The organism is Tolypothrix campylonemoides VB511288_2 (assembly GCF_045999855.1).
Taxonomy (GTDB): Bacteria; Cyanobacteriota; Cyanobacteriia; order Cyanobacteriales; family Nostocaceae; genus Scytonema; species Scytonema bouteillei_A.
Genome location: NZ_JBFPMW010000016.1, coordinates 57,672 through 115,342, shown reverse-complemented (window position 1 = coordinate 115,342; position 57,671 = coordinate 57,672). Strand labels below are relative to the sequence as shown.

Below are 57,671 nucleotides of genomic sequence, written 5' to 3'. Positions count from 1 at the left end.
GAAAATTGTCATTGCAGATAACGGCGTTGGAATGTCTGAAACGGTTAGTCAAAAAATTTTCAACCCATTTTTTACAACAAAACCTGTAGGCAAAGGTACGGGGATGGGACTGTCAATTAGTTATCAAATCGTTGTTGAAAAACATAGGGGTCAGTTGAAATGCCTTTCCACACCAGGGAGCGGAACAGAATTCATCATTCAAATTCCCGTCGAGCAGCCAGTTCTTGAGTCCTTGTAACTTTTTGCTCCAATGATAATTCCACAAACTAAATGGGAATTATAAGCTATGGAAGCAGAAAAAAGTTATGTAAATGGAAGTCTTTGTGCTGAAACTAGCTGGTTATCAAATTTACGAGCCAATTTATTCCAGTATAAAAACTCTAGTTTTTCGAGGACTTAGGAGCGCAGACCAAAAACCAGTTGTTATCAAGCTCCTGCGAAGCGAGTATCCTAGCTTTAACGAACAGGTTCAATTTCGCAATCAGTATACCATCGCCAAAGACTTGAACCTTGAGGGTATTATTCAGACTTACAGCCTGGAAACCTACCGAAATAGTTATGCTCTCATCATGGAAGATTTTGGAGGAATTTCTCTATTTGACTGGAGATTAGAAAGAAATAGCGTTTTTTTAACTGAATTTTTTCATATTGCTCTTCAGCTTGTGACAGCTTTAGACGGATTGTATCGCCATCGAATTATTCACAAAGACATTAAACCTTCAAACATCCTAATTAATCCTACCACTCACCAAGTTAAACTGATAGATTTCAGTCTTGCTTCGCTGCTGCCTAGAGAAAATCCTACCTTGATTAGCCCCAACTTATTAGAAGGAACTTTACCCTATTTATCTCCAGAACAAACTGGGCGCATGAACCGGGGAATTGATTGGCGCAGTGACTTTTACTCCTTAGGTGTGACCTTCTTTGAACTCCTTACCGGACAACTACCTTTCTGCTCAAGCGATCCAATAGAATTGGTTTACAGCCATCTGGCAAAACAACCACCAAAAGCCCATAGCATTAACCCAGAAATTCCTTTAGTCCTCTCAAATATAATCAGCAAGCTGATAGCTAAAAATCCAGAAGACCGCTATCAAAACGTTTTGGGCTTAAAGCACGATCTAGAAAAATGTTTGCATCAGTGGCAAGAAAATCAGTCTATTGACATCTTTGAATTGGGACAACAAGATATCTCAGAACGCTTTGCGATTCCTGAAAAACTCTATGGAAGGGAAAAGGAAGTAGACATTATTATTGAATCCTTTAACAGAGTCTGTGCGGGAAAGACAGAATTCATGCTTGTCGCGGGGTTTTCAGGGATTGGTAAAACAGTCGTTGTCAATGCCGTTCAAAAACCCATTGTACGTCAACGAGGTTACTTTATCAGGGGGAAGTACGACCAATTCCAAAAAAATATTCCCTTCTCTGCATTTGTGCAAGCTTTTCGCGATCTAATCCAGCAACTACTGAGTGAAAGTGATGCACAACTTCAACAATGGAAAGCAAAACTTTTATTAGCTTTAGGAGAAAACGGACAAGTCATTATTGATGTCATCCCCGAATTAGAAAATATAATTGGCGAACAACCATCTGTCATAGAACTTTCAGGAAATGCAGCTACCAATCGATTCAATTTACTATTTAAAAAATTTATTCAAGTTTTTACTACACAAGACCATCCTTTGGTTATATTTCTCGATGATTTGCAATGGGCTGATTCAGCATCTCTAAAACTATTACAATTATTGCTGAGTGAATTTGACATTCGATATTTATTACTTATTGGTGCTTATCGAGATAATGAAGTCTTCGCAGCACATCCTCTTCTGGCGACCTTAGAAGAGATTGGTAAGCTCTCAGTCACTATCAACACAATAACTCTATCAACTCTGAAAAAATGCCATATTAAACATCTGATTGCTGATACTCTTATCTGCTCTTCCGAAATAGCAGAAACTCTTATGGAGTTGGTGTATCAAAAGACAAAAGGAACCCCTTTTTTTATTAACTATTTTCTCAAATCTCTCAATGAAAACGAGTTAATAAAATTTAACTTTAAAACTGGTTCTTGGGAATGTGACATTTCTCAAATTAGAGATTTGGTATTGGCAGATGATGTAGTTGAATTTCTCAAAATCCAATTACAGAATTTACCTAAAAAAACTCAAGAAGTTTTGAAGTTTGCTGCTTGTATTGGTAACTCTTTTAATTTAAAAAAATTATCGATTGTTTGTGAGCACTCTCTAATAGAAACAGCATTTTATTTATGGCAAGCCTTACAAGAAGGATTTATAGTTCCAAAAAATGAAGCTTATAAATTTTTTCAAAAAATATCTGAAACAGATATAACGGATAATCTATTTCTAGAAAAAATAAATATTTGGTCAGTTACCCAAAACATTGAAAATATTACTTATCAATTTTCGCACGATCGCGTGCAACAGGCTGCTTATCTCTTAATACCGGATCGTCAAAAACAATTCATACATTTAAAAATTGGTCAACTCTTGTTGAAGAATACGTCTGATGAAGAACAAGAAGAGATAATATTTGATATCGTCAATCATCTTAACATCGCTGCTCAGTTAATCAACGAGCAATGCCAAAAATATCAACTGATTAAACTCAATTTTAACGCTGGTTGTAAAGCTAAACTATCGACTGCTTATGAACCAGCAGTAAGATATTTCAATTATGCAATTTCCTTGCTAGATACCGATAGCTGGCAAAATCACTATGAGATAACGCTAGCAGTTTATCTAGAAGCAGCAGAAACAGAATATTTAAACACCAATTGCGAACGAGCAATGGAACTGACTGAACTTATCCAGAAACAAGCAATAACCGTGCTCGATCGAGTAAAGGCTTTTCAGTTAAAAATACAGCTTTATCAAACTCAAAGCCAGATGCTGAAAGCCATTGATACAGGAATGCAAGTTTTGGAAATGCTGGAAGTTCCATGGGTAAAACAAAGTCATAAAAGTTCTACTCCTACGTTACCTGCATTAACAGATTTAGAACATATTGCGGTCATGACAGACCCCTATAAATTAGCAGCTTTACAAATATTAACAGCTTTATATCCGCCTGTTTATATTGCTAAGCCGAAAATGGTACCGCAGTTAATCCAAACCATGGTAAATCTTTGTACTCAAAATGGTTATTCTGCATTAGCTGCTTATGCTTATGTTCTTTATGGAATGCTTTTATGCAACAAAGGAGATATTGAGTCCGGATATCATGCTGGCAAATTAGCTCTCGTGTTTTTAGAAAAATTCCATGCTAATGCACTCAAAGCTAAAGTTTATGTTATGTTTAATGCTCACATTAGAATTTGGAAAGAGTCTGCTATAAATACGTGTGATTTTTTCTTAAAAGCTTTACAAAGTGGTCTGGAATTTGGAGATGTAGAATGGGCTTGTTACAGTGCCATGCACTACTGTAAAAACTTATTTATAGTGGAAAAACACTTAGACGTTGTTGAAAAGCAGCAATTAAATTATATTGATTTTTTGCAAAAAAACAAACACTTGTTTGCGATCGCCTACGCTCAAATTTGGCAACAAATAACCTTCAAATTACAAGTTTTATCAAATACCGATAATAAGTCTCTATTTTCAACCGAAGATTCCGAACAGGAAATTTTGTTAAAAATTTGGCAGAAAGAGAAAAATTATATGTCACTCTTTGCTGCTTATTTAGTTAAACTCATTATCCTTTACTTATTTCACAATTATAGTCATGCTGTTAATATAGCAACTATAGGAAAAAAATATTCTGAAGCAGCTCTTGGATTATTTACTATCTGCTTGCATAACTTCTACTATTCATTAGCCCTCCTAGCCGATTATCCCCATGTCACTAAAAGCCAGCAGGTAAAATACCTAAGAATTGTAGGTATGAATCAGCAGAAAATGAAAAAATGGGCGGAGTATGCACCTAGTAACTTTCAACACAAATATGATTTAGTAAAGGCTGAAAAAGCTAAATTATTAGGACAATATTGGCAAGCTGCTGATTTTTACGATCGCGCGATCGCTGGAGCTAAAGAACAAGGCTATATTCAAGAAGAAGCCCTAGCTAACGAATTAGCAGCTAAATTTTATTTAGAATGTAAAAAAGAAAAAATAGCTTTAGTGTATTTAACTGAAGCTTATTATTGCTATATACGCTGGGGAGCAATGGCAAAAGTGAAAGATTTGGAAACCCGCTATGCAGAATTGCTGAATTCCATCTTAACTCCATCTCCATCGCACTTACCATCAGATCCCACTCTCTCGCTATCCACAAAAGTCTTTGCTAGCAGTACAACTGCTTTAAATTCTTTAGACATGATGACGGTAGTACAAGCTTCTCAAGCATTGTCTGGTGAAATTCATCTCGAGCAATTACTCTCCACTTTGATACAAGTGGTTATGAAGAATGCAGGTGCAGATAAATGTGTTTTGATGTTACTTAAGGATAATAATTGGGTGATAGAGGCGATTGCCAAGTCAGAAGGCTCGCAAGAGATTCAACCTAGAGTGCTGCAATCAATACCAATAGATGATAGCTTAGAAATTCCCTGTTCTATCATTCACTATGTGTCTCGGAGCTTAGAAACTATTGTTATTGATAGCGCTGTGGCTCAAATTTCCTTAGAGTCCGATCCATATATTCAATTGAATCAACCCAAAAGTTTCTTGTGTACTCCCATTATTAAACAAGGAAAATTGATTGGTATACTTTATTTGGAAAGTACTTTCGTAACAGGAGTCTTTACACACGAGCGCTTAGAAATTCTGAAGCTCCTTACAACTCAAGCCGCTATTGCTCTAGAAAACGCCCAACTCTACACTCACTTATCACAAACTAGCAACCAGCTAAAACAAGCCAACGAAAAGTTAGAAGATTATGCTCACACTTTAGAGCAAAAAGTTGAAGAACGTACTCAAGAATTAAGTCAGAAGGCAAATCAGCTAGAAACAACATTGCAAGAACTTTATTCAGCTCAATCTCAACTCATTCAAACTGAAAAAATGTCTAGTCTGGGACAGCTTGTAGCTGGTATTGCTCACGAAATCAACAATCCAATTAGCTTTATTTACAGCAATCTAACTCCTGCTAACGAATATGTTATATCCTTAATTGAACTGGTAAAACTCTATCAGAAGTTTTATCCAAATCCAAACCCTGAAATAGAAGAAAAAAAAGCAGATATTGAGCTTGATTTTTTATTGTCTGACTTGCAAAAAATACTAGCCTCCATGCACTTTGGAGCCAAACGCATTCAACAGATTGTTCTATCATTACGTAATTTTTCACGTTTAGATGAAGCCGAAAAGAAATCAGTAGATATTCACTCCGGTATTGATAGTACGTTGTTGCTATTAAAGCACCGATTGAAAGCAAGCGATCCATATCCCAAAATTGAAGTTATTAAAGAGTATGCTCAGATACCAGAAATAACTTGCTATGCTTCTGCTCTCAATCAGGTGTTTATAAATTTGCTGAACAATGCTATAGACGCTTTACAGCAGATGTGGTGTCATGAGTCCTCCCATAACAAAAAACCTACCATTACCATTCGTACTGGTATGAAAGAGACTCAAAAGGCTATTGTTAGTATTGCTGACAATGGCTGTGGGATTGAGGAAACAGTTCTACCAAGAATATTCGACCCTTTCTTTACAACTAAACCTATTGGAAAGGGAACAGGTTTGGGATTATCCATTAGTTATGCTATTGTCGTAGAAAAACATAGAGGTCAATTAACTTGCGTTTCAAAATCGGGATTGGGAGCGGAGTTTATTATTGAGATTCCTCTAAAGTAGGGCTTTGATTTAGCTTTGATTCATAGTCTGCGATCGCTCTTTGGGAAAAACTTTTTGGTTTACTGATTATGGAATTTAAGACCCGGTCAAACTACTGGGTGACAGCCAAATCCGTGTTGTAAGTAATTCATTGGATGCCAATCTGAATATTGTTTGCTTCAAAGGCTTGTCGAACACGTAGACGGAATTCTCGCCCAACGCGCCATTGTTCCATTGGGGCCGTTTTTATCCAAACGCGCACCAGCATTCCTGTATGGGAGAGGTCATCAATGCCCAGGACTTCTGGTAGCTCTGGCAGGATCTCTCGCCATTCAGGTTCGCTATACAGTTGCTTGGATATTTGCCGCAAGACATCAAGCACATGTATTGGGTCATTTTCATAGGCAACTACAATAGAAAAGTCTATTCGCGACCAGAGGCGGGTTAGATTGCTGACATTCGTGATGTTGCTATTAGGAATGGTAATTAATTGACCTTCGTTATTTCGCAACTGAGTCACTCGTAGGTTAAGATTTTCTACCAGTCCGTTCTTGTCCCCAATTTGAATCACATCGCCCACGGCAAACTGATCCTCCATCAAAATCAAGCATCCGTTGATGAGATCTTTCACTAAGCTTTGGGAACCAAACGAAATCGCAAAAGCAATGACTGCCCCTCCTGCAAAAATTGAGCTGGTTGGAACATTGAATAAACTGAGAGTCCAAATAATTCCTAATATCACCAAAACAAAACTAACGAATCCCTTTAAAGCAGACGCAATCGTTGTAGTTCTTAGAGCAATTCGTTGTACTTCTCCAAACGGGAGGAGGGGATTTGCCTTCACTGAATGCATTAAGATCTCGATTGCACTGGTGCTGATGCGGAGCGCTAAACTAATGCCAAACCAAATCGCAATCAATGCGAGTGGTGTTGCCCATACGTAAAGAGTCCATCGCATCAATAGGGGGACTGTGGATATGATGTTAGCAATGCCGATATACCACATCAAAATGAAAATCCATAACAGTGCCCATTTGAGAAATTTGTTAATATCTAATTGACGATTCAGACTAAATTGGTGTTGTAAAGTTGTCAAAAATTGCGCTCGCAAATCTGCAATTTCTCTTGCTTTCATTTCTCCTTCCGTAGTTTCTGATGAAGCGATTGCTTCGGATTTCCGTGCTTTTTCCGCTTCTGCAAGCACTGCTAGTTGCCGTTGATAACGAGCTTCTAGGATTTGTTGCTGACGGGTTAACATTCGTCTCAGAAACCAAATCGTAGTGCTAGCAATCAACAGGCCCAGCAAGATTTGAAATGCCTGTCTTATACGCTGAGCAAGGGCTTTCGGTGACGCTAACTGCTTGAAACGAATCATTTCATCTTGAAGAATCTTTTGCCATTCCTGGGCTAAATTGTCCGGGGTTTTGCCATTAAAGTCGGCATCTGCTTCTGTTACGGTTACCAAGCGAATCGGACGGGTGAATTGATCGTTATGAATTTCAAGGACAGGTCGATTATTCAAGATGGCGACAGTGACAGTTGGTGTCTGTTTAGCACTTAGGGTTCGAGTGAGAATCCTCCACAACCGCTCATTCACCTCTTGTGCCCGGACTTCAATCGGGAGTTTTCCTTCCGGGACTTTATCACGATTAAAAATCGTGGGAGAAGTGACATCAAACAATTTGTTTTTATCTAAAGGCGATTGGATCGGAGCTGTTTCGTACTCCCCATAGCGGCTAACTGTAGATGGAGGATTCAGGGAATCATTGGCAGTCGATGCTGATAGTGAGGGGAGTTGGCTCTGGGCGATCGCACAAGAGCCAAGCACCAGCAAGATCGTCGTTAAACCGATCGGCACAAACCGAATGATTAATCGGCAGAATTGATGGAATAAAAACATAAATATAAAAAACTTATCTGTCTTCAACACATCTCTCTGAGGAATTGATAATAGCGCCACCATCGCCAGAGTGACTTGAGAAATCCATTCCTTCATGTTCATTGATTTCATTTTGAGTGCCATTCCACCTCATGCAATGAATCAACAATGCGCTAACCTCGCAATCGCACAAGTTCGTTTCGCCAAGAGGCGACCAATGGATCGGTCTCCACAGATTGCCCAGATTGCTTCACCGCTCCGAAATACCTATGCAAATTATGCTGTTTGTCAGCTTTTACTCCTTCAAACACTTTTCCAGTGCTGAGAGTGGCTAATGCTTTAACACCTAAATCTACCCCTACATCGGGATGCATCCACGTTAGGGAGCATCCTGGCTCTAAATCCTTGACCTCTACTTTGTAGCTGATAAACCATCTGTCAGCTTCACGGGAAATCGTACAAGTCTTGATAGGAACGGAAGGTACTTTCTCGTAAGTTTTCAGAATTCCTATTACCGGAACTTGAATTCTTTTCACTCCTTTTACTTTGATTGTCCCTTCCAAGGTAAAAGAATCCTGTTTCCCTTTCTTCTTAAACTTGGGTACTCCCTTTCGTTTTTCCAAGCCATCTTTCCATGCTACTCGCAACGCTCTTAACGCCATTTGCGGTGTGGATTTACTGCATTCGTAATACCACTTATTCTCAGGTTTAACTAGTGCAACTAGCCATTTATGCAATTCAATTGCGCTTGGGAATGGAATTTTATCGTCTGGGTTAACTTTATTGTGCTCTAGGAGCTGCTTGGTTAATCCTAATCCCCAGTTCCAGGCATGACGTGCAACCCCACAATGTTTTAACATCATTGTTCGTTGCCGATTATTTAGCTTTAGTTCGGTTTTAAATCCTAATAACATGGCAACGCTTTCATCCATTCTCGAATTGCTTGTGACTTGTTCGATCCTTGCGCTTCGGCATACTTTTCCAGCTTAGTTAGCTCTAGTTCGGTGAGTAAAACTTTCACCCATTTATCTCGGTGTACCATATTGCCCCTTTTCCTATGTAGTCATATCATGTCTATATTATGACTATCTCACCAGTCGAGAACACCGTATCTATCCCGAATACAAAATCAAAAAGCTCTGCAATTTTGCCGAGCCCTGCATAGCTTTGTATAGAGATTAAGTTACAGTTACTAGCCCTCCATTTGCGAATTGCAAGTTCGTTTTGGGCTTTGACGATCGCTACTGAGATGCGCCGATTTGTATGTTGAATGCGACGAGTTTTGAAAATGCGATCGCTCCTTACAAGAGTAGGAATGCTGCTTTTTACGATTTCGCGATCGCGGTGGCGATTGCTAAAAGCAAATTTTGAAGCTTCATGTTAAAAATGTATCGTGATTATTGAGGCTAAAGTTTTCGGTCTACTGATTGTGCCCTAATCAAGGAATGAGGGTTTCAGCTTTCTCAGCTTAATACATCCTCTCAGTACCCTCTAAGGGACTTCCAATTAAAAAATATTCCATCGCTTAGAGGGCAGGGGGAAAGAAAGTCGTTTTAATGGGCCTGAAATGGGATAATTTATTTTCTATGAGTCTCTAAATTGGATTGTTTGTCCAGATATATAACAACTAATTCTGACAATCCTCTGGGCCGCCCGTGTAAACAATCGATTGGTAGCGTCCTTGGTCTGTTTGGATTGTTACACAGTAGTTGGTTTTGCCTTCTAGCCAGTAGCTGTAGCCCGAATCATCACTCTTGACCCATCGATAGCCCCGTTTTTTCACTGCGTTTTCTGCCTGTCCTGCCCTTTCCCCCACTAAATCACTCAACTGAGGGACGGTAGTACCCGCTTCAGGCTGACGTCTAGCAGCAGCCCTACCATTTCTGTTACCTGAGTTTTGTCGATTGGCAGATGTATCCCAATAGACAAAAATCGACTCATTGGCGAGACGATAAATCTGTCCTCGATCGCCAAGTCCAGCTTGTCGATAGGCAGCATCACCATTTCGATCGCGATAATTGCCAGGTCGATTACCCACAGGGAGCAAGTCATAGCTACGACCATTTTCCAGTTGAATGCTAACCGCACCCTGACGTTGGGAAAAGGTACACCGACCAGAGGATGTGGCGCGATCTTCTCCTTTTGGGAACACATCGCAACGGGCATTCACGGTATCGGCTTTGACGGATACGGGAAAACTTATTGAAGCGATCGCCAGTGCTACCGCTAAAAACGAATTTGAAGATTTCATTCCCATAAAACTCCTAAGTTATGACAAAGATTATGACATTTGATATTATTTCAGAAATGTGCGTTTGCTAGTTAACACTTACAAAATATTTTTAAACTATTTCGTTTTGTCCCTCTAGGGATTAGAGATTAGTGCAAAATCCATGCATCTAAAATGGGGTATAAGTAGTATCGGAACAGAAAACCGAGTTAAGACGTATTACATGAAAATTACAGAAGTGTTCAAGCGCTGAAACTTTTGAATTCTCGTTAAGATATGACGAATGCGATTTCATGCATTGAGCTACTACACCCCTCAATAAAACCCTTATGCAATAAGGGTTTTAAGCTAAACACGGTTTTCTGTTCTAATGATACTTATACCCCAACACGGATTTGGCAAAAGCACAACTTCAGTCAGTTCCTCCTAAAAGAGGTGCTACAGACGGGTTGAATTAACCAATAGACATCTCCAGAAATTAAGTATGCGTTACCCAAAAGTCTCTACCATATACTTGTTAGAACAATTCTTGAAACTGGGGGGATAAAAACCGCCATTTTCCCTGTCCTAATATCTCCACAATTAATTGATGATAAGGAATTAAAGTAGGACGATGACCGACACTAATATAAGTAATATTCGACTCTCTTAATTGATGATAAAGATGTTTTTCATTGGCTACATCTAAAGCACTGGTAGATTCATCTAACACTGCATACTGAGGATTATGTAAGAAAAGTCGAGCAAACCCCAATCGTTGCTGTTCCCCTAAGGACAAAACATCTGCCCAATTGAGTTCTACGTCAAGACCCTCCACACGGGCAACTAAATCAGTCAAATTTACCTGTTCTAGAACCTCCTGTAGCTTTGTATCACTCACTTCTCGCTTGGTATGGGGATAGAGAATTTGATTTCTCAGTGAACCCAAGACCATATAAGGACGTTGAGGAATAAATAAAATCTCGGCGGTGTTGGGACGGTAAATATAGCCTTCGCCCGTGTTCCATAAACCGGCAACTGCTCGCAATATCGAACTTTTTCCTGACCCAGAAGCCCCCATCACTAAAATTCCCTCACTAGGAGGAACTTCTACTGAGAAATCTTCCACTAGCACCCGTTTTTGATCGGGAGTTTTTACCGTGACGTGACTGAGGGCAAAACGAGGTTCGATTAAGGTATCGATAACACATTGCGAAGGCGCAGGTTTTTGATTTTGGTGCAAATAATCGGAAAAAGTTCCTAGCCGTTTGATGACGGCAGCGAAAAGAGTTAATCCTTCAAAAGATCTTGCGAACCAACTAAAAACACTCACGATTGTTAAAAAAGCGGTAACAGAACGAGTCACATCGCCAAAGGTAACCTGCCCTGCGAAATATTGTGGGGCAAGAATGAGATAGGCAATAATCCAAACAGTAAAATTTAAACTATTATTGATTGCATCTAAGAGACTACTAGGAAGGATTTTGGCATGGAGAACGGCAAGTAATCGGAAGAACTTCGATTGAACCATTTCTTCTTCCTCTTCCTCTCCTTTGTAAAAAGCGATTGATTCGCTATTATTACGCACGTGGACTAAACTATAACGAAAGTCTGCTTGATATTGCAGGTTTTTGAAGTTTAGCGGTGTGAGAATCCGACCAATGAAAAAACTGACCAAGGTTTGAACCAGTGCCGTTAGAATAGCGACAAAAACGAGGTTTTTGTTGATACTCCAGAGAATATTGATAAAGAGAAAACCATTCAGAGCATAACTGCCGAGGGAAAGAGAATATGTGAGGGAACTGCTTATAAAAGACTCGATATCTTCGGAAATACGCTGATCGGGGTTGTCGATCGCCTTATTGCCGTTAATTTGATAAAAGGCGCGATCGGCAAAATAGCGATCGAGGAAATCTTTGGTCAACCACTCTCGCCAGTAGAGTTGCAGTTTATTTTGAATAAAATTCTCAAAAAACGAGAAAATAATTAACGCCAGTAACGTTCCCCCGAACAGGAGCAGAGAATGCTGAAAACTCTCTAATTGCTTATTGCTTAGTGCAGTGGTAAACTCTCCCTGATAACGATTCAGTAAAGCACTAGCGTTGTTAGCGAGGATGATAAAAAGAACGGCTGCTGCTAACAATCCCCATGCTCGAAACCGCTCCTGAGATCCCCAGTAGCGTTTAGCTACTTCCCAAAACCACCGTACAAATTGTTGTAATTGCTGAATTTTATCCACGATCTGTATTTAATGGAAAATGATTGGGGGTTAAATATTGTTAAGCTCAATTATGAGTGGCGCAAACAAGAATTCAAACAAGAAGGTTAAGACGAGCTGAATACACATACTGGGTAGAGTTACACCACCGAAAACATTAACATCATGGAGTAATGAAAATGCCATAGCACTTGCCAACATTGCTCTTAGAAATCGTTTTGTCGTTAAGAAACAAGGCAGGAGTCAATAAAGCCGCGAACGAGTAGGCTCGTCCGTTCGCGAAGCGTGCCGAAGGCATAAATTTGACTATCGACCTTCTCTCACACGAATTCTTTGACTGGGACAACGCCAACGCTGAGCATTATTTCTCCCGACATCAACGCATCCCTGTTCTCGCATAGCATCATCAGAAATACCATTTGGCTTATTAAACCGCCAACGTCCTCGGTCATCGGGTCCTGACACTGCTTGTATAGAGCGTCTGTTTCTACTCCATCCTCGATCGTATGTATTATATCTGTCTCTATCATTCGTATATACTTTAATTCTTTGACTGGGACAACGCCAACGTTGGGCATTATTTCTCCCGACATCAACGCATCCCTGTTCTCGCATAGCATCATCAGAGATACCACTTGGTTTATTAAACCGCCAACGTCCTTGCTCGTCCGGTCCTGATACTGCTCGTATAGAGCGTCGTTCTCTTTGAGAGATTAGTAAAGGATTTGCAATAGATTGCACGTTCTGTGCTGAAACAAGCAATTCAGGTGTTCCTAAATATCCGAAAGATGCAAATATTGGTAGGATAGCAAGAATTCGTTTGTAATACATTTTCATCGAAAAACCTCTGGAAGCGTGGAAACCAAAGCCCCCTCTCTTAATAGCGGGATGCTGACAGTTAACAAAGTGACGGTTGACATTAAGTATTCTCTGCAATATTTATTTACAATGTGTCCCATTTTGCACATACCTCGGCGGATACCCTACTGTATCAGGCACTCTCGATCGCCTCGGCATTTCGGCTGGAATCTACTCTAATTGACCTAACTGTGCTGCACCGCGCACCCTCGCAATCTCCGCACGCGCGGCTTTGGCTGCCGGACTATCGAGATTGTCCTTAGATGCAATTGCTGCTGCAAGATCGATCGCCGCATCGAGTATGAACCCAGCGCGTTTTGCCGCGTCAGGCCCGGATGAGGACTCGATCTCTCTCAGGTAAGCTCGCCGATTTCTCGGTCGGTTAGAAATCGCAGCCAGTTCAGCTTCTGTCACGATTCCGTTTGCAACATCGTCAGCCAGCAGGACGCGGACAAACTTGCGTTGACGCTGCTCGGAGAACCGCCACGCAAGCAAAATCGCAACCGTTCCAATGACGATGCCGATGGGCCCGAAGCCGATAAACCCAATAATGGCATCCCAACAGCCATGAGCCAGACAAGCCAACAGAAAGAAACCTATCAAAACCGCGAGCCGATGTCCGAACGAGCGATTTTTCGCTTCGAGGAAGTAGCCAAACCCCGTACCCGCAACCGCCGTGTAGAGCGAGTGACTCCAGAAACCGGTTGCTGTACGTACTACCAATAACTTTAACGCATCAGCAACCTGCTGCGATCCAAAGCTTGCGTCGGGGGCACCCACAATGTAAAGCACGTTTTCAAAGACCTGAAAGCCGAGACCCACAAACGCACCAAGCAGAAACCCGTCGTAGGCGTTGCGGACATGGTTGCGTGCTAGTAAAGAGAGCATGATAAGCCCGACGAATTTGGAGCTTTCTTCCACGATGGGTGCCGTGATGGCCGCACTCCAATGGCTATAAAAGTCTAAGCTGGCCAACTTCGCTATTAGGGATAGGATTGCATTATTGCCAGGAAACGCCATGACCCACACCGCTACTAGTCCGCCCCAGAGAAAGCCGAGCAGCGCGAGCTTGGCTGGCTCACGTTCATATCGGTCTTTGTGGGTGAGAAACCAGATCCAAGGCAGGCAATACAGTGCCTGAGACGAGAGGGCGATGAACAGAGCGGAGGGATAGATGGCCCTGCTCAACAAAAATCCGCTGAAAACATAGGTGCCTTTCAGCACGAGCAACCAATACAGGTAGCACGCCGGGTTGTGCGGCTGAAAAAATCGGACGGGATAGCTCCAGCCTGAACGATCGATGGCAGCCTTGCGGATTGTGTCCTCACCCTTTGAAGTGCTAGTCATGAATCGCCTTCCTTCGGTTTAAAAGTGATGCTCTTAATCATGTCAGCGATCGGTTGCTCCAGTTGTGTGGAGGTAGCGGCCGGGCCCTTCACAATCACTTCGACTCCCTGACCCTTGCCATCGACGTATGCGAGCAGTAGACCAGTATAGTCGGGGCCATTAATTCTCTTAGCTACTCCGGCAACCTTTTGTAGTGTTGTAACAGGAACTAATTTACCCTCGACAACAAATTCATTCTGGTCTTTCACGATCTGGTTGAGGAGTTCCTCGGCAGTTCCCTTCCAGACGCCGCTTTTGACGCTAAACGTGACGCCATCTTTGAAGACCACTGCGTTTGATGAACTCCCGACAGGGAATGGGGCCTTAGTTATTACCCAGCCTTGGGTCGGCGTAAAACTTACAGGGCCGACATTATAAGCTGTCCCTGCTAAAACCTCCTTGTTATGAACAGCCTCGTTGATGGCTGGCATGACTCCCGACCATAAAAACACCACAAAATAAACGCTCACCGTCGGCCAAATGAGCCGACGATCGAGTCCAAACAGTCGATATTCAACCGGTACAGGGGCTTCGTGTCTTAGGGGGGACATACAATTTTCCTTTTTGCGGTGCTAAACAGGGGTGAAGCAGATTCCGGGACGACTTCTCGAAAAACTCCAACACCGCTGCATCTTCAAAAGATGGTAAGTTTGTTACAAACCCAATAGCCTACTAGGCTAGAATCGGGTTCTGCTGCCGCCCCAATCGCCTGAGTTGCACTCGCCCCGAAACTTTTCAATCCCATCTATGGCGATCCTGCCGCTGCGCCGGTCGATATTGACACGCGGTTTATTTAGCTCGTTCATCCGGTATTTTCCCGTAATGCGATCGGGCGAGACCTGAAGGTCGTAGAGCGGCCACCATCCATTGTCACCGCCCGAATGGATCGGCGGGATAAGCTTTCCGGTTAGATGGATTTTTCCCTGTGAACCACGGATTTCGACCTGAACCTCGGAATCGAAGTCGCCAGTGGTTAACTCTACGCGATTACTTGCTTCATAGCGATGGCGGCGATCGTTCCATTCATATCCATAGCGATTTGCGACAGTCGGTTTGCGACCTTCACCATAGCAGATCAACGTCAGATTTTGGCCCGACGAGCTGCCATTGTCACTGTCAGATGTGCCTTGTTCCCGCAGGTAGCTATCGATCGCGGCCTGGGCTTTACGGATTTCTGTTGAACTACAGGATCGTCCTTGTTGCAGGATCTCTCCTTGAGGGTTAAAAAGGACTGTGCAGCCACTTCCCGATCTCATACCAGTCACACTCAGATTACCGTTGTCTAAAGTGTCAATCACTGCTTGAGCGTTAACAGGATGAGTGACTGTAAGAGTTAATAAACCCACAATAGTAGGGGCTAATATTCGCAGGCTTTTTATTGGTTGCATTGAGATTCTGGCTAATTTCAAGGGGCGTACTTACCAACACCAAGACGCTTGTTTAGTAAATTGGGGTTTGGCTAACGGCGAATCATAGTTTAGACATCGTTACGAAGGAAAAAAAAGTAACTTTAGAATTTCATAGTTCTGATTGAGCAACGCCAATATTTTAGACAGCTTCAAATTTCCCATGTTTTCTTATTTACCTCAAGTGCAGATAAATCAGTTAACTTACTTCCAGGCAAATTACCTGAAAACACTCTTATATAGGCTGTAGTTTTGGTAATCTCAAGATTGTGCAATATAATACTTCATTTGCTAAAAATTTTTTGTATTTTTATATACAAATCTTGTTTTTACTTACATAGGCATCTAGGGGTAAAAGTAGCGAAGAGAGATTTTGCCGCCACGCACAGCTTGAAAACCTTGCTGTGAGAGAGTTACAGAAATAAAACCGCTCTCATTCACCGCGCTAGGCATCACTTATCACTTAATTTTTATAGTCTATCTATCTTACGTTTTTTTTGGTTGACCTACTTAAAAAATCAATTGATTTTTTCCCAGTTCAAAAACTTCACTTACATCAGTGAAGCTGTGGCAGATATCTGGTAATATTTAGATTACATCCATTAAAACATCATATACGTCACTTAAGGCTGGAAACCACTTTTAAGCAAAATTAATATAAAAACAAGTTAAAATTTTCATTTAGAAATGAAAGAAGACAAAAATAAATCACTGCGAAAAAGAGGAGTAGTTCTAACTGCTGTCGGGATGAAGAGATTGCAAACTGCAATTTTGGAAGAAGAGAGACAAAAAAGAGGAGGTAAACGTTTTACACAAGTAGAATTAGGCGATCGCATTGGAATTTCTACCTCTAGTTTAAGCCGTTTATGGTCTTTGAATTCGAGGATAGATCCGCGTACCCTGCGAATCTGCTTTAGTGCTTTTGATTTAGTGTTGCATGAAGATGACTACACCCTCTATGATGCCAATGATATGGATTTTCTGCGGGAATATTCGCCAGAAGATAGACAACTGATAGATCGAGATTTATCTGAAAATTTAGTTGATGCAGATTTATTACCAGAAAGTGAATTGTCGGGGGAACAACAAACAATCACACCAAATACTGCACCATCTCAAATTGTTTCCGTCTTTCTCGGTGAAGAAAAAATTAAGAGTGAAATGACACTTAACAAACAGAGCGATTACAACGATGGAGCAAAGATTAGTGAATATATAAAATATCCCTGCGCTCCTTTATCTTTAGATTCTAAATTCTATGTTCCTCGTCCTCCATTAGAAGAACTAGCACATCAAGAAATTACGCAACCTGGATGCGTCATTCGCATTCAAGGTTGTCGAGGCATGGGTAAAACTTCTCTAATGTTGCGGATTGTAGCTCATACCAGAATGTTAGGGTATGAAACTGCAAAAATCAATATCGCTCAAGTTGATATTGATGTTTTGCGAAAACCTCAATTATTCATGCAATGGTTAGCTGCTAGTATTGCTCGTCAATTAGGCAGAGAATTTAATGCCGATAAACATTGGGACGAAGAAATAGGTAGTAAACTCAGCTGCACTCTTTATCTAAAAGAATGTTTGCTTGCATCTTTAGAAAAACCTTTACTATTAGTATTAGACGAAGTTCAGCGTATTTTTGAATATCCCGATCTAGCCAATGAATTTTTACCTCTGTTACGTTCGTGGCAAGAAGAAGCGCAACAGGATGAAGTATGGACAAAGCTGCGTTTGGTGATTGTTTATTCAACAGATGTTTATCTTTCTATTGAAATTAATCAATCTCCTTTTAACATTGGGCTACCATTGAAATTATCAGAATTTACTTCTGAGCAAGTAATTGAGTTAGCCAACCGCTATGGAATTGATTGGCAACAAAACAAGCAAGTGCATCAATTAATGGAATTAATCGGGGGACATCCAGCATTACTAAATATTACTCTTTATCACCTGCTCTATCATAAATTAACCTTAGAAGAGATTTTGCAAACAGCAATCACAGAAGTAGGAATTTATCGTCAACATTTACAAATTTTATTAAATAAATTACAAAAAAACACCCAATTATTAGATACTATGAAAATCTTTTTAACAAAAGATAAAAATATCGATTTAGATATGTTAACTGCCTACCAATTAGAAAATATGGGGTTAATTCAATTGCAACAACAAAAATGGGTAATTAGTTGCCAATTATATCGAGACTTCTTTAGAAAATATCTGATGTCGTAATTAAACAAAGTTCAGCTAATTATGATTTGCTATTATGAACAAAAGCACTTATAAAGTTGGTGGTTGTCTAAATGCTAATGCTGCTAACTATGTTAATAGACAAGCAGATATTGAGCTTTATACAGCCCTAAAAGCGGGGGAATTTTGCTATGTATTCAACTGTCGTCAAATAGGCAAATCTTCACTACTGGTACATACCAAGCAACGATTACAAAATGAAGGCTTTAGTTGTGCTTACGTTGATATTACGCAAATATATAGCCAAGAACTCACCCAAACACAATTTTATAAAGGGATAATTGTCCGCTTGCTGCATAGTTTTGGATTAGCTAAGAAAATCGATTTTGCAGCTTGGTGGCAAGAACAAACTGAGTTTTCACTCATACAACGTTTGGGCAATTTTATTGAAGATATTTTGCTAGTCAATCTGAGTAACAATCGGATTTTTATTTTCATTGATGAAATTGATAGCTTGCTGCAATTAAGCTTTGGCATAGATGATTTCTATGCGTGGATTCGGGCTTGTTATCAACAAAGAGTCCATAATCCTGAATACGAACGACTGGGTTTTGCTTTATTTGGAGTTGCAACTCCCTCTGATTTAATTCAAAATAAACTCAAAACACCTTTTAATATTGGTGTTGCTATTAATTTAGAAGGGTTTACATTAGCAGAGGCTCAACCTCTGGTAGTGGGATTAGAGCAAGTTGTGAACAATCCCCAAAGGGTATTTAAAGAAATTATTGCTTGGACTAATGGACAGCCATTTCTAACGCAAAAATTATGTCAGTTAGTGGTAATAACCAAGCAACAGCATTACAGCCAAAGGATGAATCTAGAAAGTAACAACGGCAAAACTAGCCTACCTTTGGAAATTGCACCAGGTAAAGAAGCAGATTGGATAGAGTGTTTAGTGCGATCGCAAATCATTAACAATTGGGAATCTCAAGACGAACCAGAGCATTTACGCACAATTCGCAATCGCCTGCTTTACAATACTCAACGCATTAGTAGATTACTCGGAATCTATCAGCAACTTTTACAAGCTATTCCCGTAGCAGCCGACGACAGTCGAGAACAGATAGAACTGCTGCTTTCTGGTTTGGTAGTTAAATATCAAGGATATTTGCAAATCCGCAATCGCATATATCAAGACGTTTTTAATCGGGAATGGGTAGAAGCACAATTAAATCAACTATGTCCCTACTATGAAACAGTATCAGCTTGGATTGCTTCTCAAAAACAGGATACATCCCGGCTTTTACGGGGACAAGCTCTAATTGATGCCCAAAAGTGGGCGCAAAACAAAAGCCTCAGCGATTTAGATTACCAATTTCTAGCCGCTAGTCAGGATGCAGAACAGCAAGAAATCCGGCGGCAATTTGCGGTGCAGCAAGAAAGCGAAAGGTTCTTTCGGCAACTAGCAGAAGCGATGCCCCAGATGGTATGGATTGTAGAGCCAGATGGTAGACTATCTTATACTAACCAGCATTTAAGTACCTTTTTGGGGCGATCGCATTCAAAGGTGACGGACTGGAAAAGCCTGGATTTGGTTCATCCTGAAGATCGCCCCAATAGCCTTGTCGCTTGGAAACATTCCCTAGAAACCAACTCACCCTATGAAGTGCAACTGAGAATACAAGATGTCGCGGGAAACTATCGCTGGTTTCTCAATCGGGCGATTCCCATCAAGGATGGAAGCGGACAGGTAGTCAAGTGGTTTGGCACCAGCACCGACTTAGATGATTTGAAACGACAAGAAGAATTCCGGCGACTGCAAGAAGTTGAAAAGCGACTGCAACAAGAAAAACGTGCCAGTCGCTTGCAAAAGTGGTTACTGGGGACTGTTAGTATTGCTTTCGTCGTCGCCAGTTTCTTGGGAATGTATGCCTTCGCTCAAAGACATCAAGCTACTCTCCGAGAAATTGAAGCGATCGCTAACGTCTCGGAAGCTCAGTTTGCCTCTGGAAATCGATTAGATGCTTTAGTCAGTGCCATCAAAGCCCAGACTCGATTGAGCAAATTAGCGGATGTGCCTGCTGAGTTACTTACCAAGGTAGATCGAGAATTGCGCCGTGCCACCTTTCAAGTCATTGAACGCAACCGCCTAAACGGTAAACAGGGAAAAGTGCGGGGTATTGCCATCACTGCCGACGGACAGACAATCGCTGCTGCTCACCAACACGGTAAGATTACTTTGTGGAAAAGCGATGGCACATTGGTAAAAGTACTTAGTGGTCACAAAGGAGAAGTCTTTGATGTCACCTTTACTCCCAAAGGCGATAAACTAATTTCGGCTGGGCAAGATGGCACTGTGCGACTGTGGAAGCTGGACGGTACACTGGTTAAAACACTCAACGGACATCAAGATTGGGTGCGATCGCTCGCCGTCAGTGCCAACGGACAATGGATTGCCTCGGCTAGTAACGACAAGACAGTAAAACTTTGGCGCATCGACGGCAGCTTGATTCGTACTTTTAAGGGACACAGCAGTGCAGTTTCAAAGGTGGCGTTTAGTCCTGTTGATGCTAACATCCTAGCCTCGGTCAGTGATGATAATACTCTCATCCTCTGGAATCTAGAGGGTAAGAAAATTCGGACACTGAATAATCCCATCGCATCCAAAAAAGGCAAAAACCGTCTGATGAGCGTCACTTTCAGCCCTGACGGACAAACTCTGGTAGCTGGAGACTGGATTGGTAATGTTATCTGGTGGACTGTCACTGGCACTTTAATGGAAACTGCCACAGAACACGACAGCAGCGTGGTGACTCTCGCCTTTAGCCCCGATGGACAAACCCTTGCTTCAGCTGGTTGGGATAACACAATTAAGTTTTGGAACAGCGATCGAACTGTCAATCAAACCCTGTATGCCCATATTAACGGTACATGGGAAGTAGCTTTCAGTGCCGATGGTCGTCGTTTGATTTCCGGTGGTGAAGACAACTTGGTGCGGCTGTGGCAGCGGCAAAGCGATATTCTCACTGTATTGCGGGGTCATCGTGCCTCTGTTTGGCACACGCCGATTAGCCCTGATGGGCAAACAATCGTTTCCTCTAGTGCTGACGGCACCATTAAGCTGTGGAATCGAGCCGGACAACTGCTCAACACCTTAACCCCGCCACCGGGACAGGTTTGGTCAGTGGATATCAGCCCAGATGGGAAAGCGATCGCCGCCGGTAGCGATGATGGTTCCTTGACTTTATGGACGATGCAGGGAAAACCCTTAAAAACGATCTCAGCCCATAACGCAACAGTGCGGGATGTGGTGTTTAGTCCCGACGGGCTAGAAATAGCTTCCATCAGTTGGGACGGCACAGCCAAACTCTGGAAGCAGGATGGCACTTTCATCCAAACCCTGAGTGAGTCCCTACCTAAAAACCGCGATCGCCTCAATGCTGGAACATTTAGCCATGATAACCAATGGTTAGCGATCGGCGGTCGAGATACGTTTCTTCGCCTCTGGCACAGGAATGCAAACGGGAAGTTTCCATCTCAGCCGCAATTTACCCTGAAAAGTCATAACGAGACTATTTGGGATGTCGCCTTTAGTCCTGATGGAAAGTTTGTTGCTACAGCCAGCGAAGACACGACAATAAAACTGTGGTCGTTAGACGGTAAATTAATTCGCACCATTCCCGCCCACACAGATCGGGTAAATGGTATCACCTTCATTCCCCCCCATTCTGGACTCCCCGACAACTGGGGCACCGTCTTAGCCTCTGCTGGTTGGGATAATAAAGTAAAACTTTGGTCGCTAGATGGCATCTTGCACGCTACTCTAGAAGGACACGAACAACGAGCATTGAATGTTGCCTTTTACCCCGTTACCCAGAACCAAGGAGCAATCCTAGCATCTGCCGGGTTAGATGATGTTGTGATTCTTTGGCAACTCGATCGCGTTTTAGATAGTAACCAGATATTGCACTCTGGTTGTATGTGGATAAAAGATTATTTGCGATCGCATCCAGATTTGAGCGATCGTCAATCTCTTTGTCAGGTTGAAAAAACGATTCCTCCAGCCTACTCGAATACATCCGGTTAAGCCTGTTAGCCAAAGAATTTCATCAAGACCTTGAGCCGAGATACGGATACTGTTGGCGAATTCGGAAAAGCAGGATACTAGCTGGTTACTTCAGTAATGAAACGATTGAGAGCCTTCTGAGCAGTTTTATACCCAGATGCCTGCTTACCCAGCTTCAGCGCATGATATTGTTGTAGCCAAACTTGACGCAAAACTTCTACTGCTGGCAGCTTTTGCAGATAAAGGTGGAGATGTTTCCGCATAGATGGCATCAAGTAAAAGAAAGCCATCCGTCCCAATGAGGATAGCCAATGCTTCTCGCTCTTGAGCAGTTTTGGGCAGTCGATAATCTTCACGCACGTTTTGAATATCGGTCGTACCACTCAGGAGGAGCCATGAATTTTAGCCAAGTTGGGTTAACTTCTGCTACAGCATTCAAAGCAGACCGCAGAGTTTCCCCTAGATGTTCTAATCGACTTAACTCTCTAACCACTGCCAGAATATGGGTGGAGTCGGTGCGCTGTTTTCCATGTAATACATCGTCTAGGGTTCTCTTCAAATGTTAAGTAATATTTCGCCAACAGTATCCGCCACTTGCTGTAGCCTGTGAAACCCGTCCACCGCAGTGGCTCCTCTGCTATCGTACTTCTGCCTTCATGTACTAGTATATTTGAACTGTCTCGAGATAATGAACTTTGCGTGTGTGAGTCATGTGAAACCTTAGGGGAACACAATCAAAATTGTCTTTATTAATTTCTGTAAACGGATACAATAGCTTTGTTGACAAATCAATTTTTTTTGAAATGATAGAAGTATACTCAATTTCAAAAAATGAGCCATGAAAAGGTCAGTGAAGTTGGCTTTTGCTTTACAGATATAGCAGCCCTAAATGAATGACAAACACCTCTTCCTTGTCCCCCTTGTTCGGACTCAAATAGGATTGCTATCTTAGCAATGCCTTTCAACCCATTTTGACCCAGACCATGGACACTGATAAAACAATAAAAGGAAATTTTGATGGGTACACACAATCCACGAGTTCAGACAACTCAAGTCAAAGCAGGGAGCAATCTCAGTTTTTTTGAAAAATACCTGACTCTTTGGATCTTTTTATGCATTATTGCAGGAATCACACTGGGAAGATTATTTCCTGGAGTAGCAGTGGCTCTAGATAGCATGAGCATTTACCAAGTGTCCATCCCAATTGCTGTTTGCTTGTTCTTCATGATGTATCCCATCATGGTGAAGATTGACTTTTCACAAGCAGCGAATGCCATTCGTGCTCCCAAACCGGTTATTCTCACCTTGGTAGTGAACTGGTTAATCAAACCCTTCACAATGGTAGCCTTCGCACAGTTTTTTTTAGGGTGGTTGTTCCGTCCTTTAATCGTTGGAACTGAAGTCATTCGCGGTACAGACGTTGCACTTTTTAATTCCTATATTGCGGGTACAATTTTACTAGGGATAGCTCCTTGTACGGCAATGGTATTAATGTGGGGGTATCTTTCCTATGGCAACCAGGGGCATACTTTGGTCATGGTAGCAGTGAATTCCTTAGCAATGCTGTTTTTGTATGCACCTTTAGGTAGATGGTTGTTAGCAGCAAATGATTTGACAGTACCGTGGCAAACAATATTTTTATCAGTGCTTATTTATGTAGGATTACCGTTAGTTGCTGGAATGTACAGCCGTTACTGGATTTTGAAGCATAAAGGGAGAGAGTGGTTTGAACGACGATTTTTGAAGTACCTCACGCCTATTTCTATTACTGCCTTGCTAATTACGTTGGTACTGCTATTTGCTTTTAAAGGAGAACTCATCGTCAACAATCCTTCGCATATCTTGTTAATAGCCGTACCGCTCTTTATTCAAACTAATTTCATTTTCTTGATAAGTTATGTAGCAGCGTTAAAGCTCAATCTTTTTTATGAAGATGCTGCACCAGCAGCCTTGATAGGAGCTAGCAATCATTTTGAAGTTGCCATTGCAACAGCTGTGATGTTATTTGGTTTAAATTCTGGTGCAGCCTTGGCTACAGTCGTTGGTGTTTTGATTGAAGTACCAGTGATGTTAATGTTAGTTGAGCTTTGCAAACGTACAGCAGCATGGTTCCCAAGAGACCCAGAAAAAGCAACTTTACGCGACCCCCGCTGTTTCACATTGACCAGCGAGCAGTAACCAGTGACCGGAGTTCAACCTCAGTTAGAAGCTTATTGTTGATTATGAAACGTATTATGTTTGTTTGCAAGAAGAATTCCCGTCGTTCCCAAATGGCAGAGGGATTTGCTCGCACTTTAGGATTTGGAAAAATTGCTGTAAACAGTTCGGGACTTGCAGCAAGTGAGGTAGACCCGATTACGGCTCAAGTTATGTCTGAAATTGGTATTGACATTAGCAATCAGACTTCTAAATCTTTAAGCGATTTCAATCCTCTTGATTATAATGCGGTGATTTCCCTTTGTGGTTGTGGAGTTAATTTACCCGAACAATGGGTCTTAAGAGACGTGTTTGAAGATTGGCAACTTGACGATCCAGAAGGTCAAGATATAGAAACCTTCCGTCGAGTTCGTGATGAAGTCAAGGAAAGAGTTGTGAAGTTAATCGCGTCCTTAAGTTAAATAACTCAACCGTTGCAGCAACTTTCCCTAAGTCTCAACCGGAGTTCCTCCCCAAAAGGGACTCCGGTGATATTTCCAAGTCATAATATCCAAGTGCTCCCTCACAAGTTCCTCAAGTTTTTGCTTTATAAAGAGAGTTAAAAAGAGTTTTCCGCCTTTAACCCAATTTTAGAGCGGTCACGGATGTTAAAAATGGAGGTACGACATCATGCACACAACTCCATATTCCAATAGCATTATCTATATACTAGTCAAAATCTGTGTTCTCTTGCTAGTTCTGTTCCTGTGTCTCGCAATTGTTGGAACTCCAGTTGCGATCGCATCATAAATAGGGAGCGAGTGGGAGATTGAATGAGGATTAGGGTGGAGGAAGTGTATTCCCCCACCCTAAATAGTCTATTAATTTAACAATTAAGCCAATATATGTAATCAATTTTGCGGAACTTTTAAGGCTCGCAGTACTGTTTGTACGATCGTTTGTCCTTCCTTGACAACTGCCTTAAGATTTTTTTAAGATTTTCCTCACAAGTGTCCCAAATTTTGCCCGTACTTTAGAAATTAAAGACATTCTAGTCCTTAAATCTAAACAATCTTTGGACACACAAACAAGGAATTGTAAGTTACAGCATTTTGCAGCCCCGGATTAATTAAAAAACCAGGGGTTGAAAAATTATGTCTGCCAGTTTTTATCTGCTTTTTTTCTCCTCAACAAAACTCATTCATATTTATGACTTCTCAATGGCTCGGTCAAAAATCATTAAATTCTTTACTAAGAAGCTTGCTCAATCTGAGAAACCGTCATTTATTCATTTGCGATCTTGTTATTTTCTCCATCACTCCTTTACTAGCACTATTGCTGCGTTTTGATGGCAATCTTGTTATCAAACCATATCTATTGGATTTAATCAGGATCTCCATACTATTTTTAACAGTTAAACTGAGCCTCTTCTGGATGTTTGGTGTTTACAGACGCTACTGGCGCTATGCAAGCATTGAAGAACTCTCGTTTCTTTCCATGTTGATGGTATTGGTCATCATTGTTCAAACTATAGTCTTTTATAGCATTCACCATATATTTAGTTTTGATACCAACACTCTGCCACGTTCGTTACCATTTATAGATGGTTTGCTTTCATACATCTCGATCGGCTCGCTGCGTTTTAGTATCAGAGTTTTGAAAAGGGTTCAACTAGAACATACATTTAGCCCGCAACAGAGGGTGTTGATTGTTGGTGCAGGTAGTGCAGGGGTTTCTCTAGTACAAGAAATGCAAAGAAATCCCCAACTGGGTTTTTATCCCATAGCTTTTATCGACGATCACCCCCAGAAACTACACGCACGCATTCGCGGTATTCCTGTTGTAGGAAATCACTACCAAATTCCCAGTATTGTGAAATCTCTGAATATCCATAAAGCGATCGTTGCTATGCCAACTGCTACAGGACAAATGATTCGTGAAATTGTGGATATTTGCAAAGCTGCAGGAATCCAAGCCAGCACTTTGCCAGGGATACATGAAATTCTCAATGGTCGCGTGCGAGTAGATAGCATTCGGGATGTAAGAATTGAGGATTTGCTCAGACGCGAACCTATTGAGACAGATATTCTCCAAGTTTCTCAATTTTTGAAAGGTAAAAAAGTACTAATAACAGGTGCAGGCGGGTCAATTGGTAGCGAATTATGCCGTCAAATCTTTAGAACGATGCCTGCTCAGATGATACTTATAGGACATGGTGAAAATTCCGTCTTCAATATCCAACAAGAACTTGAACAATTTATCCAACTTCTAAAGAAAAATGGTGTAGAACAGGGAGAAATCCCTTGTCTTATCACTTATATCGTTGATATCCGCTGTTGGGAAAGGTTGAAACAGGCTTTTGAGCAATTGCAACCTAATGTGATTTTCCATGCAGCTGCTCACAAGCACGTTCCACTTATGGAATTAAATTCACCTGAAGCGATCACTAATAATGTACTGGGAACGAAAAATTTACTAGACCTAGCACTGGAATACAACGTTGAACATTTCGTCATGGTTTCAACAGATAAAGCAGTGAATCCCACCAATATTATGGGAGCCAGTAAGAGGGTTGCTGAAATGCTGGTGCTGCAAACTGCAAAAGAAAGTGGCAAATCTTATGTTACTGTACGTTTTGGTAATGTTTTGGGTAGCCGTGGTAGTGTTGTTCCTACATTTAAGAAACAAATTGCAGTAGGTGGTCCAATCACTGTTACCCATCCTGAAATCCGTCGTTACTTTATGACCATTCCAGAGGCTGTTCAACTTGTTTTGCAAGCTGGGGTACTTGGCCATAGTGGAGAAGTGTTAATGATGAATATGGGTGAACCTGTAAAAATTGTGGATTTAGCAAAGGAATTAATTCGCTTGTCAGGATATGAGGTCAACAAAGATATTGAAATTGTATTTACGGGATTGAGACCGGGAGAAAAATTACTTGAGGAACTGTTTATTCCTGGAGAAGAGTACGAACCAACTCAACATGAAAAATTATTTGTTGTCAAAAATGCCAGTTGCATTATTCCTGAGAACTTGACTGTTACTGTAGAAGCGTTGTGTAAAGCAGCAGAAGAAAATGATGCCTCTGCTATCAAGTTTTTCCTGAAACAATTAGTAGCAGGATACACACCAGAATTCTTGTCGAATTATGGAGCCACAAGTGATTTTAACTCCAGTCCTGTACCAACAGCGCAAAGTGTAAACGATTTAGTTCTCAAATTAACGGGAGCTTAGTTTTCATAAAGTAAATTCCTGTCACTCTTTTTTCTCGTTCAAAACATAACTTTTACAGCTTGGTTGAAATAAGTGATAAATTATTTTTTACAAAAGATGAATTCCTTTTTAAAAATATCTCAGCAGTTCATGCAAAAGCTGACTGACAAATTGTTGTGCCAATTACTGAAGCTGAGAAACTGCCATTTTTTGATTTTTGATGTGATAATTTTTTTAATAACACCATTGCTAGCGCTGTTCTTGCGTTTGGATGGTCATCTCGTCATAGCACAATATATACCGGAACTCGTAAAAGATACAATACTGTTTTTAATCATCAAAGTTTGTGTATTTTGGAGCTTTGGTTTTTACAGACATTACTGGCGGTATGCCAGTATTGAGGAACTGACATATATAGTTATGCTAGTGTCGGCTACAGTAGTGATTGAAACTTTGTTATTTAATCTTATTCAAGATATACCTTATGTTCCTGCAGACAAACTACCACAATCACTGCCATATATCGATGGTTTGCTTTCATGTATTTTCATAGGAGCACTGCGTTTCAGTCTGAGGGTTGTGGAAAGAACACACCAGAGATATGCATTATCTAACTCACAAGAGAGAGTATTGGTTGTTGGTGCTGGTAATGCAGGGCTTTCTCTAGTACAAGAAATGCAAAGAAATCCCCAACTGGGTTTTTATCCAGTGGCTTTTATTGACGACGATCCTCAAAAATTACATACCCGTATTCGTGGGATACCTGTAGTTGGCGATCGCAACCAAATTCCTGAGGTTGTGAAATCTCTACACATCCATAAAGTTATTATTGCAATGCCGACAGTTGCAGGACATGTGATTCGGGAAATAGTCAATATTTGCAAAGTGACTGGAATTCAAACAAACACTTTACCAGGCATACATGAAATTCTCAATGGTCGCGTCAGGTTAGATAGTATTCGAGATGTCAGAATTGAGGATTTACTCAGACGCGAACCCATACAAACGGAGATTGCAAGAGTTTCCAGCTTTTTAAAAGGAAAAAAAGTCCTGATTGCAGGCGCAGGTGGGTCAATTGGTAGCGAACTTTGCCGTCAAATTTTCCAGTGTTCCCCAGCAGAAATGATACTTTTGGGACACGGAGAAAATTCTGTGTTTAACATTCAACAAGAATTGCAACAACTCGTGCAAGTCATAAAAAATGATGGTAAAGTCCAAAAATATATACCTCGTGTCTTTGAGTTCATTAGTGATATCCGCTCTTATAAAAGACTCAAATATGCTTTTGAGAAATACCAACCAGACGTCATTTTTCATGCTGCGGCTCACAAACACGTTCCTTTAATGGAATTAAATCCATCAGAAGCAATTACTAACAATGTACTGGGAACGAAAAATTTACTGGACTTAGCACAGCAATATGATGTGAAAAATTTTGTGATGATTTCCACAGACAAGGCTGTGAATCCCACCAATATCATGGGAGCAAGTAAAAGAGTTGCAGAAATGTTGGTGCTAAAAGCTGCTAAAGAGAGTGGAAAGCCTTATGTCGCTGTCCGTTTTGGTAATGTTTTAGGCAGTCGAGGTAGTGTGGTTCCTACTTTTAAAAAACAAATTGCCGCAGGGGGTCCAGTCACTGTTACTCATCCCGAGATCCGTCGTTATTTTATGACCATCCCCGAAGCCGTTCAACTCGTGCTGCAAGCTACAGTCATTGCTCATAGCGGTGAAGTGTTAATGCTGAATATGGGTGAACCTGTGAAAATTGTTGACTTAGCAAAAGAACTGATTCGTCTTTCTGGATATGAAGTCAACAAAGACATTGATATTGTATTTACTGGGTTGCGACCGGGAGAAAAGCTATTTGAGGAGTTGTTGATTCCGGGAGAGGAATACAAATTAACCGAACATGAAAAACTGCTGTTGGTAAAAAATGCCAGTCGGATGATTCCAGATACTTTAGAACTCATGGTAGAAAGTTTGTTTAAAGCAGCAGACAAAAATGATGTGAATAATATTTTGTTTTTACTAGAGCAGGTAGTACCGGGATACAAAGACGAATATTTACAAAATAAAGGAGCAGAAAATATGGTAAAAAGTATTGCTTTTAAGTCACAGCTAGCTGTGAATAGGCTGGAAAAAGTGCAAACAAGAAGTGCGTAATGAGGAGAAATATAAGAACTTGTGAAGAGCCGTTCAAACTCACTCAAAGAGTTTGCTAAAGTTAGGAGGTGATACAGTCATGGAACAAATTAAGCCACTCTCATTACGTCACAACTTTTCTTGGACTTTCATTGGTAATGCGATCTATGCAGCTTGTCAGTGGGGGATGCTAGTGGTGCTTGCGAAACTTGGTAGCCCAGAAATGCTGGGACAGTTCACTTTGGGATTGGCAATTACCGCACCTGTCATCATGTTTACAAATCTCCAACTGCGAATCATACAGGCGACGGATGCTAAACGCCAGTATCTCTTTGGAGACTACCTGGCTTTGAGGCTCATCTTTACAGGATTAGCACTTTTCTTGATTGTGGGAGTCACTTTTACAGCAGGATATCGTTGGGAGACATCACTCATTATTTTGTTGATAGGTTTGGCAAAAGCTTTCGAGTCTATCAGTGACATATTTTACGGGCTAATTCAGCAACACGAACGTATGGATCGCATTGCGATATCAATGACGATCAAAGGACTGTTATCGCTGTGCTTCCTCAGCCTTGGGGTTTACATAACTGGTAATGCTTTATGGGGAACAATCGGTTTGGCTGTAGCCTGGGCGATAGTCCTAGTCAGCTACGATATCCAGAGTGGCGCATTGATGCTTAAGGGCTTACCAAAAACACTGCAAAGTGAGATATCTGGAATTCGTGATTTGTTTGTGGTAATCAAACCCCGGTGGCATTTGGAAACCCAACGGCAACTCATAGCTCTCTCCTTACCTCTCGGTATTGTGATGATGCTGATTTCGCTAAACAGCAATATTCCTCGCTATTTTATTGAGCGGTACTTGGGAGAGAGGGAACTTGGCTTTTTTGCCGCTGTGGCCTACCTTATGGTCGCAGGAGGCATAGTGGTCAATGCGCTGGGAGAGTCAGCTAATCCACTATTGGCTAAATATTATGTTGCTGAAGATAGCGCAGCTTTTCGGTCTCTTATGTTCAAGCTGCTCTTAATAAGTGTTTTGTTAGGTGGAGCGGGTGTCCTAGTCGCTTTGGTTGCAGGTAAGCAAGTTCTTTCCCTTCTCTATCAATCTGAATATGCCAAGTATGCAGATTTGTTTGTTTGGCTGATGTTAGTTACAGCCATCAACTATATGTCCTCGTTTCTCGGTTATGGAATGACAGCAGCTCGGTATCTTCGTATTCAAATACCTATATTTGTTGTAGTCACAGCTATCTCAGCTATAGTTTGTTTCTGGTTAATCCCAACGATGGGACTTTTAGGAGCAGCGATCGCGCTTTTGCTGTCAGGGGTTGTCAAAGTGATTATTAGTTCGGGGGTCATTATTTATGCATTACACAAACTCCAAAAACATTGATACATCAAAACCAAAGTCTAAGTTAGTCAAACCGATAGAAAAAAATATTCGTATTCTCCATGTCGTTGGTGCAATGAATCGAGGTGGTATTGAAAACTGGTTAATGCAGGTCTTGCGCCATATTGACCGCGAGCGATTTCAAATGGATTTTCTGATGCATAGCACCGAAGCTTCTGCTTACGATGAAGAAATTCTCTCTCTGGGTAGTCAAATTATTCCCTGCTCCGATCCCTCACAACCAAGGTTGTATGCTCTCAAGTTTCATCGGATTTTGCGTGAATATGGTCCTTATGATATTGTCCACAGTCATCTTTCTCACTTCAGTGGTTTTGTTTTGTACTTAGCACGGCAAGCAGGCACACCAATACGCATTGCTCACAGCCATTCTAATAGCTCGGCACTAAAAGCAAACAAACACTGGTCTCGCCATTGCTATTTAACTTTCATGAAATTTTTGATTGCCCGTTGTGCTACTATTGGTTTAGGATGCAGTCCACTTGCAAACGCAGATTTATTTGGTGCTAACTGGAAAACAGATCCCCGATGGCGACTTCTTTATTGTGGTATCGATCTGACTCCATTCCAGAAATCTATTGATGCCGTTCGGGTTCGTGCTGAATTCAACTTACCATCGGATGCTTTTGTCGTCGGTCATGTCGGACGTTTCGACCCACAAAAGAACCACCAGTTTCTCCTAAAAATTTTTGCAGAGACTGTCAGACGCGTACCGCAGGCATACCTCTTGCTCGTAGGTGAAGGTATTATCCTACCAAAAATCAAACAGCAAGCCTGCGATCTTGGTATTGCCAACCGTGTGATATTTACTGGAAGTCGGTCTGATGTTCCCAGACTGATGAGGGGTGCTATGAATATATTTCTCTTTCCCTCCTTGTGTGAAGGATTGGGTTTGGTATTAATCGAAGCCCAAGCAGCCGGACTACCCTGTATCTTTTCTAATGTGGTTCCAGAAGAAGCAGATGTGGTCAAGCCACTTTTGAAGCGGCTATCTCTGTCACAACCAGTTTCAGATTGGGTAAATGAGGTTTTAGCTTGCCACAATCAAATATCTAACGTTGCTCAAACTGAAACTTTAAAACTTGTAGCAGCTAGCCCTTTCAATATTGAAACTTCAGTGATGCAATTGGAGAAGATTTATCAAACTGAGGTTGCTAAAAATAAGTCATCCTATGCAAATACAAGAGTGTTTATTCCAGAACTTATGTAGATAGTGTTAATGATTTCTTTGAAAGTTCATTTTATATATCTTTATTAACACTTAATTTTAGTGTAAAGGGCTCGAAAAAACGTCAACTCTCTCAATCTTGAATACTTTGATATTGATTTAAGAGGAACTTATGACGGCTTCTGTCAGCACAATTATTCCATGTTACCGTTGTTCTAAAACAATTTATAGAGCAGTTGATTCTGTCGCTAAGCAAACTCTTCTTCCGGCTGAGGTTATCCTTGTTGATGATGGAAGCGGCGATGAGACTCTACAGGTTTTGTGGCAGTTACAACGGGATTATGGTAAAGACTGGATTAAGATTATTGCATTAAAAGAGAACTCTGGTGCTGCTGTTGCTCGCAATACAGGTTGGAATGCAGCATCCCATAAATACATTGCTTTCCTTGATGCTGATGATGCATGGCATCCAGATAAGATTGCTATTCAATTTTCTTGGATGCTTGACAATCCTGAAATTGTCTTATCTGGACATCGTGCTGTTGTGCATAACACAAAAGCTCAATTAAATTATGAACCCATACCATCTAGCATCAAAATCAATCGTATAGGGAGACAAAAAATTCTATTCTCCAATCGTTTTAGTACTTCTTGTGTAATGATAAAGCGGGCTATTCCGCAGCGTTTCAACCCTGCTTTTATTTACTCTCAAGATTATTTATTATGGTTGGATATCATACTAGCAGGCGGTCGGGCTTGCATTCTCAGTTTTCCTGTATCTTATTACTTTAAGGCTTTCTATGGTGCGGGAGGGCAGACAAAATACCTTTCCAATGGAAAAGCAGGCGAACAAAAAATTTATCAAACTTTATTGACCTCTAGAAGAATTACATATCTAGAGTGGCAGATTATTTCTTTATGGGCTTTAGCAAAGTATTACAGGCGCGTGTTGATTTGTTCGGCACAAAATTTGCATGACTCTTTGTCCAGGAGTTTGATAAATGAGGTTTGCGATAGTTAAGCGTTTAAATTGATGTTACATTATAGAAGAATAGTATTGACATGAACACACTCGAAAGTATCTGGATTGCAATTGCCATCGCATTGACAAATGCCACTCAGGTTAGGATGGCAAGTTTTCCCCTTGGGATTGGTGAAGTCATGATATTGATTTGGCTCCTCTTTTTATTAAAGAGAATAATAATTTGTCAATATCACTTTATGACGTCTCTTGTGAAAGTCAACTTTTGGTTTTGGCTGTTGACGTTTAGTTTTCTAAATTTAGGTTTGTTAATAGCTGATGCTATGGGATTAAAAGCCTCTAAGATCGACCATGACTGTTTGGCGTTTCTCTTTATAGCTATTACATCAATTGGTTTTTCACTATCAGAAACCTTTTATCACGAAACCAAAAAAATTATTTTTTATTTTCTTTCCTTCACATTAGTGTTTTTATTTATAATCTTTTGTTTTCCTTCTGTCACTCCATTCCTCGACTCTTGGTATGGTGGTGTGCGATTTACAGGTTGGGCTGAAAATCCAAATCAGTTAGCTTTATTATTAAGTGCGATTCCTTTCTTGATTTTACATATTTTAAGTATTTCTAAAAATACAATTTTAAAAGCATGGTACGTTTTGTTACTGATTGTTTGTTTAATCTTAGGTAAGGCGACAGACTCTGATGCCATGTTAGTCTCATGGGTAGCAGGATTCGGAACCTTGTTTTATTTAATTATTATAAATTTTTTGATTAATTTTTTTACTAAAAAAATAAAAGCCGACATCAAAAGAATATATCAAAAAATTCTAGGAATATTTTTCATAATGATATCAATGGGAGCCATAAGTATTATACATCAAACAATTTCTTCACTATCAACAAATGTCTATGATAAAGATAGTCAAGGAAGCGCACGCATGACACTATGGAAACATGGAATTACTGCCATCTCACACTCCCCTTTGTTTGGTCTTGGACCTGGTGCTCATTCAGGTGAAACTGGTCCATTTTTGGACTTTGAGGCTCATAATACTTTTATAGATTGGGGAGCAAGTACCGGAATCATGGGACTCATAGCTTATGTAAGCCTTCTAGCATGGATAGCTTGGAATGCATGGCAGCAAAAATACATTTTCTTGTTCGTTGCTGTGATTTCGTTAGCTGGATTTAGTACATTTCACTATGTATTGCGACATCCTATTTTCTGGTTTTATTTACAAGTCATAATGACTTTAAGTCAAAAGCCATCAAAGTCTTTCCAACCCATCTTAGTAAAGGGTTTTAATCCCCACTTTTAAGAAGAACGAGAAAGTTTTGCGTCATAAAAAAATTACATAAAAATTGAGAAGAGTGTTATATGTGTGGAATTGTAGGTATTTTTAATACTGCTAGGCAAATGTCTGAAGAAGAGATAGAAGCTATAGTGAAAAATATGTCCCATGCTCTCTATCACCGAGGACCAGATAGCCACGGTACATGGGTAGATCCTAAAAATGGTTTTGCTCTGGGACATCGGCGGCTTGCTATTATTGACATATCTTCAGAAGGACATCAGCCCATGGTGTCTGCAGATGGTCGCTACGTCATTGTATTTAATGGTGAAATTTATAACTTTTTAGAATTAAGGCATACTCTGGAAAAGTTAGGTCACTGTTTTCGGGGTCATTCTGATACCGAAATCATGTTAGCAAGCTTCAGCCAATGGGGAATAGATGGGGCGATCGCTCGCTTTCATGGAATGTTTGCATTCGCCTTATGGGATCGTCAAGAGCAACTGTTGCATTTGGGTCGCGATCGCCTGGGTGAAAAACCACTATACTATGGTTGGATTAACAATACTTTTCTCTTTGCTTCCGAACTCAAAGCCCTGAAAGCATATCCTGATTTTCATCCCGAAATCAACCGTGATGCTTTGGCGTTGTTTCTGCGGTACAGCTACGTTCCTACACCCTATTCCATTTACCAAAACATCTATAAATTATCCCCTGGATGCATCCTGACATGGAATGGTCGAGATACTAATCCCAAACCAGTACCGTATTGGTCTGTTAAAGAAGTTGCACAAGTGGGTGTTGCTGAACCCTTCACAGGCTCAGAGCAAGAAGCGATCGCACAAATGGAAACGCTTTTGTTGGAAGCCGTTCGATCCCAGATGATTGCTGATGTTCCTTTAGGTGCTTTCCTTTCAGGCGGAATTGATTCCTCTACAGTCGTAGCCTTAATGCAGGCTCAAAGTACTCAACCAGTCAAAACATTCACTATTGGTTTTTATGAAAAGACATACAATGAAGCGGAGTATGCCAAAGCAGTAGCAAAGCACTTAGGCACAAACCACACAGAACTTTACCTGACTCCACAAGATGCTCTTGATGTTATTCCTCGAATACCAACTCTGTATGATGAACCCTTTTCCGACTCCTCCCAAATTCCTACTTTTTTAGTTGCCCAATTAAGCAGACAGCATGTCACTGTCAGTCTTTCCGGTGATGGTGGCGATGAAATTTTTGGGGGATACAACCGCTATTTTTGGGGTCGTAGCATTTGGCAAACAATAGGCTGGATGCCCAAAACCCTGCGTCGGATGGCTGCAAATGGTTTAACAAGCTTCTCACCCAAAAATTGGAATGATGTTTTTACAAATTTTAGTTTCCTTTTACCAAACAAGCTCAAATACTCCAATGCAGGTGAGTACATACACAAACTAGCCAGAATTTTGGCAGTTCCCGATCCAGACGCGATGTATGCCGATTTGGTTTCGCAATGGCAAGATCCTTTGGCGCTAGTTATCAATAGTTACGAACCCGTGACAACTTTGAGCAATCGCCAGTCTTGGGCAGAGTTATCGGACTACACTCAACGCATGATGTTCTTAGATACAATCACTTACTTACCAGATGATATCCTGGTGAAAGTCGATCGTGCGAGCATGGGTGTAAGTCTGGAAAGTCGTATACCACTGTTAGATCGCCGTGTTGTCGAATTTGCATGGCGCTTACCGCTATCAATGAAAATCCGTAACGGTCAGGGAAAATGGTTATTGCGTCAAATTTTGTATAAGTACGTGCCTCAAGAATTGATTGAGCGACCCAAAATGGGCTTTTCTATGCCCATTGATATATGGTTGCGCGGTCCCTTACGCGACTGGGCAGAAGAATTACTTGATGAAAATCGTTTGCGCGAACAAGGATTCTTTCATCCCTCCCTGATTCGCCACAAGTGGATGGAGCATTTGACAGGTAACCGTAACTGGCAACACCATCTGTGGACAGTATTGATGTTTCAAGCTTGGTTAAATCAGTCGGTATGAAAAAACGTAATTAGAAAAGTTGCAAAAATTTTTAGTTAACCCATTAGGAAGGATTGAGACAATATAATGAATATTACAGTTATCGGGTTGGGTTATGTTGGGTTACCTGTGGCATTAGCAATTGCCAAAAAATTTCCCAACACAGTTGGTTTTGACATTGACAGCAAAAAAGTTGCAGCCTTAAAGCAAGGAATTGATACCACGGGCGAGGTATCTGTTGAAGAATTAAACAATACTACCTTGAAAATAACTTCTGAAACTGTTGATTTGTTAGACAGCAACTTTTTTATCATTGCTGTACCGACTCCAATAGATAGCAACTGTTTTCCAGATTTAACTCCAATCGTGAAAGCGTCTGAGACTGTGGGTAAAGTTTTAAAACCTGGAGATATAGTAGTGTACGAATCAACAGTCTATCCAGGCGTTACAGAGGAGATATGTGGACCAGTACTAGCACGGGTATCCGATCTGCGACAGGGAGTGGATTTTAAGTTAGGTTATTCACCAGAACGGATTAATCCTGGTGATAAAACACATACTTTAGAAAAAATCGTTAAAGTTGTTGCAGGAGAAGATTCGGAAACCTTAGAAAAAGTTGCTCGTGTTTACGCAACAATTGTTGATGCTGGTGTCTATCGAGCTCCTTCTATTAAAGTTGCTGAAGCAGCTAAAGTTCTTGAAAATACTCAGCGCGACCTTAATGTTGCATTAATGAACGAGCTCGCACTTATTTGCGATCGCTTAAGTATCCGCACCTGTGATGTTTTAGCAGCGGCTCGAACCAAGTGGAATTTTTTAGGCTTCACACCCGGTCTTGTGGGTGGTCACTGCATTGGAGTCGATCCATACTATTTAACTGCAAAAGCACAACAGGTAGGATATTACCCCCAAGTCATTCTAGCTGGGCGACGGATCAACGATAGCATGGGTAAATATTTAGGAGAACGCCTGGTCAAACTCTTAGTACAAGCCAATGTCAATATTAAAACCGCAAGGGTAGGAATTTTGGGACTGACATTTAAAGAAAATGTACGAGACCTTCGTAACAGCCGGGTACCAGACATCATTACAGAGTTGCAACAATTTGGGATAGAACCTCTGGTACACGATCCCTTAGCCGATAAAGCACAAGCCCAGCATGAATACAATCTTGAAATCACTGATTGGAATGCAATTAGCAATTTAGATGCAATGGTACTTGCTGTCAACCACAAAGCCTACCTGGATATACCTCTTGAAGAGTTGTTTTCTCGTCTTCGCCCTGGGGGAGTTTTGATGGATGTAAAATCTGTTTTCGATCCCGCGATTGTACCGTCTTACATAAATTACTGGAGTTTATAAGAGCCAAATCTATGACAAAAATATTAGTTACGGGTGCTGCTGGTTTTATAGGTTTTCACTTGAGCCAACGCTTATTAGATAGAGGAGATGAAGTCATTGGGCTAGACAATCTCAATGATTACTACGATGTCAACCTTAAAAAAGATAGATTAGTCCAACTGCAAGATAAATCCACCTTTAAGTTTTATCAAATGGATATAGCAGACCGTGAAGGAATAGCCAAGCTGTTTGCTAAATACAACTTTGATAAAGTCGTCAATTTAGCCGCACAAGCTGGGGTGCGCTATTCCTTAACAAACCCCCATATTTATGCAGATAGCAACCTCATTGGGTTTATCAATATTTTAGAAGGTTGTCATCAGACTAACGTTCAACATTTAGTTTTTGCTTCTTCAAGCTCCGTTTATGGTGCAAATACGAAAATTCCATTTTCTGTTCGTGACAACGTAGACCACCCAATAAGTTTATATGCTGCTACTAAGAAAGCTAACGAACTCATGGCACATACTTACAGCAGTTTGTATGGTTTGCCAACAACTGGGTTGCGTTTCTTTACAGTTTATGGTCCTTGGGGACGCCCAGACATGGCGCTATTTCTATTTACAAAAGCAATTTTAGAAGGGCAGGCAATTGAGGTTTTTAACTATGGCAAAATGAAGCGAGATTTCACATATATTGATGATATTGTAGAGGGAGTTATTCGAGTTCTAGATAAAATTCCCGAACCAAATCCCTCATGGATAGGGAATGCACCAGATCCCAGTACGAGTTATGCTCCTTACAAAATTTATAACATTGGTAACAATCATCCCGTTAAGTTAATGGCTTTTATTGAAGCCTTGGAAAATTGTTTGGGTAGAAAAGCAGAAAAAAAACTGCTGCCATTACAACTAGGTGATGTTCCAACTACCTATGCAGATGTCGATGATTTAGTTCAAGATATAGGTTTTAAACCCAATACCTCCATTGAGGTAGGAATAGAACGTTTTGTTAAATGGTATGTCTCTTATTACCAATCTTAAAACACTTATGCAGTTTACTAGAAATCAAACAGCAATGCCAGAAACAACTAAGCTATTTCACATCACGACTGTCCCAGAAACATTTAACTTTTTTAAAGGACAGATAGACTACATGAAGGCACAAGGATATGAAGTTCATGCCTTATCTTCGCCTGGAAAATTGTTAATCCAATTTGGCTATCGCCAACAAATTCCCGTTTACGGAGTACCCATGCAGCGACGCATTACTCCGCTACAAGACATTTATGCCATATTTCAAATCTGGCAGTATTTGCAGTCTGTCCGCCCCGAAATTGTTCATGCTCACACACCTAAAGGAGGACTTCTGGGCATGATTAGTGCAAGACTTGCAGGAATTCCTGTTCGTATTTATCATATCCGTGGGTTACCTATGATGACTGCAACAGGTTACAAACGCCTGCTGTTAACGTGGAGTGAAAAGCTTTCCTGCTTATTTGCTCACCAAGTTCTTTGTGTTAGCCACTCAGTTCGTGAAGTAGCTATCAAAGAAGGTCTTTGCCCTCCAGAGAAAATTAAAGTCCTTTTGGGAGGTAGCAGTAATGGTGTTGATGCATCTCATAGATTTAACCCTGCTAATTTAGATCTATATACCCGTCAGCAGACGCGGACAAAGTACGGTATCCCAGACGATGCTGTTGTTGTTGGATTTGTAGGTCGTATTGTCCGGGATAAAGGTATAGAAGAGTTAACAAAGGCATGGCAGATCTTACAGCAAGAGTTTTCCAACCTGCATTTACTTGTTGTCGGGTGTTTTGAACCTCAAGATTCAGTAGCTACAGATATACAAGAATCACTCACAAGCGATCGCCGTGTCCACATGACAGGAATGGTTGACGATACACCACCACTTTATGCAGCAATGGACATATTAACCTTGCCAACTTACCGTGAGGGATTTCCGAATGTTGCTTTGGAAGCAGCAGCAATGGAACTACCAGTAGTAGCTACGTGTGTCCCTGGTTGTACAGATGCAGTACAAGATGGAGTCACAGGGATATTAGTACCACCCCGTGATGTCAGAGCGTTAGCAACAGCAATTCGCAGGTATTTGCTCAACTTAGAATTACGCTGTCAGCATGGGGTTTCAGGGCGCAAGCGTGTTTTACAGGATTTCCGTCAAGAAGCTATCTGGAACGCCCTACATCAGGAGTATTTGCAAATTTTACAAGCTAAAGGACTATCCACTCCTGAGTCTGTATTACATCTTCAAGAGGCAATTCTGAGAACATAGGGCTTCGTTGTACAAAATATCGATGAATAGATGATTGAGTTCTTCCAACAGGAAGAGAGTGAAAAGTATGATGTCAAAAAAATTAGATAAAGACAATCCTCCAAAAATAAAATTTTTGATTGCATTCTGCTTTCTGAGTATAGGATTAATTCAATGCAATTCCTTAAATGAAGTGGGAGTTTCATCACCACAAAATTTACAATTTAAGATTCAGCCATCTAGCATCAAAATCGAGCGCAAAAATACTTTTTCTGTCAAAAAATTTGGTGCTAGAGGTAATGGAATTACTGATGATACAAAGGCGATACAAACCGCAGTAGATACTGTCTATGCCCGAGGAGGAGGAACCCTTGTCTTTCCTCCTGGTGTCTATCTTGTGACTTCTGTTAAGCTCAAGGACAATATCACCTATAAGGGATATGGAGCAACTATTAAACGACCTAAAAATCAGGGAAAATGGACAAGAACTTTTAGAGCTGAATATGCAGGTCGGCAAGATTCTAAACTATTAATTATCAAAGGCTTTACTTTTGATGGAAATAGCCAGAATCAAGGATCTTACAAAAATTATGAGTTAGAACAAGCACATTTAATATTTTTGACAGCGAACCCCAAATTTCCTGGAAAATTAAAAGCTTTGATTGAAGACTGTGTTTTCAAGAATGGTGTTGCTGATGCTATTTCTGTCTACACTAATGTAACTGTCAAAGTTAACAAATGTGAAGCTGTTGATGTGTTCCGTGGGGGTTTTGTATTAACAGGCGGAAATTCCTTTGTTGAAGTTGAGAATTTCACAACAAGAGGAGAGGTCGATCCTGCTGGAATTGATGTAGAAGTTGATGGACGGGGTTATGGAAATACTTTGAAAGTAGATGTTAAATTTCAGAATCTGAATTTGATGGATGGAAAGTTTGATATTGGAGTTGCAGATGCATCGACAGTGATAGGTGACAATATTGTTTCTAATGATGCCCCATTTGTGCTTTACAGTTTAAATTCAACAATGAAATTTACAAATTCTAAATTTAAAGTAGGAGCAGCAGATGGTTATACAAACAGGATTTTGTTTCCTCATAATGTGACCTTTGAAAACTGTGAATTTTATGTAACCAGAAAAGAAACTGACAAACCGTACAGTTTTTTTAGTGCTGCTGATATTTGGTGGCAACATTCCAGCCAAGGAATTCAACGCAACCAACTAATAGTTTTCAAAAACTGTTTGTTTAAGGTAGATAAAAACATGAAATCCACCGATACAACTTATGCGATTCATGTCCGAAAAGATTTTCCCTTTACAAACAATAACTTGAGGGTAACTGGAGGGCATATCGCTAAAGATTTCAAAACTCCGATTGTTAGAGAATAATTCAGTAAAATCTCAGGAGGTCTTTGTGTTTACTCAATATTTACAGGGTGTTCATTTCAAGAAATACAACAGATTTATCAAATCTCTATTAGATAGAGTTGTAGCGGCAATTGTCTTAATCATTTTCTTTCCCGTGATGCTAATAATTGCGATCGCCATCTATAAAGATATGGGGCGTCCTATTTTCTTTTGCCAACCCCGCCCAGGTAAAGATGGTTGTATTTTTACTTTCTATAAATTTCGCACCATGACGAATGAGAAAGATCGCAATGGCAACTTATTACCTGACGAACAGCGATTGACGCTTCTAGGTAAATTTCTCAGACACACTAGCTTAGATGAACTTCCTCAACTTGTGAATGTCCTCAAAGGCGATATGAGCTTTGTGGGTCCCCGTCCTCTCCTTGTAGAGTACTTAAATTATTACACACCACAACAAGCTCGCCGCCATGCCGTTAAACCAGGAATTACGGGTTGGGCTCAGGTAAACGGTCGTAACAAGCTCTCGTGGCTGGATAAATGTAATTTAGACGTCTGGTATGTCGATCATCATTCGCTTTGGTTAGATTTGAAAATCTTAGTAATGACGTTCTTAAAAGTTCTCAAGCAAGAAAACGTAGGATCGTCAGAATGTTCTGAAGTATCAAAGCAACAAATTGCAGCTATTAAGGAAACAAAGCAATTATTCTCAGTCGATCCTATGGGTCTGGATTGATTGACAGAGCGAGATGAGTTAAGTGATTTGCAACAGCAGTGCGAACTGATTCATGAAATTGTGTATTTCTATGTAAGGAGTTATCTTAAGATGAAGCCAGTGACCGTGGTTGTAACAGGAGTAGGAGCACCTGTTGGAGTTGGCATTATTAAATCTTTGCGGGCTTCTAATTTACCGTTAAGGATTATTGGAGTTGACTCTGAGCCACTTGCTCAGGGACTGTTTCGCGTGGAGCGAGCACACTTAATACCCTCTGCTCGCCAGAACCCAGATGCATACTTTAATGCCTTAGTAAAAATTAGCCAGAGAGAAGGAGCAGATATCTTGTTTTCTGGATGGGAAGGGGAATTACCCATGCTGGCTGAACGCAAAGCTGAATTTGAGGAACGTACAGGGACAATTTTACCCCTCGCCCCGGATGCGACTCTCAAGGCTCTAGATAAATGGTTAACAGCTAAGGTGCTTGCAGTCTTTGGTGTACCCGTACCCGATACGGTGCTTCCTACAGAGCGGGCGCAGTTAAAAGATTTTTGCCACAACCATGCATTCCCCTACATTATGAAACCACAACGAAGTTCAGGAGGAAGGGGCTTAGTGCTCGTCCATACAGACGCAGAGCTTGAGTTTTTTAGCCACTACATCTGTGACCCTGTTGTACAAGAGCAGTTGTTACCGGATGACAAAGAATACACCATTGGAGTTTTTATCCAAACTGATGGGAAACCGGGTGGAGCACTAGCACTCAAGCGCAGTCTTTCAGGGGGGCTCAGCTATCGCATGGAAAGCGATAAGAACACTGATGCGTGCGATCTTGCAATTAAGGCTGCTAAAGCTATGGGTTTAATTGGTGCAGTTAATGTTCAAATGCGCCTAACTTCGACTGGTTTTAAGGTTTTTGAAATCAATCCAAGATTTAGTAGTGCAACTTGCGTGCGAGCTTATTTTGGATTGAACGAACCCGAACTCACAATTCGTCACTTTATTTTAGGAGAAGAAATATCTCCCCCTGAGGTCAAAGAAGGGATCTGCTTGCGGTTTTGGGAGGAAATGTATTTTCCGATGGAAGTTAAGCATGCTGCTCGGGAAGGAGAATACCAGTATCGAGGTGAAATTTTGAGCCAGTTTTAATAAGTGGGAAAAAAGAAAATTCAGCCCAACCATGAACCACTAATTATGAACAACACTATGAATATACAAATTATTGATGTATCCAATCCTTTATGGTCAGATACGCTGCAAAATCTACGCCACGATTTTTATCATTTACCCGAATATGTGGCTTTAGAAGCTAAAAGAATGAAGGCTGTTGCAGAGGCAATTTTCATTCAAGATGATGACAAAATTTTCTTTTTGCCTTATTTGTTACGTCGATGTGATGATGTCTTTTCTGAAGATTTAAAGGCATCGGATATTTTTGATGTTTTGTCACCTTATGGCTATCCCGGCATTTTATTGAATGACGCAGGATTAGAGAACCCAGAGTTTATCTCTTTAGTCATGGCTCAGCTTGCACAAACATTCAAGCATCGGAGAATTTGTTCGGCTTTCTTACGCCTGCATCCAATATTAAACGACCATTTCGAGCGAATTTATCCATCACCAACTTGTAAAATTCATTCGGAAACTATTGCAATTGATTTAAATTTGACGGAAGCTGAAATTTGGCATCAAACCAGACCAGAGCACCGTACTAAAATTAACAAATGCAAACGAAATGGTTTTGTAGCGAGAATTGCTCCTTTGGATCGGTATCTTCATGATTTTCTAGATATTTACACAGAAACGATGACTCGTGTTGGAGCATCACAATCTTACTATTTTAGTCGTGAATACTTTTGGCATTTTGTAGAAGCTTTAAAACAGAGTCTTCATCTGTGTATTGTTGAACGCGATCGCCAAGTTGTTTGTGCAGGTTTGTTTACTGAACGCTGCGGTATTGTTCAGTATCACCTTGGGGGAACAAGAAGTGAGTTTTTGAAATTTTCTCCCAGTACTCTAATGTTTAACTATGTTCGATACTGGGCAAAAGAACGAGGTAATAAAGTTTTTCATCTTGGTGGTGGAGTTGGAGGAGCACAAGACAGTCTTCATCATTTTAAGGTAGGGTTTTCTCGACAAAGGTACAATTTTCCTCTCATTCGCTTAATTACAGATGAAGAAACATATATGTATCTCGTCGATTTGCAAGCAAAACTGTTGAATACACAGGTAAACCAACTCCTGACAACAAACTTTTTTCCTGTCTATCGTTCACTCTCAGTCTAAAAATATGGGTTATGAATAATACTAAAGTGTTAGTATTCGACTTGGATGATACTCTTTTTCCCGAACATGAATTTGTATTGAGTGGATTTCAGGCGGTTAGTGAGTGGGTACAATCTAAATATGGAATTTTTGATTTCTTTGATGTTGCTTGGAAATTGTTTCAGGAGGGGATACGAGGCAAGATTTTCGATATAACTTTCGAGGTTTTAGAGATTAAGTATGAACCTTCGCTGATTCAAGAGCTTGTCCGAGTTTATCGGGAACACAAACCGACAATTTGTCTGCATGAAGATGCACAGTGGGCAATGGATTACTTCAAATCTGAGAAACAGCTTGGTCTCATTACCAATGGTTTTCTAAAAACTCAGCAGAACAAAGTGAAAGCATTGGGAATTGAATCTAATTTCGATGAAATTGTCTACTGTGATGTCTACGGACATAAAAATTGGAAGCCCAGCCCAGTCCCTTACAAAAAAATGATGGAGTTTACAGGATGTGAAGGAGTTGAGTATATGTATGTTGGAGATCATCCTTATAAAGATTTTGTAGCTGCAAAAACCCTCGGCTGGCTCACATTACGTATTTGCCGTAAAGACGGTGAGTATAGAAATGTAATGGCAGAAGAAAATCATGATGCTCACTTCAAAATTAGGTCTTTGTATGAATTGAAAGACCTTTGTTAAAACCCCGGTGAATCAATCGATTACTTGCTGACAGTAAAAGCACTCATCTTGCGTTAGCTCAGAGAAGGCAAACAAAACCATGAATAAACCAATTCTCCTCTCAACACCCCACATGAGCGATCGCGAACTGGAATTTGTTAAAGAAGCCTTTGACACTAACTGGATCGCCCCTATTGGTCCCCATGTAGATGCTTTTGAGCAAGAATTTTGTCAAGTGACTGGCGCTCATCATGCAGCAGCGCTCATTTCCGGTACAGCAGCTATTCATTTAGCTTTGCAATTAGTTGGCGTTAAGTATGGGGATGAAGTTTTTTGTTCTACGCTCACATTTACTGCAACTGCTAACCCAATTGTTTATTTAGGAGCAAAACCTGTATTTGTTGACAGCGATCGCACTTCATGGAACATGAATCCCGAGTTGCTTTGTGAATCCCTGGCTCGTCGCGCCAGAGAAGGCAAATTGCCCAAAGCTGTTGTACTGGTGCATTTGTACGGTCAAAGTGCTGATATCGATCCCATTTTGAAAATTTGCAATGAATATGAGATTCCTTTAATTGAAGATGCGGCTGAAACGTTAGGCGCTACTTATAAAGGGCGAACGCCTGGTACCTTCGGGCGTATTGGTATTTACTCCTTTAACGGGAATAAAATCATTACGACGTCTGGAGGCGGGATGTTAGTTTCTCATGACGAAAAACTGACGAACAAAGCCCGTTTTTTAGCAGCACAAGCACGCGATCCGGCTCCTCATTACCAACACTCAGAAATTGGTTACAACTATCGCCTTAGCAATGTTTTGGCTGGTATCGGTCGCGCTCAGTTACGTGTTTTGAGCGAGCGAGTTGCAGCTAGACGACGCAATTTTGAGGTGTACCACCGGGCTTTAAGAAATTTACCAGGACTAGAGTTTATGCCAGAAGCTAGTTTTGGATTTGCGACTCGGTGGCTGACTTGTTTAACAATCAATCCCAAGCTGTTTGGTGCAGATCGAGAGCAAATCCGTGTAGCGCTAGCCGAACAGCAAATTGAAACTCGTCCTGTATGGAAGCCGTTACACCTACAGCCAGTATTTGCAGGCTGTGAATGTATTGGAGGTGCAGTCGCTGAAGACTTATTCACACGGGGTCTTTGCTTACCTTCTGGCTCTAATCTCACAAACCAAGACTTAGAACGAGCGATCGATGCCATTTCTATAACCCACCATAACAAAAGCAGCGATCGCACTTCTTCAATCGTGGGTCATAAGTCATTGCTCATTGGTAAAAAACTATGAACAAATGACAATATAAATTGTATCGCTCTATCAATAATGAAACAATAAACATAGATTTAAAATTTGTTATGGAAACACAAGTAACTGTTGTAAATCTTGATAAATACTGGCAAGTACTCAAGCACCGTGGATTCCCTGCTTTAGGAATCTTAGTGTCGGTTTTCTTGATATCAGTGTTCGCATTATCTCTGAAAAAATCTTCTTATGAAGCGGAAGGAAAACTGTCATTACAAAATAACACGATTTCTTCTCTAACGGGAGTAGGAACTGACATAGGTAAGTTAGAACCATTAACAGGCGATCGAAGTAATCTTCTCCATACAGAAGCAGAAATTATCAGTTCTGTCCCTGTTGTGCAAAAAACTATTAACCTCCTTAACCTCAAAGACAGCGAAGACAACCCCCTCAAATCGAAGGATTTTATTAACCGATTGGCGATTAAAGAAATTAAAGGAAGCGATGTTCTACAAATAACATATAAGGACACCAATCCTAAAACATCTGCAGATGTTGTTAATACTTTAATGCAAGTCTATTTAGACCAAAACATCTTTTTCCATAGAATGGAAGTCGCATCTGCTCGCAAATTCATCGAGAGACATTTACCAAAAGCCGAATTAGTTGTGCAGCGTGCAGAAGCTGAATTACGCAAGTTCAAAGAAAACAACCAGATTGTTGCTTTATCAGAGGAAGCGACTAGTGCAGTAGCAAGGATGGCTGATTTACAAAAGCAAATTGGGGACTCTCAATCTAGAATTGCCGATCTCACTGCTCAGTCTCAAGCTATCCGCAACCAATTGAAGGTGAACTCCCAACAAGCAGTCATTGAGACTTCTGTCAGTCAGTCTCCTGGCGTGCAAGATGTACTTAAAGAAATCCAGCGGCTAGAAACTGAACTTGCTGCTAAAAGAAGTACTTTGCAAGATATTCACCCCACAATCATTCATTTAAAAAGTAATTTAGCAGCTTTTAGAGAAATATTAAACAGCCGGGTTCAAAATGTTGCAGGGACTCCGCAACCACAATTGAATCACAACCTGCAACTTGGAGAATTGCAACAAACCCTTACGGCTAGACTCATAGAATTAGATTCCACTCGTTTGGGTTTAACCAATCAAGTCTTGGCTTTAACCAATTTACAGTCTAACTATAGAAAGAGGTTAGAGGTATTGCCGAGATTAGAGCAACAACAACGGGAGTTAGAACGTCAACTACAAGCCGCCCAATCTACCTATTCCCTCTTATTACAAAAGCTCCAAGAAATTCGCATTGCCGAGAATCAGAACATAGGCAACGCCCGCATTATATCTGCTGCTCAAGTCCCAGAAGATCCGACTTCTTCTCCTATGCTTTTATACTTAAGTGCAGGTTTAATTGCTAATTTAGCAGCTTTGGCAAGTCTATACATTTTAGAAGCACAAGATAAATCCATTAAGACTGTAGGTGAAGTCCAAGAATTATTGGGAGAGACTTTATTAGGAATTATCCCCTCCTTTGATAAGCTCAAAACATTAAATTACAGCGATCGCCACTCTGAATCTTCCCTCTATCAACTTGTTGTTAAAAATACCCCACGTTCTGCAGTGAGTGAAGCTTACCGAATGCTAAGGGCTAACTTGAGATTTATTAGCGCTGACAAGGAAGTAAGAGTGATAGTTGTTACAAGCGCTGTGCCTAGAGAAGGGAAATCAACAGTAGCTGCGAATTTAGCAACTGCAATGGCTCAAATGGAGAGCAAAGTTTTGCTGATAGATGCAGATCTGCACCGTCCAGTTCAGCATCAAATTTGGGAACTATGTAATACTGAGGGTTTAAGCAATACGATTGTCGGACAAGTTGACAGCGGGACAGCTATCAAAAGAGTTTGGGATAATTTAGATGTCCTCACGGCTGGTGTTGTACCTCCTTCTCCAGCATCTCTCCTTGACTCCAAACGAATGGCTCGGTTAATTGAAAGTTTTGCTGCTACTTACGACTTTGTGATCGTTGATGCTCCAGCATTAAATGTTGCTGCTGATGCGGCTATTTTAGGTCACATGGCTGATGGTGTATTGTTTGTTGTTCGACCGGGGGTTGTTGATTCTGCAAGTACTATTTTTGCTAAAGAGCTTTTGGAAAAATCCGGTCAGAAAGTTCTGGGTTATGCAGTCAATGGAGTCAGTTCTAACAATAAACGCTATAACTACTACTACACTGAAGGCTACACTTCTGACACTCCAGTGACTTCAAATCGGGGGATTCTTGGTTCAATGAATTTACGTATTTAGAAACTTGCAAAAAATTAGCCGATACAATATAAAGTGTAGTATGCTGGTACCGAAAGCATACTACACATTGCTGCAAGTTATTTCCGTAATATTTTAAGCAAACTGTGTATTATTTGCAACTAAAAGGGTACTATAAGTGTGCGTCTAAACTGAATATGAGCCCTAAACGGTCAACCGTACCCTTCAGAAAGTTAGGGCTTGGGACTTAATATAATGTAATTTTATCTTTATAGAACTATTACATTTTTTTCTTCTTCTATCTAAAGAAGATTTTCGATAATATGATACTTGCTTTTCAGTAATTTAACTATATATGTGAATTCTAAGGTAAGTCTGAGAACGTTGATTGATAATAGTTAAGTCGCTTGTTCTTACTTAAAGAATTTTAATTCTAGTAAAGTATAAATTCTTTACATCAAATAATAGTTATATCTACGGTTATTCATACTTTCTAGAATTTTTGAATTCATCAAATCTTTATACCTCTATATTAGATGTCAAGTTGCAGCTGAAGACTTTCTATACTAAACTGCAATCTATGCGTGAGAGTTGTGTGTATAAAGAACGCAGCCAAAGGATGTCAGAACTTAGGCTGGAGTTTGCTGAATTCAACAAGGTTTTTTGGCATTTTATGAAGACTGAAGCTCAGCTTCAATGATGATTGTGGTTGTCGGTGTCTAATTCAAAAAATTGTTACAAACTCTTAACGTATATAACACCAAAAATTTAAAGGAATGAGTCATCATGAGGATTCTTATTGTAGAGGATAATGAATCTATCATTAGGTCACTCACTGCACTCCTTCATTATCAAAGTTATGCAGTGGAAGTGACCACAAATGGTCAAGCAGCTTGGGACTTAGTACAAGCCTTCAACTACGATTTGATACTGCTCGATATCATGTTACCTGAACTCGATGGTATTAGCCTGTGCCGCCAGTTGCGATCGCGTGGTTTTACAGTCCCGATTCTTTTGTTAACAGGTCGAGATAGCGGTCATGATAAAGCCATGGGGCTAGACGCAGGAGCAGATGATTATGTGGTAAAACCTTTTGACTCCAAAGAACTTATTGCTCGTATCCGCGCTTTACTGCGTCGGAGTAGCTCTACTCCATCACCTATATTAGAGTGGGGAAACCTGCGCCTTGACCCCAGCAATCTTGAAGTCCGTTATGAAACGCAACCGATACAGCTCACGCCTAAAGAGTACGCTCTTTTAGAGTTGTTGATGCGACATCCTAAAAGGGTGTTTAGTTGTGATGCAATTCTCGAACATATTTGGTCATTTGCAAACACACCGACAGAGGAAGCCGTGAGAACTCAAATCAAAGGATTGCGGCAGAAGTTAAAGGCTGTGGGAGCACCTACCGATATAATTGAAACTGTTTATGGTATCGGGTATCGTCTCAAAGCGTTACCAACAAAACCGATAAATAACATCTCTCTGAAGAGAGGTAATAAACAGCAACAGCAGACATCACCCGCATTAACAGAAGCTTTGAATCGGTTTAAAGAAAGAATGAACCAGCATATAACTGTGCTCGAACAAGCTGCTACAGCTTACTTGCAACAGACACAGAGCCAGGAACTCCAGACTTTAGCCGAACAAGAAGCTCAAACATTAGTAGCTTCATTGTGTCATTGTGGTTTGAACAAAAGCGCTCAGTTAGCTCGTACAATCAAACATTACCTGCAGCTCAGCCAACCTTCAACTAAAGAAACTAAGTACTTGTACAAGTTGGTAATGGCTTTACGCAAAGAAATAGAGTCTTCATCCCCAGGATTACTGTCAAAGTTGGCAAATTCCAAAGATGGACGCCCCAAGTTATTAATAATTGATAGCGATCGCCAACTAGCACGTGAATTAGTGATTAGGGCTGAAGCTCAAGGAATCATTGCAGAAGTAGCGACAACCTTGTCTGAAGTTAGGGATAAAATTGACTGTTTTGCTCCTAATGCCATTTTACTTGACCCCCTTGTCGGAAATACAACTGAAGAGAGTTTTGCCCTGCTAGCAGAACTTTTATTACAAACACCACCAGTACCTGTTGTGGTCTTTACAACCCATAGCAATTTGGATACTCGCTTGGAAGTGGCGCGATTGGGAGGACGTACTTTTTTACAAAAGCCAATGGCTGCTAATGAGGTGATACAAGTTATTACGCATATCTTGCAACCAACTAACATTGACTCGGAAGCAGTGGTGATGGTTATAGACAACAATTCCCAAACTCCAAACACGTTAAAAGCTCTATTAGAGCCTTGGGGACTGAAAGCGATCGTAGAGAAAGATCCGCAACAGTTTTGGGAAACTCTAGAAGCATCTACACCAGATTTACTGATTGTCAACCTTGATATGCCCAACTTAAACGGCAATGAACTGTGCCAAATAGTACGAAACGATGTACGTTGGGGTGGATTGCCAATTCTATTTCTTGCCAATAATATAGATGCCACCACTATTCATCAAATTTTTGCTGCTGGTGCCGATGATTTTGTCAGAAACCCAATTGTAGGTCCAGAACTAGTCAGCCGTATCCTCCATCGGTTAGAACGGACTAAACTGCAACGGAGTTTAGCAGAAATTGACCCGCTCACTAGAGTGTACAATCGCCATCGAGCCACTCAAGACTTGAACAAGCTACTGCGCTTGAGTTTGAGGCACAATCAACCCATGTGTTTGGCTATTCTAGAATTAGATAAGTTCAAGCAAATTAACAGCGATTTTGGTCACGCAGCTGGTGATGCAGTCCTGCGACAACTCGGACAACTTCTACAGCGATCGTTTCGTGGAGAAGATGTTGTCTCTCGTTGGAGTGGAGAGGAATTTGTCGTTGGGATGTATGGTATGACTCGAAGCCAGGGACTCCAACGAGTTGTTCAAATTCTAGAAACACTGCACGAGCAAAAGTTTACTGCTAGCAATAACAGCGAGTTTCAAATAACTGCCAGTGCGGGTATAGCCCAATACCCAGAAGATGGCGACGATTTGCAGTCTTTATACAAATCTGCCAATATTGCCCTCGGTCGTGCTCAAGCAACCGGTTGTAACTGCGCGTTACCAGCACTTACCCAAAATTGATTTGAAAATTCTTGAGAATTGTTACGTTGCAGCATCCCATTCAAGAGATCTTCCAGCCACCGTACAAGTAGACACTGTTATATTTCTTAACGAACTGCGATTAGTTCAGATGGAAGAAACTCTTTAAGCTTTTATAAAAGATTCCTTCTCTCCAGGCACTATTCAACCTTGCTCTCAAACAATCTGACTAAATAAAGCGAAGATATACGTAAGTCTCATTCATAAGAAGAGTATTTTTAGCAGAATTAACACGTAAATTTATTGATGATTTTGCTACTTCATCTTCACAAGATTCTCACATTGTGACTTTAGAATGAAATTATTCCGTAAAAACAGCACGTCCTGAATACTGCAAACACATAAAGTTTAAGGGCTGATACGTAATTGCAGTTAATCTCCATACAATTTTAGACCAGCTTGCATTGCTACATCGTGTTCTCTCCCGTGTCTCACTTGTTTCACCAACAAGTCATGTCTTTGAATGCAACTCCGTATTAATATCAACTGCTTTATTAAACATTTATTACTCGACCCTTGAGTGGAGGTAAAAAGATTATGAATTCTTGCCCTTGCTGCACCGACCAGTTATTACGCCACGTTCGCTCTCAAGGGATCTATTGGTTTTGCCCGACCTGTCGGCAAGAGATGCCAAGTTTTACCAGAGAAGCCAAAAAAATTAACTTGCTTGAAATGAATCTCAAAAATGCCTGCAAAGTTACCGAGTACTATATCAACAGCGCTATAAAAGCCGAACAAGTTTTTGCATGAGCACAAGGTTTGGACGTGTTTGAGAGGCTGCAAAATTCCGAACTTCTTCAAGGATCGGTTGGTGAATGGGTAATGTTGCTCCTCATACCAATTCTATGTGAAGTTGCACACTATTGCCCTCACTCTAGAAGAGTGGACGGCAGGCGCTACAACGGGGGGAACCCTCCGAAGTTTGCTATTGGGGAGTCAGTGCGGTCTTGGGGAGACAGTGCGTTGCGGAGGTTTCCTCCGTTGGAGCACCTGTCGTCTTTGCCCAAGTGAAGCATCTGACGTGGAAACCCCCAAGCCGCAACTTCTCTCCGCAACGCGCTGCCTCGGCTATACAAACAAAGCCTGCCTAAGCGCAAAGCGCACGCTACGCGATGCCGCAGGCTATGCCCGTAAGGGCTATACGCAGGCTAATTATATGCATCTTCATAGAAAATTGGTATCACCATTACCTTGTTCTTATAGGGGATTTCCCACGCCCAGGAGACTGGCGTATAGTCCTGCGGGCGTACTCCCTTTCCGCCATAAGACTACCGATCTTCTTCTCCTCTTTCCTCTGTGTCCTCTGCGCCTCTGCGGTTCATTTAATTAAGAAATCTTCGAGCGGGAAGGGAGTAGCTTCGCATCGCGTATAGCCCTTACGGGCATAGCCTGCGGCATCGCGAAGCGTGTGCCTTGCACATAGCGTCTCCGTAAGGAGATACCCGGAGGGACTTGGTTTGTATAGCTGCGATTTCAATCGCTTAATGTTTTTTCCAAATTGGGATGCTCCCGTTGTTATAGGTATCACCAATAAGTTCTGTCTGGGAACGAGAAAGATTGGGTCAACGTTTAAACGCAAAGATATCGTGAATAACTTGTACCCACCCATCAGAAACAGATTCAAGAATGCGATCGCCTTTATCTTGAGTTGCAACTGTAGGATCGCCTATAACCCCGCTTTGACTCAAATCCCGTGTTGTCCAAGCAAAAGATAGCTTACCTTCGATGCTGAGCAAACTCCCTTCTGGCTGTTCGGGAGGATATTCTACAACTGCAGCATCCATTTTGACTTGTTCGGGTAAAATTGCCAGCATAATACTAGTTTCAGCATCCCCGGCATGAATTCCTAATTTTTTTTCTTTAGGAGTCAGTAATTCTCCAGTAATATGGGGAACTCGCCAGGTGAAAAGTGGAAACACAAAAAAATCGCTGTATTTAACGTGTAGATCTCGTGCGACAATATCCATAACTTGGGGTTGTCCTCCATGAGAGTTCATCAACACGAATTTTCTAAACCCAGCACGGTAAACACTTTCTCCAACTTCTATCAAAGTTTTCAGTAAGGTTTTAGCACTGAGGGTAATCGTACCGGGAAAATGCCAATGTTCGTTGGATTTACCGTAGTAAAGATTTGGCAGGGCATAGGCTGGAATGTTGGGGTCTAGTTTTTCCAAAGCTTTTCCCAAAACCGCTGCACCAATAGCCGCATCAACAATCAGTGGTAAATGGGGACCGTGTTGTTCTACTGCTCCTACTGGTTGGATTATGACAACATTTTCTTTGTTCGGCATTGCTTGAACATCAGTCCACGTCAAGTATGGAAAAAAGCGTGATGGAGGAATGAAGCCGTGCATATTGGTTATTATATCTCTGATAAAATTAATACATAAAAGGTAGCGACTGAGGATTGATTTCCCAGTCCTCACTCCCCAGTCCATATGTACTCAAAAAAAGCAATGGTCGTAAATGATGGAGCTATCCGTACCTTATCTGTTGATATTGGTGGTAGCGGTGTTAAGGTAATGGTTCTAGATACCAAAGGCAATCCCTTAACGGAAAGGGCGCGAACAGAAACGCCCCAACCTGCTATACCAGAAGCTGTGATTCATGCGATCGCTTCTTTAGCAGCAACTCAAGGAGAATATCATCGCGTTTCAGTAGGTTTTCCTGGTGTTGTGCGTAGTGGTGTCATCGGAACAGCAGTGAATTTAACTCCTGAGTGGGTTGGGTTTGATTTGGCAACAGCATTGTCAGCACGTTTAAATCAACCCGTGCGTGTCATAAATGATGCCGATATGCAAGGTTTGGGCGCAATTTCTGGAAAAGGCGTGGAATTGGTGGTTACACTGGGTACGGGTTTTGGTTCTGCTTTGTTTGTTGATGGCAAACTGGTGCCAAATTTGGAAATGGGACACCATCCGTTTCGCAAAGGGGAAACTTACGAAGAACAATTGAGACGTTCGACTTTAGACAAGATTGGTAAGGAAAAATGGAACAGGCGTTTGCAAAGAGCGATCGCATCTTTGGAACATCTCTTCAACTACGATTACCTCTACATCGGCGGAGGGGAAGCCAATAAAGTCAATATTGAGTTGCCAAAAAATGTAAAGATTATTCCAAATGTGACTGGATTATTAGGCGGTATTGCTTTGTGGAAGGATTAAGTGTTGTCATTTGTCATTGGTTATTGGTCAAAAGTCCCATAGGTTGGGTTGAGGAACGAAACCCAACATTCACAGACATTTGTTGAGTTTCCACACGGGTTTACCCAACCTATAGTTGTAACTGTTGTGAAAGTAAAATCATTGTATTTAGCTCGTAGTAGCGCTTTAGCGCATACATCGTAACTACAAACTGGTAATGATTATTTGCAGCTACTTATATCAGATCCGGTAGCATTTGAATAATTAAAAAACCGCCGAGAACGCAGAGGACGCAGAGGGAGAGGACAGAGGAATAATATCGATAGCAACGGAACAGTAATTGATAGGAATGTCATCATAAGATGTTGCTTGTAGTGTCAGATTTAAATGAACTATACAAGGGCACAAAGAGTGCGAAGAAAGAAGAAAGTACAGCGGTAATTTTATAGTGGGAAGAAAATCATATGACAACTTCTCTTAATTTTTTTAGGATAGCAATCAGTGCAGGAGTTGGAAACACCTCTCCCTTGTCTTCCTTGTCTCCCTTGTTCGGATATCAAATAGGATTGCTATAGAATATATGTTCTGTATAGCAATTGAAATATGACCGCCAAAAGCAAAAGAGTCGATAATGATTCACCGTGGAAAGAAATTTTAGAAGCATACTTTCCCCAAGCCATGCAATTTTTCTTTCCGGAAGTAGCGGCATTAATTAACTGGGAACGTCACCACGAATTTCTGGATAAAGAATTTCAGCAAATCGCACGCGATGCAAAACAAGGTAGGCGATATGTCGATAAGTTAGTCAAAGTTTGGCAACTTCAAGGAGAAGAAATGTGGTTGCTAATACACGTAGAAGTCCAGGCAAAATCAGAAGACGACTTTGCACAAAGAATGTTTTCTTACAATTTACGGATTTTTGACCGATTTGCTAAACCTGCCATAAGTTTGGCGATTTTGTGCGATTCCGACCCCACATGGCGACCAAACCAATATAGTTACAGCTACCCCAAGACCAAGCTGAACTTTGAATTTGGCACCGTCAAGCTTCTCGATTACCAAAACCGTTGGACAGAATTAGAAGCCAGCAATAACCCATTTGCAACGGTAGTCATGGCAAATTTAAAAACGCAGGAGACAAGTAAAAAACCAGGAGAACGAAAAAGTTGGAAATTTAGCTTGATTCGACGATTGTATGATTTAGGATTGACAGAGAGAGATATTCGTAACTTATATCGATTTATCGATTGGGTTATGATATTACCAAAAGGATTGGAAGCAGAGTTGTGGGAAGAATTTAAGCGATTTGAAGAGCAGTGCGTTGCGCGGGTTCCCCGCGTTGTAGCAACTGCGGAACAGGAGCGGAGTATGAGTTATATTACCACAGGCGAGCGCATTGGTTACGAACGGGGAAAGCTTGAAGGAAAGCTTGAAGGAAAGCTTGAAGGAAAGCTTGAAGGCGAACAAAAACTTATTCTACGGCAACTACAAAGACAGCTAGGGGAGTTGCCACAATCGGTGAGAGAAAGCATTCAAACCCTTTCAACAAACCAATTAGAAGCACTTGGCGAAGCTTTGTTAGATTTTACAACTATTGAGGAGTTACTGAACTGGTTAGGAGCAAATCCAACAGTGTAAGGTAAACTGCTGAGAAGCTCGATTTAACGTAGAAGCAGCTTGTCAACAACTGTGAGAACATTAAAGGCAGCGATCTCAATGTTGTCCAATTTCGCCCTACCTCTGCCACTGGTATAATCAGAGCAGCACTCGGAACCCACTCTTGAAACTGTTCTGCGATCGCTCCCTTTTGTCAGCCCAATGAAAGATGAACGATCGCTTCACAAAGCTTTACATGGGAGAGAGAGTAAGGGTAAAAACTATGCAATTAAAACCTATTAATCAACAAGTTGTTGCTGTAGTCGGTGCTTCTAGTGGGATTGGGCGCGAAACCGCTTTGAAGTTTGCCCAAAAAGGCGCAAAGGTGATGGTTGCTGCGCGTAGCGAATCAGGGCTACAGTCTTTGGTGAAAGAAATCCAAAGCTTTGGCGGAGAAGCCGCATATGTTTTAGCTGATGTGAGTGATTTTGAACAAGTCAAAGCGATCGCAGACAAAACTGTCGCACTTTATGGACGGCTAGATACATGGGTTCATGCTGCAGCAACAGGTGTACTTGCTCGCTTCGACCAAATCTCACCAGAAGAGTTTCAACGCGTTGTAGACGTTACCTTAATGGGACAAGTTCATGGTGCAATGGCAGCACTCCCTTATCTCAAACAAGAGGGACGAGGAGCATTAATTCATATCTCCTCAGTGGAAGGTGTCCGCAGTTTACCACTACAAAGCCCCTATTCTGCTGCCAAGCATGGGGTTGAAGGTTTCTTAGAATCGCTGCGTGTTGAGTTGCAACATGAAAAATTGCCCATCAGCGTGACATCCATAAAGCCTGCGGTGATTAACACCCCTTATTACAACAAAGTTCGCACCAAGCTGGGGGTTAAGCCTACAGGAATACCCCCATATTACCAACCCAACATTGTTGCCGATGCTATTCTTTACGCAGCAGAACATCCCACTCGCGATTTTATAGCAGGGGATGTTGGCAGAGTCTTGGATGTGTTGCAACGGGTTTCGCCAGAACTTGTAGATTCAATACTGACGCTGATTGCTTTTGCAGGACAGAGGACTAACGAACCTAAGTCAGAAGATGCACCAGATAATCTCTATGGACCTGTACCTGAGTATGACAGAGTGAAGGGAGACTTCGACCAATTGGCAATTCCAACTTTCTTAGATTGGCTAGATATGAATCCACCTCTTAAATGGGGTGCAGTTACCTTTGCAGCATTAGGTGTTGCAGCTTTGC

Annotated in this window: 38 protein-coding genes and 1 pseudogene (2 of these 39 cut by a window edge); 28 read left to right on the top strand and 11 right to left on the bottom strand. The window is 41.1% G+C overall.

Annotated elements, in window-relative coordinates; all coding sequences use genetic code 11:
* Both AB0756_RS34520 and AB0756_RS34515 read left to right on the top strand, forming a co-directional pair.
* Window positions 1-238: the 3' end of a sensor histidine kinase gene (locus tag AB0756_RS34520; protein ID WP_038088417.1), read on the top strand. The gene continues 1,775 nt to the left of window position 1, outside the view; only the last 238 of its 2,013 coding nucleotides appear in the window; its start codon lies off the left edge, out of view; it ends in the stop codon at window positions 236-238.
* A gap of 73 nt (window positions 239-311) precedes the next feature.
* Window positions 312-5,813, top strand: a complete 5,502-nt coding sequence (locus AB0756_RS34515; RefSeq protein ID WP_038088413.1) for a trifunctional serine/threonine-protein kinase/ATP-binding protein/sensor histidine kinase — start codon at window positions 312-314, stop codon at window positions 5,811-5,813.
* Between the two features lie 127 nt (window positions 5,814-5,940).
* Here the strand turns inward: AB0756_RS34515 and AB0756_RS34510 are convergent, their stop codons facing one another.
* The 9 genes from AB0756_RS34510 to AB0756_RS34470 all read right to left on the bottom strand — a co-directional run bounded on the left by AB0756_RS34510 (window position 5,941) and on the right by AB0756_RS34470 (window position 15,730).
* Complete coding sequence (locus AB0756_RS34510) at window positions 5,941-7,803, bottom strand: mechanosensitive ion channel family protein (RefSeq protein ID WP_408019926.1); 1,863 nt, start codon at window positions 7,801-7,803, stop codon at window positions 5,941-5,943.
* Window positions 7,804-7,844: 41 nt separating this feature from the next.
* A complete protein-coding gene (locus AB0756_RS34505; protein WP_082051640.1) occupies window positions 7,845-8,603 on the bottom strand; it encodes an RNA-guided endonuclease InsQ/TnpB family protein in 759 nt (252 codons plus the stop codon).
* A complete protein-coding gene (locus AB0756_RS34500; RefSeq protein WP_162002295.1) occupies window positions 8,576-8,713 on the bottom strand; it encodes a hypothetical protein in 138 nt (45 codons plus the stop codon). The genes AB0756_RS34505 and AB0756_RS34500 overlap by 28 nt, the downstream gene beginning before the upstream one ends.
* A gap of 585 nt (window positions 8,714-9,298) precedes the next feature.
* Complete coding sequence (locus AB0756_RS34495; RefSeq protein ID WP_038086573.1) at window positions 9,299-9,922, bottom strand: hypothetical protein; 624 nt, start codon at window positions 9,920-9,922, stop codon at window positions 9,299-9,301.
* A 496-nt stretch (window positions 9,923-10,418) separates the two neighbouring features.
* The gene (locus AB0756_RS34490; protein WP_050045461.1) at window positions 10,419-12,119 is read right to left on the bottom strand and encodes an ABC transporter ATP-binding protein/permease; all 1,701 of its coding nucleotides are present in this window, start codon (window positions 12,117-12,119) and stop codon (window positions 10,419-10,421) included.
* Between the two features lie 285 nt (window positions 12,120-12,404).
* Window positions 12,405-12,935, bottom strand: coding sequence for a hypothetical protein (locus AB0756_RS34485; protein WP_137986191.1), 531 nt, complete (start codon window positions 12,933-12,935; stop codon window positions 12,405-12,407).
* 192 nt (window positions 12,936-13,127) lie between these two features.
* On the bottom strand, window positions 13,128-14,303 hold the full coding sequence (locus AB0756_RS34480) for a PrsW family intramembrane metalloprotease (protein ID WP_038086487.1): 1,176 nt from the start codon (window positions 14,301-14,303) through the stop codon (window positions 13,128-13,130).
* Window positions 14,300-14,893 (bottom strand): hypothetical protein, encoded by a 594-nt coding sequence (locus AB0756_RS34475; RefSeq protein WP_038086484.1) that lies wholly within the window; start codon window positions 14,891-14,893, stop codon window positions 14,300-14,302. The genes AB0756_RS34480 and AB0756_RS34475 overlap by 4 nt, the downstream gene beginning before the upstream one ends.
* A gap of 126 nt (window positions 14,894-15,019) precedes the next feature.
* Window positions 15,020-15,730, bottom strand: coding sequence for a hypothetical protein (locus tag AB0756_RS34470; protein WP_050045462.1), 711 nt, complete (start codon window positions 15,728-15,730; stop codon window positions 15,020-15,022).
* A 705-nt stretch (window positions 15,731-16,435) separates the two neighbouring features.
* Between AB0756_RS34470 and AB0756_RS34465 the strand changes: the two genes are divergently transcribed.
* Both AB0756_RS34465 and AB0756_RS34460 read left to right on the top strand, forming a co-directional pair.
* Complete coding sequence (locus tag AB0756_RS34465; RefSeq protein WP_038086481.1) at window positions 16,436-17,980, top strand: AAA-like domain-containing protein; 1,545 nt, start codon at window positions 16,436-16,438, stop codon at window positions 17,978-17,980.
* 34 nt (window positions 17,981-18,014) lie between these two features.
* On the top strand, window positions 18,015-22,025 hold the full coding sequence (locus AB0756_RS34460) for an AAA-like domain-containing protein (RefSeq protein ID WP_050045463.1): 4,011 nt from the start codon (window positions 18,015-18,017) through the stop codon (window positions 22,023-22,025).
* Between the two features lie 158 nt (window positions 22,026-22,183).
* Here AB0756_RS34460 and AB0756_RS40075 read toward each other — a convergent pair.
* A pseudogene (locus AB0756_RS40075) lies at window positions 22,184-22,533 on the bottom strand (IS5/IS1182 family transposase); the annotation flags it as partial.
* 488 nt (window positions 22,534-23,021) lie between these two features.
* On the opposite strand from AB0756_RS40075, the gene arsB reads away from it, so the two are divergent.
* The 21 genes from arsB to AB0756_RS34345 all read left to right on the top strand — a co-directional run bounded on the left by arsB (window position 23,022) and on the right by AB0756_RS34345 (window position 52,414).
* Window positions 23,022-24,182, top strand: coding sequence for an ACR3 family arsenite efflux transporter (gene arsB / locus AB0756_RS34445; RefSeq protein WP_038086478.1), 1,161 nt, complete (start codon window positions 23,022-23,024; stop codon window positions 24,180-24,182).
* A gap of 44 nt (window positions 24,183-24,226) precedes the next feature.
* On the top strand, window positions 24,227-24,622 hold the full coding sequence (arsC, locus tag AB0756_RS34440; protein WP_202048694.1) for an arsenate reductase, glutathione/glutaredoxin type: 396 nt from the start codon (window positions 24,227-24,229) through the stop codon (window positions 24,620-24,622).
* A gap of 727 nt (window positions 24,623-25,349) precedes the next feature.
* Entirely contained in the window at window positions 25,350-27,374 is a 2,025-nt protein-coding gene (locus tag AB0756_RS34435) for a polysaccharide biosynthesis protein (protein ID WP_038086473.1), read from the top strand.
* 96 nt (window positions 27,375-27,470) lie between these two features.
* Entirely contained in the window at window positions 27,471-29,516 is a 2,046-nt protein-coding gene (locus AB0756_RS34430) for a polysaccharide biosynthesis protein (protein ID WP_038086470.1), read from the top strand.
* A gap of 79 nt (window positions 29,517-29,595) precedes the next feature.
* Window positions 29,596-30,891 (top strand): oligosaccharide flippase family protein, encoded by a 1,296-nt coding sequence (locus AB0756_RS34425; protein ID WP_038086559.1) that lies wholly within the window; start codon window positions 29,596-29,598, stop codon window positions 30,889-30,891.
* Entirely contained in the window at window positions 30,863-32,116 is a 1,254-nt protein-coding gene (locus tag AB0756_RS34420; RefSeq protein WP_082051641.1) for a glycosyltransferase family 1 protein, read from the top strand. Before AB0756_RS34425 ends, AB0756_RS34420 begins: the two co-directional genes overlap by 29 nt.
* A gap of 130 nt (window positions 32,117-32,246) precedes the next feature.
* Complete coding sequence (locus AB0756_RS34415) at window positions 32,247-33,095, top strand: glycosyltransferase family 2 protein (protein ID WP_050045464.1); 849 nt, start codon at window positions 32,247-32,249, stop codon at window positions 33,093-33,095.
* A gap of 41 nt (window positions 33,096-33,136) precedes the next feature.
* A complete protein-coding gene (locus tag AB0756_RS34410; protein ID WP_038086467.1) occupies window positions 33,137-34,372 on the top strand; it encodes an O-antigen ligase family protein in 1,236 nt (411 codons plus the stop codon).
* Between the two features lie 59 nt (window positions 34,373-34,431).
* Entirely contained in the window at window positions 34,432-36,381 is a 1,950-nt protein-coding gene (asnB, locus tag AB0756_RS34405) for an asparagine synthase (glutamine-hydrolyzing) (RefSeq protein ID WP_072040721.1), read from the top strand.
* A gap of 66 nt (window positions 36,382-36,447) precedes the next feature.
* Window positions 36,448-37,722 (top strand): nucleotide sugar dehydrogenase, encoded by a 1,275-nt coding sequence (locus AB0756_RS34400; protein WP_038086464.1) that lies wholly within the window; start codon window positions 36,448-36,450, stop codon window positions 37,720-37,722.
* 11 nt (window positions 37,723-37,733) lie between these two features.
* Window positions 37,734-38,744: an NAD-dependent epimerase gene (locus AB0756_RS34395; protein ID WP_050045465.1), complete on the top strand. Its 1,011-nt coding sequence runs from the start codon at window positions 37,734-37,736 to the stop codon at window positions 38,742-38,744.
* A gap of 7 nt (window positions 38,745-38,751) precedes the next feature.
* Window positions 38,752-39,996 carry a glycosyltransferase family 4 protein gene (locus tag AB0756_RS34390; protein ID WP_237266045.1) on the top strand — a complete coding sequence of 415 codons (1,245 nt, stop codon included), beginning with the start codon at window positions 38,752-38,754 and terminating at the stop codon, window positions 39,994-39,996.
* Window positions 39,997-40,063: 67 nt separating this feature from the next.
* Window positions 40,064-41,362, top strand: a complete 1,299-nt coding sequence (locus tag AB0756_RS34385; RefSeq protein ID WP_167844845.1) for a glycosyl hydrolase family 28-related protein — start codon at window positions 40,064-40,066, stop codon at window positions 41,360-41,362.
* A 25-nt stretch (window positions 41,363-41,387) separates the two neighbouring features.
* The gene (locus AB0756_RS34380) at window positions 41,388-42,077 is read left to right on the top strand and encodes a sugar transferase (RefSeq protein ID WP_050045466.1); all 690 of its coding nucleotides are present in this window, start codon (window positions 41,388-41,390) and stop codon (window positions 42,075-42,077) included.
* Window positions 42,078-43,205 carry an ATP-grasp domain-containing protein gene (locus AB0756_RS34375; RefSeq protein ID WP_038086456.1) on the top strand — a complete coding sequence of 376 codons (1,128 nt, stop codon included), beginning with the start codon at window positions 42,078-42,080 and terminating at the stop codon, window positions 43,203-43,205.
* Window positions 43,206-43,250: 45 nt separating this feature from the next.
* A complete protein-coding gene (locus tag AB0756_RS34370; protein WP_408019925.1) occupies window positions 43,251-44,342 on the top strand; it encodes a GNAT family N-acetyltransferase in 1,092 nt (363 codons plus the stop codon).
* An 11-nt stretch (window positions 44,343-44,353) separates the two neighbouring features.
* Complete coding sequence (locus tag AB0756_RS34365; protein ID WP_050045468.1) at window positions 44,354-45,025, top strand: HAD family hydrolase; 672 nt, start codon at window positions 44,354-44,356, stop codon at window positions 45,023-45,025.
* Between the two features lie 79 nt (window positions 45,026-45,104).
* Entirely contained in the window at window positions 45,105-46,298 is a 1,194-nt protein-coding gene (locus AB0756_RS34360) for a DegT/DnrJ/EryC1/StrS family aminotransferase (protein ID WP_050045469.1), read from the top strand.
* Window positions 46,299-46,366: 68 nt separating this feature from the next.
* Window positions 46,367-48,565, top strand: a complete 2,199-nt coding sequence (locus tag AB0756_RS34355; protein WP_038086450.1) for a GumC family protein — start codon at window positions 46,367-46,369, stop codon at window positions 48,563-48,565.
* Window positions 48,566-49,309: 744 nt separating this feature from the next.
* Window positions 49,310-51,646 (top strand): response regulator, encoded by a 2,337-nt coding sequence (locus AB0756_RS34350; protein ID WP_038086447.1) that lies wholly within the window; start codon window positions 49,310-49,312, stop codon window positions 51,644-51,646.
* A gap of 555 nt (window positions 51,647-52,201) precedes the next feature.
* Complete coding sequence (locus AB0756_RS34345; protein WP_050045470.1) at window positions 52,202-52,414, top strand: hypothetical protein; 213 nt, start codon at window positions 52,202-52,204, stop codon at window positions 52,412-52,414.
* Between the two features lie 812 nt (window positions 52,415-53,226).
* Here the strand turns inward: AB0756_RS34345 and AB0756_RS34340 are convergent.
* Window positions 53,227-54,018, bottom strand: a complete 792-nt coding sequence (locus AB0756_RS34340) for a creatininase family protein (RefSeq protein ID WP_038086444.1) — start codon at window positions 54,016-54,018, stop codon at window positions 53,227-53,229.
* 102 nt (window positions 54,019-54,120) lie between these two features.
* On the opposite strand from AB0756_RS34340, the gene AB0756_RS34335 reads away from it, so the two are divergent.
* The 3 genes from AB0756_RS34335 to AB0756_RS34325 all read left to right on the top strand — a co-directional run.
* On the top strand, window positions 54,121-54,828 hold the full coding sequence (locus AB0756_RS34335; RefSeq protein WP_038086440.1) for an ROK family protein: 708 nt from the start codon (window positions 54,121-54,123) through the stop codon (window positions 54,826-54,828).
* A 582-nt stretch (window positions 54,829-55,410) separates the two neighbouring features.
* The gene (locus tag AB0756_RS34330; protein WP_038086437.1) at window positions 55,411-56,445 is read left to right on the top strand and encodes a DUF4351 domain-containing protein; all 1,035 of its coding nucleotides are present in this window, start codon (window positions 55,411-55,413) and stop codon (window positions 56,443-56,445) included.
* 241 nt (window positions 56,446-56,686) lie between these two features.
* Window positions 56,687-57,671: the 5' portion of an SDR family oxidoreductase gene (locus AB0756_RS34325; RefSeq protein WP_038086433.1), read on the top strand. It continues 32 nt past the right edge of the window; 985 of the gene's 1,017 nt are visible here — the first part of the coding sequence; the start codon lies at window positions 56,687-56,689; its stop codon lies off the right edge, out of view.

What these genes read in the sequence shown, in the direction of transcription:
- AB0756_RS34365 (WP_050045468.1), top strand. Translation starts at nt 44,354, where the DNA reads ATGAATAATACTAAAGTGTTAGTATTCGACTTGGATGATACTCTTTTT.
- AB0756_RS34460 (WP_050045463.1), top strand. Translation starts at nt 18,015, where the DNA reads ATGAACAAAAGCACTTATAAAGTTGGTGGTTGTCTAAATGCTAATGCT.
- AB0756_RS34495 (WP_038086573.1), bottom strand. Translation starts at nt 9,922, where the DNA reads ATGAAATCTTCAAATTCGTTTTTAGCGGTAGCACTGGCGATCGCTTCA.
- AB0756_RS34355 (WP_038086450.1), top strand. Translation starts at nt 46,367, where the DNA reads ATGGAAACACAAGTAACTGTTGTAAATCTTGATAAATACTGGCAAGTA.
- AB0756_RS34470 (WP_050045462.1), bottom strand. Translation starts at nt 15,730, where the DNA reads ATGCAACCAATAAAAAGCCTGCGAATATTAGCCCCTACTATTGTGGGT.
- AB0756_RS34435 (WP_038086473.1), top strand. Translation starts at nt 25,350, where the DNA reads ATGACTTCTCAATGGCTCGGTCAAAAATCATTAAATTCTTTACTAAGA.
- AB0756_RS34400 (WP_038086464.1), top strand. Translation starts at nt 36,448, where the DNA reads ATGAATATTACAGTTATCGGGTTGGGTTATGTTGGGTTACCTGTGGCA.
- AB0756_RS34480 (WP_038086487.1), bottom strand. Translation starts at nt 14,303, where the DNA reads ATGACTAGCACTTCAAAGGGTGAGGACACAATCCGCAAGGCTGCCATC.
- asnB (WP_072040721.1), top strand. Translation starts at nt 34,432, where the DNA reads ATGTGTGGAATTGTAGGTATTTTTAATACTGCTAGGCAAATGTCTGAA.
- AB0756_RS34500 (WP_162002295.1), bottom strand. Translation starts at nt 8,713, where the DNA reads ATGGTACACCGAGATAAATGGGTGAAAGTTTTACTCACCGAACTAGAG.
- AB0756_RS34515 (WP_038088413.1), top strand. Translation starts at nt 312, where the DNA reads ATGGAAGTCTTTGTGCTGAAACTAGCTGGTTATCAAATTTACGAGCCA.
- AB0756_RS34420 (WP_082051641.1), top strand. Translation starts at nt 30,863, where the DNA reads ATGCATTACACAAACTCCAAAAACATTGATACATCAAAACCAAAGTCT.
- AB0756_RS34425 (WP_038086559.1), top strand. Translation starts at nt 29,596, where the DNA reads ATGGAACAAATTAAGCCACTCTCATTACGTCACAACTTTTCTTGGACT.
- AB0756_RS34430 (WP_038086470.1), top strand. Translation starts at nt 27,471, where the DNA reads ATGAATTCCTTTTTAAAAATATCTCAGCAGTTCATGCAAAAGCTGACT.
- AB0756_RS34350 (WP_038086447.1), top strand. Translation starts at nt 49,310, where the DNA reads ATGAGGATTCTTATTGTAGAGGATAATGAATCTATCATTAGGTCACTC.
- AB0756_RS34360 (WP_050045469.1), top strand. Translation starts at nt 45,105, where the DNA reads ATGAATAAACCAATTCTCCTCTCAACACCCCACATGAGCGATCGCGAA.
- AB0756_RS34485 (WP_137986191.1), bottom strand. Translation starts at nt 12,935, where the DNA reads ATGAAAATGTATTACAAACGAATTCTTGCTATCCTACCAATATTTGCA.
- AB0756_RS34385 (WP_167844845.1), top strand. Translation starts at nt 40,064, where the DNA reads ATGATGTCAAAAAAATTAGATAAAGACAATCCTCCAAAAATAAAATTT.
- AB0756_RS34330 (WP_038086437.1), top strand. Translation starts at nt 55,411, where the DNA reads ATGACCGCCAAAAGCAAAAGAGTCGATAATGATTCACCGTGGAAAGAA.
- AB0756_RS34415 (WP_050045464.1), top strand. Translation starts at nt 32,247, where the DNA reads ATGACGGCTTCTGTCAGCACAATTATTCCATGTTACCGTTGTTCTAAA.
- arsB (WP_038086478.1), top strand. Translation starts at nt 23,022, where the DNA reads ATGGGTACACACAATCCACGAGTTCAGACAACTCAAGTCAAAGCAGGG.
- AB0756_RS34475 (WP_038086484.1), bottom strand. Translation starts at nt 14,893, where the DNA reads ATGTCCCCCCTAAGACACGAAGCCCCTGTACCGGTTGAATATCGACTG.
- AB0756_RS34395 (WP_050045465.1), top strand. Translation starts at nt 37,734, where the DNA reads ATGACAAAAATATTAGTTACGGGTGCTGCTGGTTTTATAGGTTTTCAC.
- AB0756_RS34340 (WP_038086444.1), bottom strand. Translation starts at nt 54,018, where the DNA reads ATGCACGGCTTCATTCCTCCATCACGCTTTTTTCCATACTTGACGTGG.
- AB0756_RS34390 (WP_237266045.1), top strand. Translation starts at nt 38,752, where the DNA reads ATGCAGTTTACTAGAAATCAAACAGCAATGCCAGAAACAACTAAGCTA.
- AB0756_RS34510 (WP_408019926.1), bottom strand. Translation starts at nt 7,803, where the DNA reads ATGAAATCAATGAACATGAAGGAATGGATTTCTCAAGTCACTCTGGCG.
- AB0756_RS34410 (WP_038086467.1), top strand. Translation starts at nt 33,137, where the DNA reads ATGAACACACTCGAAAGTATCTGGATTGCAATTGCCATCGCATTGACA.
- AB0756_RS34465 (WP_038086481.1), top strand. Translation starts at nt 16,436, where the DNA reads ATGAAAGAAGACAAAAATAAATCACTGCGAAAAAGAGGAGTAGTTCTA.
- AB0756_RS34505 (WP_082051640.1), bottom strand. Translation starts at nt 8,603, where the DNA reads ATGGATGAAAGCGTTGCCATGTTATTAGGATTTAAAACCGAACTAAAG.
- AB0756_RS34345 (WP_050045470.1), top strand. Translation starts at nt 52,202, where the DNA reads ATGAATTCTTGCCCTTGCTGCACCGACCAGTTATTACGCCACGTTCGC.
- arsC (WP_202048694.1), top strand. Translation starts at nt 24,227, where the DNA reads ATGAAACGTATTATGTTTGTTTGCAAGAAGAATTCCCGTCGTTCCCAA.
- AB0756_RS34335 (WP_038086440.1), top strand. Translation starts at nt 54,121, where the DNA reads ATGGTCGTAAATGATGGAGCTATCCGTACCTTATCTGTTGATATTGGT.
- AB0756_RS34370 (WP_408019925.1), top strand. Translation starts at nt 43,251, where the DNA reads ATGAACAACACTATGAATATACAAATTATTGATGTATCCAATCCTTTA.